The sequence below is a fragment of the Streptomyces sp. BK79 genome, from assembly GCF_044142145.1.
Lineage (GTDB): Bacteria > Actinomycetota > Actinomycetes > Streptomycetales > Streptomycetaceae > Streptomyces.
In genome coordinates this window covers 55,262-110,769 of record NZ_JBHVOC010000007.1, presented here as the reverse complement: position 1 = coordinate 110,769, position 55,508 = coordinate 55,262, and the positions used below count along the sequence as shown (strand labels likewise).

Sequence of the window (55,508 nt, the reverse complement as noted above, 5' to 3'; positions counted from 1 at the left end):
GGCGCGCCGGGACGCTGCCTGCCCATGCCCGCCTCCCCCTCCCACGAGATCATCCGATACTACGGCCGCCGGACCGGCGGGGCAGGCGGATCGCGGTGGGCGGTCGGGCCGGACCGGCCTCAGTCGTCCAGACGGACCGGCATCAGCAGCGAGAACGTGCTCTCGTCGTCCGGCCGGCGGATCGCCACGGGCGCCGTGGGGGCGCCGAACTCCAGGACCAGCCGGTCCCGGTCGCCGGCGGTGAGCGCGTCCAGCAGGAACGCGCGGTCGACGGCGACGCGGTCCCGGTCGTCGTCACCGTCCCCGCACACGGTCACCGTCCCGTCGTCCGTCACCGCGAGCACACTCAGGTCCTGCGACGCCTCGCCCGGTCCGCGCACCTCGCTCGCGCGCACGGGGCCGGTCTCCAGCGCCTCGCGGAAGGCGGCCGTGTCGACCGGGGTCCGTCGCCCGGACGGCAGGTGGACGAGGCGACGGTAGTCGGGGAAGTCGTGGGCGAGGCACCGCCCGGCGGCCTGGCGGTCCCCGGCCTCCAGCGTCACGCGGTCCCCGTCCACGGCGAGGCCGACGCGCTGGTCACCGCCCAGCAGCGCGCGCATCGCGTCGGCCAGCGGGACCGGGACCAGGGCCTGTACCCGCGGCCCGCCGTGCCCGGCGGTGTCCGTCCGCGCGACGGCCAGCCGGTACCGGTCGGTGGCCACGAGGTGGAGCGTGTCGCCCTCGACGTCGAACAGGACGCCGCCGAGCATCGGCAGGCCGGGGTCGGCGCTCACCGCGAAGCGGACCGCGTCCAGGGCGGCGGCCAGCCCGGTCGCGGATACGGACAGCCGGACGGGCGGGGTGTGTGCGGCGGTGGTCATGATGTTCTCCCTCTGGTCGAGTAGTGCGCGGAGCGTGGAGAACTCGCCGCGGGCATCGGCCAGGCCGCGTGCGAGGCGACGCAGGTGCGCCTCCAGCAGCCCGCGCACCAGGTCCGTGTCCGCGCCGGACCAGCCGGCCAGTACCAGCCGGATGTCGGCCAGGGGCATGCCGGCCCGCCGCAGCCGGGCCAGCAGCCGCGCCTCGTCGAGCTGCTCGGGCGCGTACCAGCGGTAGCCGCTGGCCGGGTCCACCCAGGCCGGGACCAGCACTCCGGCACGGTCGTAGAACCGCAGGGCGCTCACGCCCAGGCCGCTGTCGCGGGCCATCTCCCCGATGCTGCGCATCTCGCTCTCCACGTCCGGAACTCTGGGCCCTTGACCAGGTCGAGGGTCAATCCCGGCCGGACCTCGCGCCGGCCCTTGACCTCAAGTCCGCTTGACGTACCAGGGTGATCCGCATGAACACCGACACAGAAACCGGGACCACCGCCACCGCGGACGTCCGGGCCATCGAACAGGTCGTGGCCGCCGTCGAGCGTACCCAGCGCGCCAAGGACGCCGAGGGATTCCTCGCCCTTTTCCACCCCGACGCGCTCTGGACCACCGGGCACGGCAAGGTCCTCCTCGGCTTCGACGCGATCGCCGGGTTCACCCGTGCCGTACTGCCGGACGCCACCTGGGACGGCGACGTCACCTACGAGGTGGCGCACGTCCAGTTCCTGCGGCCCGATGTGGCGGCCGTCAAGGTCCGGCAGGTCTACCGTTCGGCCGAGGGCGACACGGAGGGCGCCCCGCTGTACGTCATGACCCGGCGGGACGACGGGACCTGGCAGTTGCACGCCTGCCAGAACACCCCCGTTCTCGGCGACGACGTCGGGTGAGGACCGGGGACGGCGTCCCCGAGGTCAGCGCCGCGCGCCGGACGGGACGGACAGGGGAGCGCCGGTGCGGGCGGTGACGGCCTCGACGGTGACGCCGGGGGCGGTCTCGACGAGGACGAGGCCGTCACCGGTGACGTCGATGACGCCGAGGTCGGTGATGATCCGGTGCACGCACCGCTCACCGGTGAGGGGCAGCGCGCACTCCCGGAGGATCTTCGGGCCGCCGTCCTTGGCGGTGTGCTCCATCAGCACGATGACGCGGCGGGCGCCGTGCACGAGGTCCATGGCACCGCCCATGCCCTTGACCGTCTTCCCGGGGATCATCCAGTTGGCGAGGTCACCCCGTTCGGACACCTGCATGGCACCCAGGACCGCGGTGTCGACGTGACCGCCGCGGATCATGCCGAAGGAGAGCGCGGAGTCGAAGAAGGAGGCGCCCGGCAGGACGGTGACGGTCTCCTTGCCCGCGTTGATCAGGTCGGGGTCGACCTCGTCCTCGTACGGGTAGGGGCCGGTGCCGAGGACGCCGTTCTCGGAGTGGAGCACGACGTGGACGCCGGGCGGGAGGTGGCCGGGGATCAGGGTGGGCAGGCCGATGCCCAGGTTGACATAGGAGCCGTCGGTGAGTTCGGCGGCGGCCCGGGCGGCCATCTGGTCGCGGGTCCAGGACATCAGGAACGCACCGTCCTCTTCTCGATGGGCTTGTCGGCGGCCTGCTCGGTGGTGAGCGCGACGATCCGCTGCACGTAGATGCCGGGCAGATGCACCTCGTCCGGGGCGAGTTCGCCGGGTTCGACGAGTTCCTCGACCTCGGCGATCGTGACGCGGCCGGCCATGGCGGCGAGGGGGTTGAAGTTGGCGGCGGCGCGGCGGAAGCGGAGGTTGCCGTGCCGGTCGCCGCGCCAGGCCCGTACGAGGGCGAAGTCGGTGGTGATGCCGTGCTCCAGGACGTACGGGCGTCCCCCGAACTCCCGGGTCTCCCTGGGCGGGGAGGCGACCGCCACCTCGCCTCCGCCGGGCGCGTACCGCCAGGGCAGGCCGCCCCGGGCCACCTGGGTGCCGACACCGGCCGGGGTGTAGAAGGCGGGGATGCCCGCCCCGCCGGCGCGCAGCCGCTCGGCGAGGGTGCCCTGCGGGGTCAGCTCCACCTCCAGCTCACCGCCCAGGTACTGGCGGGCGAACTCCTTGTTCTCGCCGACGTAGGAGCCGGTGACGCGGGCGATGCGGCCCGCCGAGAGGAGGACGCCCAGACCGCGGCCGTCCGTGCCGCAGTTGTTGGACACGACCTCCAGCCCGGTCGTGCCGCGTGCGTACACCGCGTCGATGAGAGCGGCGGGGACGCCGGAGAGGCCGAAGCCGCCGACGGCGAGCGAAGCGCCGTCGGGGATGTCGGCCACCGCCTCGGCGGCGCTGCCGCGGACCTTGTTCACGTGCTGGGTTCCTTCCGGGAGTCGTTCGGGACGCAGGGGGTTCAGGCGGTGGCGCCGGGCAGCACGGCGGACCATCCGCCGTCGACGACGAGGTTGGCGCCGGTGATGTAGGCGGCCTCGTCGGAGGCGAGGAAGACGGCCGCGTTCACGACGTCGTCCGCCGTGCCCACCCGGCCCAGCGGGACGTGGCGGGCGATGCCGCGCATCGGGTGGTCGTCGGCGAGCAGATTCGCGCGCGAACCGTCGGTGTCGATCAGTCCGGGGCTGACGCAGTTGGCCCGGACACCGTGCGGGGCGCCCTCCGCGGCGAGCTGCCGGGTCAACGCGATCACCGCGCCCTTGGACGCCGAGTGCGCGGTGCGCGGGTTGGTGAGGGAGCCGGTCAGGCCGGCGGTCGAACCCACCGTCAGCACGCAGCCGCGGCTGCGGACGAGGTGCGGCCAGGCCGCCCGGACCGTCAGCCACACCGAGTCCAGCTCGGCGCGCATCGTGAACGCGAAGTCCCCGTACGGCTGGGACGCGATCGCCCCGAAGCGGACGGCGCCCGCGTTGGCGTAGACGATGTCGACGCCGCCGAACGCGTCCACGGCCTCCTCGGTCCAAGACCGCACGGAGTCCTCGTCGGTGACGTCCAGCGGGCCCGGCGTGATGATCGTGCCGCCCTCGCGGGCGACCAGCCGCTGGGTCTGAAGGGCCTCCTCGTGCAGCAGGTCGCCGCCGACGACCAGCGCGCCCTCGGCGGCGAAGCGCAGGGCCGCCGCCCGGCCCTGGCCCCGGGCGGTGCCGGAGATCAGGGCCACCTTGCCGTCGAGCCGCTTCATCCGCCGGCCTCCGCGGCGAGCAGGGCGTCGGAGACGGACTTGACCCCGCCGTGCGCGGTCAGGCCGCCGTCCACGGGGATCTCCGCGCCGGTGATGAACGACGACTCGTCGGACAGCAGGAACACGACCAGCGGCGCCACCTCGTCGACCGTGCCGGTGCGGCCGAGGGGCGTCTCCCGGAGGTTGGCCTCGCGGAACGCGGGGGCGGCGGAGGCCGTCATCTCGGTCTCGATGTAGCCGGGGTGGACAGTGTTGACGCGGATGCCGCGCGGCCCGAGTTCCAGTGCGGCGGTCTTCGACAGGCCCCGCAGTCCCCACTTGCTCGCGGTGTAGGCGACCGGGTAGTGGGCGGTGAGCGCGGCCGAGGAACCGACGTTGACGATCGAGGAGCCCGGCGGCATCAGCGGGCTCAGGTGCTGGATGCCGAGCAGCGGACCGGTCACGTTGACCGAGTGCACCCGCTCGAAGTCCTCGGCCCGCACGTCACCGACCCGGGCCCGCCAGGTGACGCCCGCGTTGTTCACCAGGCCGTGCACGTGCCCGTACGCCTCCCGCAGCTCGGCGGCCAGCTCCGCCCACTCCTCGCCGCTGCTGACGTCGAGGCGGCGGCAGTTCCCGCCCGGCGTCACGTCGGTGGCGATGACCCGGGCGCCCTCGCGGGTGAGGGCCTCGGCCTCGGCGGCGCCCTGGCCGCGGGCGGCGCCCGTGACGACGACGACCTTGCCGAGCAGCCTCTTGGGGTGCAGGTCGCTCACGACCGCTCCCTGCCGCGCCGCCGGCCGGCCGGCAGGGGCACGGGCTCGGTGCCGGGGACGACGGTGTTGGTCAGGGTGCCGATGCCCTCCACCGTGAGGGTGACGGTGTCGCCCGGCTGCAGCGGCGGCGGGGTCCGCTCGCCGCGCCGGCCCCACAGTTCGGCCAGGCAGCCGCCGTTGCCGCAGGTGCCCGAGCCGAGGACGTCACCCGGTACGACGCGGGTGCCGCGCGAGGCGTAGGCGGTCATCTCCTCGAAGGTCCAGCTCATGTTGGACAGCAGGTCCTCGCCGGCCTTCTCGCCGTTGACCTCGGCGGTCAGCGCCAGACGCAGGAACCCCTCGGCGTCCCGGTACGGCTCCAGCTCGTCGGCGGTGACCAGGTACGGGCCGAGGGTGGTGGCGGTGTCCTTGCCCTTGCAGGGACCGAGGCCCACCTTCATCTCCGCGCTCTGCAGGTCGCGCGCCGACCAGTCGTTGAACACCGTGTAGCCGACGATGTGGTCGCGGGCCCGCTCGGGGGTGAGGTCGCGGCCCTCCCGCCCGATCACCGCGCCCACCTCCAGCTCGAAGTCCAGCACGGCCGAACCGGGCGGTACCGGGATGCCGTCCCGGTGGCCGTAGATCGCGTGCGGGTTGGTGAAGTAGAAGGTCGGCGCCGCGTACCACTGCTCGGGGACGCCGGCGACGCCGTCGACCGAGCGGCGTACGCCTTCGACGTGCTCCTCGAAGGTGACGAAGTCCCGTACCGACGCGGGCCGCAGCGGGGGCAGCAGCCGTACTTCGGAGACATGGGGTCCGGGCGGTACGTCGAGGGCGGCGCGGCCGGCGGCGAGCAGCCCGGGCAGGCCGTCGGACTCGGCGAGCAGGGCCGTGAGCGAGGTGACGCCGGGCAGCGGGAAGAGGGTGCCGTCGTCCTCCACGACGGCCACGCGGTGGCGGTGGCGGTGTTCGTAGGCGGCGAAACGCATGGTGCGGCTCCTGCGGGAGGGGGTCGGCCGAGAGGGAGGCGCGCGGGGTCCGGGCGCGGGTGCTCGACGGGGCGGGCGGGCCGTGCCGTGCTTCCCGCACCGGGGCGGGGGCCGGGGACGCGGCGGCGCGAGTCAGGGCGTGGACACCGCCGCCGCGTCCCCGGTGCGCGGGGAGCGGATCAGACCGGCGGGGCGACGAACACGCCGCGGTCGGGGTCGTTGAAGGACTCCTTGGCGACGAGTTCGTTCATGGGGTTGGCGGTGCCCCACTGGTCGGTGACCTCGGGCTGGGAGAAGTCGTAGACGTGCGGGTGCCAGGTGTCCTCGTCCAGGTTCTCCAGCTCGGTGGTGTACTCGACGGTGTTGCCGTGCGGGTCGAGGAAGTACGTGAAGGTGTTGTCGCCCGCCATGTGCCGGCCGGGACCCCAGACCTTCTTGAAGCCCGCCCGGATGACGCGGCCCGAGCCGCGCATGTACTCGTCGATGCCGCGCATCTCGAAGGAGATGTGGTGCAGCGCGGTGTGCGGGCCCTGGGCGATGGCCATGGAGTGGTGCTGGCTGCTGATCCGCATGAAGTGCATGACCTCGCCCATGTGCGGCGAGCTGAGCGTGTCCGACAGCGCGAAGCCGAGGTGGCGCTCGTACCACTCGCGGGTGCGGTTCAGGTCGGGGCTGTTGAGGACGACGTGGGAGAGCTTGACCGGGATGGACTCCTTCTCCTCGATCTTGCGGTGCCGGCGGACCTCGACGTCGGCGGAGACCTCGATGGTGCGGCCGTCGACGTCGAAGAAGCGGAACCCGTAGCCGCCGCCGGGCGTGTCGACGTGTCCCGGCTGCGAGATCAACTGGACGCCGCCCGCGAGCAGCCGTTCGGCGAGGGTGTCGACGTCCGCGGGGGACGCGGCGCCGTAGGAGACGAGGTCGAGGCGCTTCTCCTCGGCCTTGCGCAACCGCACGACGTACTGCTCCGGGGAGCCCTCGGCGGCCAGGAAGGAGATGCCGGAGTCCTCGGCGACCTTGGTCAGGCCCCAGACGCCGGCGTAGAAGTCGAGCTGCTTGTCGTAGTCGGGCACGGCAAGGTCGACGTGCCGCAGGTGGGTGAGCAGGCGCATGGTGATCAGTCCTTCCGGAGGAGGGCGGTCGCGTTGCCGCCCCGGACGGCGTGGAAGTCGGCGTCGGACAGGCGCGCGGCGCGCAGGGCGCCGACCGGGTCCTCGGTGCCCATGTCGAAGGGGAAGTCGGAGCCGAGCAGCACCCGGTCCGCGCCGGCCGCCCGGACCAGCTCCCGCAGCACGTGCGGGTCGTGGACCAGCGAGTCGAAGTACAGCCGCTTCAGGTAGCTGCTGGGCAGGTGCGCGCAGCCGGCGCCCGCGTCGGAGCGGGCCGACCAGGCGTGGTCGGAGCGGCCGATGTGGGTGGGCAGGTAGCCGCCGCCGTGCGCGGCGATCAGCGTCAGTTCCGGGTGGCGGTCGAGCACTCCCGAGAAGATCAGGTGGGACAGCGCGACGGCGTTCTCGGTGGGCTGCCCGACGGTGTTGGACAGGTACCACCGGTCCAGTCGCTCGTCCAGGGTGCAGCCGAAGGGGTGCAGGAAGACGAGCGCGCCGGTCTCTTCGGCCCGGGTCCAGAAGGGCTCGTAGGCCGGGTCGGACAGCTCCCGGCCGGGGGCGTGACTGGAGATCTCCACGCCTGCCAGGCCCTGCTCCAGGGCGTGGTCCAGGGCGCGTACCGCCTGCCGGGGGTGCTGGAGCGGGGCCAGTCCGAGTCCGCGCAGCCGCTCGGGGGCGGCCGAACAGTGCGCTGCCGTGGCCTCGTTGGCGAGCCGGTACAGCTTCTCGGCGGTGTCCTCGTCGGCCCAGTAGTGGTAGTGCGAGGGCGAAGGGCTGACCAGCTGCACGTCCACGCCCTGCGCGTCCATCGCGGCCAGGCGAACGGCGGGGTCGGTCATCCTGGGGACGCGTTCGCGGACCATGGGCCCGCTGACGGCGAGGGAGGCGGCGCCGTTGCGCCGCGCGTCGAGTGCCCGGGCCTCGGCATGCCCGTGCAGACCGGCGACGAGCGCGTCGACCTCGGGCAGCAGGACGTGCGCGTGCACGTCCACGGTGGGGGACTCCACGGTGGGGGCGGCGTCCACGAGGGGCGTGTGTGTGGCGGGGGCGTTCTCGGCGGTCACGGCAGTTCCCTCAGCATGGTCATCGTGCGGCCCATCAGGCCCGGCACGTCGGCGTCACGGACCCCGTCGAGCTGCCACTGCCCGATCCGCACGGACGCCTCCACGACCGGGCGGACGCGGGCGATCCGCCGGTCGTGGTACGCCTGGAACAGCGCGTCGTCCCATACGTCGGCCCCGGTCAGCATCTCGACGAGCACGGCCGCGTCCTCCAGCGACAGGGCGGCGCCCTGGGCGAGGGTGGGCGGGCAGCAGTGGGCGGCGTCGCCGACCAGGACGACCCGGCCGCGGTGCCAGGAGCCCTCCACCAGCATCCGGTCGAACCAGGTGTAGTTGACCTTCGCCGGGTCGGTGATGTGCTCGGTGATCTCCGGCCAGAAGCCGCCGTAGTGCCGGGTCAGGCGCCGCATCTCGTCGGCGTACGACGCGGGCGGTATGGCGGCGCGGTCCCGGTTGGCCTCGACGACGTAGGCGTACAGGGTGGTCTCGCTGGTCGGGCAGTAGCCGGCGATGTAGGCCGGGCCGCCGTAGGCGAGGTCGGTGCGGGTCACGCCGGCGGGACGCGGGGCGGCGACGCGCCAGATGGCCATGCCGGTCGGCTCGGGCTTGTCGGTGATGCCGATCGCGGCGCGGGTGGCGGAGCCGAGACCGTCGGCGGCGACCACCAGGTCGTAGCGGCCCTCGGTGCCGTCGCCGAAGCGTACGCAGACACCGTCCGCGTCCTGGTCGAGGATCTCGGCGGTGGTGCCCAGCCGGACCGACGCGCCGCTGGCCCGCACCGCCTCGATGAGGATCCGCTGGAGCCGCGGGCGCTGCATGCCGACGGTGGCGGGCAGGTCGTCGCCGCCGGTGCGCAGGTCGTCCTGCACGTGCAGGACGGTGCCGTCGGGGGCGGTGATGCCGACCGAGCCGAAGCCGAAGCCGGACGCCTCCACCTCCTCCCACACGCCGAGTTCGCGCAGCACGCGCAGGGCGTTGCCCTGAAGGGTGATGCCGGAGCCGGCGGTGGCGTTCCAGTCGTCCTTGGCCTCGACGAGGTCCACCGCGTACCCGGCGCGGCGCAGCAGGATCGTGGCGGCGTTGCCGGCCGCGCCGCCGCCGACGACGAGGACGGTACGGGGTTGGGTCATGGGGAACTCCCTTGTTCCTCGGGCTACTTGACGGCGATCGGGTTGACGGGCGAGCCGACCGCGCCGGTGATGGGCAGGGGTGCGGCGGTGAGCCAGAACGCGTACACGCCGTCGGCCGCGCAGTCCTCGGCGAGCGCCTCCAGGTCCCACATCTCGCCGATCAGCAGGCCGAGGTGGGGGATGGCGACCTGGTGCAGCGGCTGGAAGGCGTGCTCGAACTCGTTCGGGCGGACCTCGAAGCCCCAGGTGTCGGTGGCGATCGCGGCGATCTCGGTGCCGTGCAGCCAGCCCGCCGTGGTGAACGACAGGCCGGGCGCGGGACCGCCCGCGTACTCGCCCCAGCCGTCGCGGCGGACCCGGGCGAGCTGCCCGGTGCGCACCACGACGATGTCGCCGCGGCCGACGGTCACCCCGTGGGCCTCGGCGGTCGCGGTCAGGTGCTCCTCGGTGATCGCGAAGCCGTCGGGCAGTTCCCCGTCCTCGCCGACCACACGTCCGACGTCCAGCAGCACACCGCGTCCGGCGACGTGCGGCGCCATGTGCTCGATGCCGGTGACCAGGTCGCCCTCGGAGGTGACGACCCGCTCGGCCGGACGTCCGTTCCACGCCTTGCCGTGGTCGAAGATGTGCCCGAGCCCGTCCCACTGCGTGGAGCACTGCAACGGCATCGCGATCACGTCGTCGGCGCCGCCGAGGCCGTGCGGGAAGCCCTGGTTGCCGAGGGCCGCGTCGGTCCCGGTGTCGAGCATGGTGTGCACCGGGTTGGTGCGGCGCCGCCAGCCCTTCTGCGGGCCGTTCATGTCGAAGCGCTGGGAGAGGGAGAAGCTGGCGCCCCGCCGGACCAGGCCGGCGGCCTCGCGGCGGCCCGCCTCGTCGAGGAAGTTCAGGGTGCCGAGCACGTCGTCCGCGCCCCAGCGGCCCCAGTTGGAGTACGCCTCGACGGCCCGCGCGATCGAGCCCTCGGGGTCGGCGGGGTCCAGGATCCCGGTGTGCGCCGGGGGGTCGGTGCGCTTCCGTGTCCCGGTGTGCTCCGGGGGCTCGGTGTGGGCCGGGGCTTCGGTGTGGGCCGGGGCTTCGGTGTGCTCCTGGGTCACTGGGCCGCCTCCGCCACGCAGCGGGTGCGCTGGGCGCCGAGTCCGGTGACGGAGGCGTCCATGACGTCGCCGTCGCGCAGCAGCCTGCCCCAGTGCATGCCGTTGCCGGCCGGGCTGCCGGTCAGCACCAGGTCACCGGGCAGCAGACGCGCGGTCTGAGAGGCGTAGGACACCATGCGCGCCACGTTGAAGATCATGTCCTTGGTGGACTCGTCCTGCATGGTCTCGCCGTTGAGCTTCAGCGTCAGCCGCAGGTCGTCCGGGTTCGCGATCGACTCGGTGGGCACGATCCAGGGGCCGAGCGGCGTGAAACCGGGGGCGTTCTTGCTGCGCAGCCAGTCGGTGCCGATCTGCGGCATGTCCCGGCGGAAGACGGTGGTCCGGTCGGTCAGATCGTTGGCGATCGTGTACCCGGCGACGTACTCCAAAGCCTCCTCGACACCTACCCGGTGGGCGGGGCGGCCGATGACCGCCGCCAGCTCCAGCTCCCAGTCGGGCTTCTCGGCCCAGGCGGGGAGCACCACGTCGTCGTAGGGGCCGGTGATCGCGCTCGGCAGGCCGATGAACACGTACGGCAGGTCCTCGGCCGCCCTGCGGTCCATGATCTCCGCGGCCTCGGCGCGCCGCTCCTCCTCGGGACGGTCGTCGCCCGGGGCGCGGTGCGCGACGTGCAGGTCGATCACGTGCTGCCGGTAGTTCGCCCCCGACTGGAACACCTGGCGCGGCTCGACCGGGGCGTGCACCCGGAAGTCCGCCAGCGGCGTCCGTGCCGGGCCGGGGTCCCGGGCCAGCTCCCGCAGCCGCGGCAGCGCGGTCTCCCAGCCCTCCAGCAGGTCCCGGACGCTGAGGTGTCCCTCGCCGAGGGCGAGGCGCAGATCGAGCACCCGGGCGTCGGGAGTGACCAGGGCGGGGAAGGCCGGCCCGTCCGGGGCCGACAGCGTGCCGAGGGCGAAAGGGCCCGCGAACAGCGCGGACGAGGGTGCAGGTTTCACGGACGTGTCCTCCTGATTGCGGTGGGACTAATCTGGACCCGCCACCAGCGATCAGGGAAATAGATTGTGTGGATGCCCTGCATCCAGCCCGTCGATTCTCCCTGGTCGGCGCCGCACCACAAGGGGAAGTCCCGTGAATCTGGCCCGACTCGACCTCAATCTCGTCGTCGCCCTGCGCGCCCTGCTGGAAGAGCGCAACGTGACCCGCGCGGGGCAGCGCGTCGGCCTCAGCCAGCCCGCGATGAGCGCCGCCCTGGCCAGGCTCCGCCGCCACTTCGACGACGACCTGCTCGCCCGCGTCGGCGGCCACTACGAACTGACCGCCCTGGGCCAGGTCCTCCTGGACCGCACCTCCACCGCCTACGACGTGCTGGAGCGCCTCTTCGCCAGCCAGGCCGACTTCGACCCGGCCGTGGAGAAGCGGGAGTTCAGGCTGATCGCCTCCGACTACGCCGTCGCCCTCTTCGGCACCGAACTCGCCCGGGTCGTGCACGAGGAGGCCCCCGGGATCCGGCTGCGCTTCACCCAGACCCCGCCGACCGTGGTCGACGACACCGCCACCCTGCTGAGCGCCACCGACGGCCTGCTCATGCCGCACGGCGTCATCAGCGACTTCCCCGCCACCGACCTCTACGAGGACCGCTGGGTCTTCCTGGTCGCCGACGACCACCCGAGCGTCGACGACCGGCTCACCCGCCAGGACCTCGCCCGGCTGCCGTGGGTCACCTACCAGCGCACCTACGACGCCCCGGCCGTACGCCAGCTCGGCATGCTCGGCGTCGAACCCCGCGTCGAGGTCTCCGTCGACAGCTTCCAGCTCCTGCCCCTGCTGGTGGCCGGCACCCGCCGCATCGCCCTGATGCAGGCCCGCCTCGCCAGGCTGCTGGCCCCCCTCGCCCCCGTCCGCGTGGTGGAGCCGCCGTACGAGGCCGTCCCGCTGCGCGAGGCCCTGTGGTGGCACCCGGTGCACACCCACGACGCAGCCCACATCTGGCTGCGGGAGACGGCCGCGCGGGTCGGCCGGCGCCTGGCGGACGTGCCTGAGCCGTGACCCGCCCCGCCCGCCCCGCCCGTCCCCCCCCGGTCCACTCGGCGTCATCCGTCCGCTGGATCGTCGGTATCCGGTACGTGCATCGCCGCACCCGTGCCCGGCCGGGCCGCCGGGAGGCACCCGGCCGAGGTCCAGGCCACAGGCGCCCTGGCGCTAGAAGAATCCAAGCTTCCGAGGGCTGTAGGAACAAAGAAGGTTCTTCGTCTGCTGGTAGTGCTCCAGCATCATCTTGTGGTTCTCCCGGCCGATCCCCGACTGCTTGTAGCCGCCGAAGGCGGCATGCGCCGGGTAGGCGTGATAGCAGTTCGTCCAGACGCGCCCCGCCTGGATCGCGCGGCCCGCCCGATAGGCGGTGTTCATGTCGCGCGTCCACACGCCCGCGCCGAGGCCGTACAGGGTGTCGTTGGCGGTCTTGATCGCGTCGTCGAAGTCGTCGAAGGACGTGACCGACACGACCGGGCCGAAGATCTCCTCCTGGAAGATCCGCATGCGGTTGTGGCCCTCGAAGATCGTCGGCTGGACGTAGTAACCGCCCTTCAGCTCGCCGTCGTGCTCCACACGTTGGCCACCGGTGAGCACCTTGGCGCCTTCCTGCCGGCCGATGTCCAGGTAGGAGAGGATCTTCTCCAACTGGTCGTTGGACGCCTGGGCGCCGATCATCGTGTCGGTGTCCAGCGGGTGCCCCGGTTTGATCAGCTCGGTGCGGGCGACGGCGGCCTCCATGAACTCCGCGTAGGTGCCGCGCTGGATCAGCGCCCGCGACGGGCAGGTGCACACCTCGCCCTGGTTGAGCGCGAACATCGTGAAGCCCTCGAGCGCCTTGTCGCGGAAGTCGTCGTCCCGCGCCCACACGTCGTCGAAGAAGATGTTCGGCGACTTGCCGCCGAGCTCCAGCGTGACCGGCTTGATGTTCTCCGAGGCGTACTGCATGATCAGCCGCCCGGTGGTGGTCTCCCCGGTGAACGCCACCTTCGCCACCCGAGGGCTGGACGCCAGCGGCTTGCCCGCCTCCGCCCCGAAGCCGTTGACGACGTTCAGCACGCCGGGCGGCAGCAGGTCGGCGACCAGGCTCAGCCAGTAGTGGATCGAGGCCGGGGTCTGCTCCGCGGGCTTCAGGACCACCGCGTTGCCGGCGGCGAGCGCCGGGGCGAGCTTCCAGGCAGCCATCAGGATCGGGAAGTTCCACGGAATGATCTGCGCGACCACCCCCAGCGGTTCGTGGAAGTGGTACGCGACCGTGTCCTCGTCGACCTCACCGAGCGAGCCCTCCTGGGCCCGGATCGCCCCTGCGAAGTACCGGAAGTGGTCGATGGCGAGCGGAATGTCGGCCGCCAGCGTCTCGCGCACCGGCTTCCCGTTCTCCCAGCTCTCGGCGACCGCCAGGCGCTCCAGGTTCGCCTCCATGCGATCGGCGATCTTCAGCAGGATGCCGGAGCGCTCGGTCACCGCGGTGCGCCCCCAGGCGGGAGCGGCCTCGTGCGCGGCGTCGAGCGCCCGTTCCACGTCCTCCGCCGTCCCCCGCGCGACCTCGGTGAACGGCCGGCCGTTCACCGGTGACGGGTTCTCGAAGTACTGCCCCCGCGCCGGCCGCACGTACTCCCCGCCGATGAAGTGGTCGTAGCGCGACTCGTAGGAGACGATCGCGCCCTCGGTGCCGGGCGCCGCGTAACGGGTCATCCTGTCTGCCTCCCTCATCGAGCGCTGCCCGCCGTTGGACAGCTCTGCGCGCGAGGCTAGGAAACGGGACGTTGCGGAGACGTTGCGCCCACGGCGGCACCGTTGGCGGCGGGCGGCCTCGCACGTGGGGCCGCCGGACGATCGGGCCCGCCCGCGTCTCGGGCATGTCTCCTCCCAAAACTGCCTGTTGCCGGGGCGGGTCGCCCGCCCACCGACCACCGGGATGCGTGCACTCATGGGGACCGCTCGCCCACCGTGGACCGCCCGTCCACGGGGAACTGCCCGTCCACGGGGGACTGCCCGTCCACGGGGGACTGCCCGTCCACGGGGGACCGCCCGTCCACCGGGGACCGCCCGTCCACCGGGGACCGCCCGTCCACGGGGGACTGCCCACCCACCGGGGACCGCCCACCCACCGGGGACCGCCCGTCCACGGGGGACTGCCCGCCCACCGGGGACCGCCCGCCCACGGGGGACCGCCCACTCCCGGAGCACCGCCTACTCCCGGGGGACCGCTCACTCGCCGGAGACCGTCATCCGTCGATGGCCCAGCACCGCGCGTCGATGGCCCGTCACCATGCCCTCGCTGCCGCCAGTTCGGACTCCAGCGCGGCGAGCCGGGCCCGCGCCGCCGCCGTGGGACGCACCGCGGCCAACGCCCGCCATACGTCGAGATCGTCCTCCCCCCACGGAGCGTGCGCCCAGTCCGCCAGCAGGTCGGGGTCGCGGCCGGCGATCAGCGCGGCGCGCAGGCCGTCGGCGATCCGGCGTCTCATCCGCACCACCGCCGGGGCCTGGGAACCCGGCAGCAGTGGACCGGCGTACGCCGTCGCGGCCGCCGTCACCGAACCGGCCCGCAGACGTCGCTCGACGACGGCCGCGTCGGACTCGACGGGCATCGTGAGCCGGTACGGGCGGGACGCCAGCCGGCCGGGTCCCAGGACGCCCCGCAGCCGCGCCAGTTCGGCGCGCAACGTCACCGGCGGGACCGTCTCGTCCTCGTACAGCGCGCACAACAGCTCGTCGCCGGTCAACCCCTCCGGATGGTGGGCCAGCAGGACGACGATCTCGCTGTGCCGACGGCTCAGCCGGACTCTGCGTCCGTCCGCGCTCAGCACCGCCTCGCCGCGTCCCAGCGCGGTCAGCTCGGCGGCCCGGGACGGTGGTCGCTCCGGGGTGAGCAGCGCGAGCTGCGACTCGGCGGCACGCGCGACCGCCTGGACGAACCCCAAGCTGTGCGGATGCGCCAGCCCGTCCCCTCCGGTGATGTCCACGGCACCGAGCACCCGCCCGGTGCGGGGATCGCGCACCGGAGCCGCCGCGCAGGTCCACGGCTGGACCCGACGGATGAAGTGCTCGGCCGTGAAGACCTGGACCGGCCGGCCGACGGCCACCGCCGTACCCGGCGCGTTCGTCCCGACCGCGGACTCCGCCCACCGGGCACCCGGCACGAAGTTCATCCGCCCCGCCCGGCGCCGGGTCGCCGGATGCCCCTCGACCCACAGCAGCCTGCCGTGCGCGTCACACACCGCGAGCAGATGCTCGCCGTCGGCGGCGAACGTGCCCAGGAGCTCCCGGATCAACGGCATCGCCGGCGCCAGCGGATGCTCGGCCCGGTAGGCGCCCAGGTCCCCGTCCATCAGCTCCACGCTGGCGGTTCCGTCCGGGCCGACACCGGCCCGGACCGAGCGCCGCCACGACTCCGCCACGACGGCCCGCACGGGCCGCGGCACCGTTCCCGCCTCGGTGAACGCCTCGTGTGCCCGTCGCAGCGTCCGCGCGTGTTCGGCGGGGTCGGCCCCCGGTTCCAGAGCCAGCCAGGAATCAGTCAACTCGGCCTCCCCGGACGGTGATGCCATGGGGGACATCGTCACTCCCCGGATACGCGCCGACAACCACTTCGACCGACCGGACCACCCGAACGTGGCGTTCCGGGCCGCTCAGGCGAAGTTGACCAGTCTGATGTACCGGGTCCAGTCCCACAGCGGCCCCGGATCCGTGTGGTCGCTGCCCGGTACCTCGTGGTGCGCGATGATGTGGGCGCGGTCCTTGGGGATGCCGTATCGGTCGCAGATCGACGCGGTGAGGTGGGCGGACTGCTCGTAGAGGGCGTCGGTGAAGTACTCGGGGCGGTCCACCCATCCCTCGTGCTCGATCCCGATGCTGCGGGTGTTGTAGTCCCAGTTCCCCGCGTGCCAGCCGATGTCCGCCTCGCGCACGCACTGCGCCACGTGCCCGTCGGAGGACCGGACGACGTAGTGCGCGGACACCTGTCTCGCCGGGTCGCGGAAGATGGCGAGGGTGTCGGCGTACGTCTCCTGCGTGACGTGGATGACGACGTAGTCGACGGGATAGGACGCGGGGCGGGTCGACCGGGTGTAGTTGGACGTGCTCGCCGGCTGCCACTCGGCGGAAGGGTGGTCGACCTCCCGGGGCCGTGCGGCGGCGCGGGTGCCGGAGAGCAGGGCGTAGGGGACGGTGGCGAGTGCGGCGCCCTGGAGGAGACGCCGTCTGGTGGGAGCCGGTGCTGTCCTTTCCCTTTCCATGGACTAGCCCTTTCGTCGGTGGGGCCCTCGGGCCCGGTGGGGTGCCCAGCCGTGCGGCGGACGCGGAGGACACAGGGAACGCGGGGACAGGGGACGGGGAGCGAGGGACGGGGGACGCGGGGACGGGGGGACGGGGGACGCGGGGACAGGGGGCGCGGGGACACAGGGAACGCGTAGAACACAGGGAGCACCGGGAACGCTGCCGGGGGCGTCCGGCTGCCGCCCTGCGAGGTGTGTCCCCGCGAATCACCGTACGGGCAGCGCAGGTTGCGCAGAAGAGCGCCGCGCCGTTCCGTGGACGGCCGCCGCCTTGTGCACAACTCGCTCACTCGATCGAGTGATGGGCGGCGTGGGACACGCTGCCACCGGACCGAGCTCAGGCCCGTTCCGCCACCATCGCGGGGTCGTCGAGGACGGCCCGGACCACCGAGTGCGCGGCGCCGAGCAGCGGTCCTTCCGGGCCCAGGGCCGACACGGTGACCGGGCAGGCCGGGCCGGCCGTGCGCCGGGCCAATTCGTCCCGCAGCGACGGCAGCAGCCAGGGCGCGAGCCCGGCCAGTGCACCGCCCAGCACCACGCTCTCGGGGTCGAGCAGGTTGACGGCCCCGGTCAGCGCGATACCGAGTGCGGTACCCGCCTCGCGCAGGGCACGCCGCACGGCCTCGTCACCCTCCGCCGCCCGCTCCGCGAGCACGCCCACGCGATCCGCCCCCGGCTCCACGCCGGCCGCTCGCAGGACCGCCGTCTCACCGGCGTACTGCTCCAGGCACCCACGCCCGCCACAGGCACACTCAGGTCCGTCGGGCCGCACCGGCACATGACCCAGCTCGCCGGCGAAACCGCGGGTACCGCGCAGCAGCCCTCCGTCGACCACCACGGCCGCACCGATGCCGATCTCGGCCGAGACGTGCAGGAAGTCCCGCGGCGTGCCGTCACCGAGCCAGAGCTCGGCGAGGGCACCGAAGTTGGCCTCGTTGTCCACGGTCAGCGGTAGGCCGGCGGGCAGCAGCGTGCCGAGGTCCGTGTCCCGCCAGTCCAGGTTCGGCGCGCGGACGACGGTGCGGGCGTCGCGTGCCACGAGACCGGGCACGGCCACCGCGAGCCCGGCCGGCCACAGTCCCTCGGTCTCCGCCTCCGAGACGACCTGCCGCACCAGGCCCGTGAGCTGCTCGACGACCGGCTCCAGCGAGCGGCCCCGGTTTCTTCCGTGCCGCACGACGCGTGCGCGCACCCGGCCGCGCAGGTCGACCGCGCAGACCGCGAGGTGGTCGACGCCGACCTCCGCCCCGATGCCCGCCGGTCCCCGCGCGCTGACGGCGAGCGCCGACCCGGGCCGCCCCACCCGGCCGGGGCGCTCGGGGCCCAGTTCCTCCAGCAGGCCCGAGCGGACGAGTTCGTCGACGAGAGTCGACACCGCCGCACGCGTGAGCCCGATCCGCGAGGCCACGGCCGCCCGGGAGAGGGGGCCCTCGGCGCTGACGGTGTGCATCACCCGCGCGAGGTTGCGGCGGCGCATGCCCTGCTGGGTGTCCGGCAGCGCGCGCCCTGGGCGGGCCGGGTGTGCTTCGTGCGGCGGTGCGGTCATGCCTCCGTCAGTCCTCGGTCGCTCGTCGTTCGGTCCGGTCCTCGTCCGCGTGCCCGCCGGGGCGGGCCGGTGGGCCGCCCGCTCCGGCCCGCGGACGTGCCCTTCGACGGGACACCGGACCGCCGATCACAGGCGGGCGCCCCCGCGCCGGACGCGGTGGACGCCGTCCTCCCGCCGAGCACGGGCCACGAGCCCGCCCGCCGGTCGTGGCCGAGCCCGCCCGCCCGATGCCCTCCGGGCCGGTGACCGCTCCGGAGGAACCGTCCGCGACGGTGTCCCTGGGCGGCGGCGCCCGCGTGAGCGCGCGTCCTCAGCGGGAGTCCGCGTCGCGTTCCAGCAGTGGTGCCGCGTCGGAGAGTACCCCGGTGATCCTGTTCAGCGTCTCCTCGTCCCGTTCCACGGCCTCCAGCACCGGCCCGGCGGCCGTGTTCCAGCGCCGGGCGACCGCCGCCGCGTCCTCGCCGGTCAGCAGCCCGGCCGCCTGCGCCGCGGCGCCGAGTGCGACCAGTTCCCTCGCCTCGGGAATCTGGACCGGGCGCCCCGACAGCCGGCGTACGGTCTGCTGCCAGGCGGCCCCGCGCGCGCCGCCGCCGATCAGCAGGAGCGGCGCGGACGGGTCCGCGTCGGCGTCGAGGACCAGGTCGAGGGCGCCGAGCAGCGAGTGCACGGCGCCGTCGTACGCGGCCTGGAGCAGTTGTCCGGCCGTCGTGTCGTGCCGCAGCCCGGTCAGAAGGCCCGAGGAGTGGGGGAGGTTCGGAGTGCGCTCGCCGTCCAGGTAGGGCAGGAGCGTGACGTCGGTGCCGGGTTCGACGGCCTCCCGGTCCAGGCCCAGCAGGGCCGCGACGCGGTCGACGGCGAGCGTGCAGTTGAGGGTGCAGGCCAGGGGCAGCCAGTCGCCGCGCGCGTCGGCGAAGCCCGCCACGGTGCCGGTCGGGTCGGCGGCCCGGTGCCGGGAGACGGCGTACACCGTGCCCGAGGTGCCGAGGCTCATCACCGGCACCCCGGGGCGCAGCCCGAGGCCCAGCGCGGCCGCCGCGTTGTCGCCCGTGCCCGCGGCGACCAGGGTGCCCTTGGAGAACGGCAGCCCATGGACGTCGCGCACGGTGCCGGCCACCTCGCCGGGCCGGACCACCCGGGGCAGCAACGCCGGATCGAGCCCCACGCGCGCGAGGATCTCCTCGTCGTACGCCTCCGTGCCGGACGCCCACCATCCGGTGCCGGACGCGTCACCGCGGTCGGTGGTCCCCTCGCCGGTGAGGCGCTCGGTGAGGTAGTCGTGGGGGAGGCGTACGGCCTTCGCCGCGCGGGTCGCCTCCGGCTCGTGCTCGGCCAGCCAGGCCCACTTGGTGACCGTGAACGAGGCGCTGGGCACGCTTCCCGTGCGCTCCGCCCACGTCTTCGGGCCGCCCAGCTCGTCGATCAGCCGACGGGCCTGCGGGGCCGAGCGCACGTCGTTCCAGAGCAGCGCCGGGCGCACCGGGTCGCCTTGGGCGTCCAGCGTGACGAGGCCGTGCTGCTGCCCGCCGATGGACACCGCGGCGGCCTCCCGCGCGGCGTCACCGCACTGGTGCAGCGCCTCGCCCAGCGCGTCCCACCACTGGCGGGGATCGCTCTCGCGTCCGGCTCCGGAGGACACGGTGTGCGGCGCCTGGCCGCTCGCGACGACCTGGCCGGTGGCCGCGTCGACGACCAGCGCCTTGGTGGACTGGGTGGACGTGTCCACACCGACGACGAGCGGACCCTCGGCTGCTGACATCGGGCTTCTCCCTCTTCCGCGGCTCTGCGGGATCTGACTGGATCACTGGACCGGACGACCCGGTCGATACGGGCTGACCTGGTGTTTCGCGGCTCTGCGGGTCTCGGTGACCCGGATGTCACTCCTTCGGGGACACCTTGTCCCTTCCCAGGACCGCGTGTGCATACTAATTTGTAAAGCGCCATGACGAAATAGTCGGCAGCGAGTGATCGGCAGCGAGTGAGGAGCCGCGGAATGAACTACCAGCCCACCCCCGAGGACAGGTTCACCTTCGGTTTGTGGACGGTCGGCTGGCAGGGCCGGGATCCCTTCGGTGATGCCACCCGGCGCGCGCTGGACCCGGCGGAGTCGGTGCGGCGTCTGGCCGAGCTGGGCGCGTACGGGGTCACCTTCCATGACGACGACCTGATCCCGTTCGGGTCGAGCGACAGCGAGCGCGAGGAGCACGTCAAGCGGTTCCGGCAGGCGCTGGACGCCACCGGCATGAAGGTGCCGATGGCGACGACGAACCTGTTCACGCACCCGGTCTTCAAGGACGGCGCGTTCACGGCGAACGACCGGGACGTGCGCCGCTACGCCCTGCGCAAGACCATCCGCAACATCGACCTCGCGGTCGAGCTGGGCGCCAGTGTGTACGTCGCCTGGGGCGGCCGTGAGGGCGCGGAGTCCGGTGCGGCCAAGGACGTGCGGGACGCGCTCGACCGGATGAAGGAGGCCTTCGACCTGCTCGGCGAGTACGTCACCGAGCAGGGCTACGACCTGAAGTTCGCGATCGAGCCCAAGCCGAACGAGCCGCGTGGCGACATCCTGCTGCCGACCGTGGGCCACGCGCTGGCCTTCATCGAGCGGCTGGAGCGGCCGGAGCTGTACGGCGTGAACCCGGAGGTCGGCCACGAGCAGATGGCGGGCCTGAACTTCCCGCACGGCATCGCGCAGGCGCTGTGGGCGGGCAAGCTGTTCCACATCGACCTCAACGGCCAGTCGGGCATCAAGTACGACCAGGACCTGCGGTTCGGCGCCGGCGACGTGCGGTCCGCGTTCTGGCTCGTCGACCTGCTGGAGAGGGCCGGATACGCCGGTCCGCGGCACTTCGACTTCAAGCCGCCGCGGACCGAGGACCTCGACGGCGTGTGGGCTTCGGCGGCCGGCTGCATGCGCAACTACCTGATCCTGAAGGACCGCGCGGCCGCTTTCCGTGCCGACCCGCAGGTGCAGGAGGCACTCGCGGCGGCCCGGCTGGACGAACTGGCCCGCCCGACCGCCGAGGACGGTCTCGCGGCCCTGCTGGCCGACCCGACCGCGTACGACGCCTTCGACGTGGACGCGGCCGCCGCCCGGGGCATGGCCTTCGAGCACCTCGACCAGCTCGCCATGGACCACCTCCTCGGCGCCCGCTGAGCGATCCGCTCTGCGCGTGAGGTCTCCGGCCCCCTCCGGTCTTCCGGACGGGGCCGGTGCCCGTGGTGCCGCCGGATCCCGGACGGCGGCGGGACCACGACCGCCGGGCGCCGGCGGTCGTGCCGCACGGGAACGACACCCGCGCGGGGGCCGATCACGCGGGGACCGGGGACCAGGGACCAGGGACCGGCGTCAGATTCCGTCGCCGACCGTCTCCCCGACTGTCTTTCCGGCCGCTCCCCCGGCCGTCTCCCCAACTGTCGTCCCGGCCGCTTCCCCGGCCGTCTCCTCGGTCGCGAACACCGCCGATGCCAGAGCGGTCGCGGGGTCCGGGGTCGCCCCGCCGACAGGCACCCAGCGGCCGCGCTCCTCGCGGTAGGGCCACCAGCGGCCCTCGCGGTCCAACCGGAGCTGGTGCGGAGCGCCGACGGCGGTCCACCGGTTGGCCCGCGCCCGCAGCGCCGGCCGCTCGTGCTCCTCCCAGGCCGACTCCAGCGCCGCACGCGCGCGTGCGAGCGCGTCGCCCTCCACGGTCCACTCCTCCTCGAGCACCGAAAGCGCGACGTCACCCCCGAGCCGCCAGGCGCGTACGGCGACGGCGAGCGCTTCGCGGGAGCGCCCCGTTCCGTCGCCCAGACGGAGCGTCACTTCCCGTCCCGGATCCCCCGCGGCCAGGCGCACCGCGTCCTGTGAGACGGTCGGCTCCGCGGCCACTGCCTGCCGGCCGTGCCCGCTCCCCATCGCCTCGGCGAGCAGCCGGTGGGCCTGTGCCGCGGCCCTCGAACCGAGGAGGGCGAGGGCGGACGGGTCGACCCCGGGCGGGGGCGCCGTCTCCGCGTCCAGCGACGGCGGAGCCCCGGGGCCCTCGCCGAGCGGCGGCGGAGCGGGCAGCGGAGGCAGCAGGTTCCCCGCCGCGTACGCCTCGGCGGCGTCCACCCCCTCCCGGCGGGGGGCCGTCTCCCCGTCGCCGGTGCCGCCGTGCGCCTGGAGGGCGCCGAGTACGGCGCTCTCCGCGCGGCCTCGCATCAGCAGCAGGACGAAGGGGTCCTGGTCCAGCAGCCTGGCGACCTGGTAGCAGAGCGCGGCGGTGTGTCCGCAGTGGTCCCAGGCACCGCAGTCGCACTCCGGCTCCAGGTCGCCCAGGCCCGGCAGCAGGTCGATGCCGGCGGTCGCGGCGTCCTCCACGAGGTGCGGCGGCATGTCGCGGTCCAGCAGCGCCGCGACGTGCCCGGACCGCTCGATCGCCATGTCGACGAATCGGTCCCACTGCGCGTCGGACAACCTCTCCAGCAGGACGTCGGCCCGGTGCGCCGTACGGTCACGGTCCATCACGACGGCGGTGATACGGCCGGGCCGGACCGACACCGCGCCGACCGCGCCCGCGCGCGCGAGCCGACGGCCCGCCTTCACCTGCGCCGTGTCCAGCGCCGCGTCCTCCAGCGCCTTCAGCCAGGCGCGCCCCCACCAGGTCTGTGCGAAGCCCCGCCCGTGCGCGGGGGGCAGCGCGGCGAACGTCCGTTCGGCGTCGTCCTCGTACCGGGTCATCGCGTACCCCCTCGCAGCTCGACCAGGTCGGCCAGTTCGGCGTCCGTCAGCTCCGTGAGCGCCGCCTCACCCGTGCCCAGGACGGCGTCGGCGAGGTCCCGCTTGCGGTTCAGGAGCGCGGCGATGCGGTCCTCGATGGTCCCTTCGGCGACCAGCCGGTGCACCTGCACGGGCCGGGTCTGACCGATGCGGTGGGCACGGTCGGTGGCCTGCGCCTCGACGGCCGGGTTCCACCAGCGGTCGTAGTGCACGACGTGCTCCGCGCGCGTGAGGTTCAGTCCCGTGCCCGCCGCCTTCAACGACAGCAGGAAGACCGGCACCTCACCGTCCTGGAACCGCCGCACCATCGCCTCCCGCGCCGTGACGGAGGTGCCGCCGTGCAGGAACAGCGAGGGCACGCCGCGCGCGGCCAGGTGCTGTTCGAGGAGCCGCGCGAGCTGCACGTACTGCGTGAAGACCAGCACACTCGACTCCTCGGCGAGGATCGTGTCGAGCAGCTCGTCCAACAGCTCCAGCTTCCCCGAGCGGCCGGTGATCCGCGGCCGGTCCTCCTTGAGGTACTGCGCCGGGTGGTTGCAGATCTGCTTGAGGCTCGTCAGCAGCTTCACGATCATCCCGCGGCGCGCCATGCTGTCGGCCCCGGCGATCTCCGCGAGCGCCTCGCGCACCACCGCCTCGTACAGACCCGCCTGCTCCGCGGTCAGTGACACCGGGTGGTCGGTCTCGGTCTTCGGCGGCAGCTCCGGCGCGATGCCCGGGTCCGACTTGCGGCGCCGCAGCAGGAACGGCCGCACCAGTCGTGCCAGCCGCTCCGCCGCCGCCGGGTCCTGACCGCCCTCGACGGCCAGGGCGTACTGCCGGCGGAAGGTGCCGAGGCGGCCCAGCAGGCCCGGGGTGGTCCAGTCGAGGATCGCCCACAGCTCCGAGAGGTTGTTCTCCACCGGTGTGCCGGTGAGCGCCACCCGCGCGCGCGTGCCGATGGAACGCAGCTGCCGCGCGGTCTCCGAGTACGGGTTCTTCACGTGCTGCGCCTCGTCCGCCACGACCAGGCCCCACGGCACGGCGGAGAGCCGGTCGGTGTCCAGACGCATGGTGCCGTAGGTGGTCAGCACGAACTCGCCGTCGGCCAGGCCCTCCAGGTCGCGGCGGGTCCCGTGGAACCGGCGTACGGGAGTGCCGGGCGCGAAGCGTTCGATCTCGCGCTGCCAGTTGCCCATCAGGGAGGTCGGGCACACCACCAGGGTGGGTCCGGCCGCCGAGGTGTCGGTCTGCCGGTGCAGGTGCAGGGCGATCAGCGTGATGGTCTTGCCGAGCCCCATGTCGTCGGCCAGGCAGCAGCCGAGGCCCGACGACGTCATGCGGACCAGCCAGTTGAGTCCCCGGCGCTGGTAGTCGCGCAGCGTGGCGTCGAGGGCGGCGGGCTGCGCGACGGCGTCCTGCGCCTCGGGTTCGGCGAGCCGTTCCCGCAGAGCCGCCAGCCATCCCGTGGGGCGCACCTCCACACGGAGCCCGTCCACCTCCGTCGAGCCCGTCAGGGCGGCGGCGAGCGCGTCGACGGGCGTGACCTTGTGGTCCTGCCGGGTGCGGAGGCGGTGCGCCTCCTCGGGGTCGACGAGGACCCATTGGTCGCGCAGGCGCACCACAGGACGGTTGGCCTCGGCGAGCAGGTCCAGCTCCTCGCGGGTGAGTCGCCGCTCGCCCAGGGCGAAGGTCCAGTCGAACGCGAGCAGCGCGTCGGCGGACAGGAAGGACGGGCCGGTGTCCGACGACGCCGAGCGGGACGCCGGTCCGCCGTCGGGCACCGGCCCGACCTCCGCGCGGGCGGTCAGGTCCCGGGCCAGCTCCCTCGGCCAGTGCACGTCGACGCCCGCCCCGGTGAGTGCCCGGGAGCCCGCTCCGAGCAGCTCGGTGACCTCCTCGTCGGCGAGCTCGACGGCGTCGGGGACGGCGGCCGACAGCAGCGGCGTCAGTGCGGGCCACGCCCGGGCGGCGCGGCGGAGAGCGAGCAGGGCGTCCATCCGCGCGCGCGTGCCGAACGCCTCGCTCTGCGTGCCCGCCCACACCTCGGCGCTGTCTGCGACGAGCGCGGGATCGCTCACGCTGTGGACCTGGAGCACGGCCCGGAACGCCGGCCGGGTCTCCGGCGAGGCAGCGGCCGACAGGCCACTCACCTCGACGCGCAGGGACAGCCGGACGCCCGCGTCGTGTCCCGCGGCGACATCGGCGGCCCACGCCTGAAGCTCCGGCATCCGCCGCGGCTCGCGCGCGGCGTAGGCGGGCCCGGCCGTCACGAGTTCGGCGGCGGGGGAGCGGGGCAGCGTGTCGGCGACGGCGTCGAGGAAGTCGCGCACGAGACGCTCCGGGTCGGGCAGCCGCGGAGGTTCGGCGGCGTCCACCGGGACGGCGTGGGCCTCGGGCGGCATGGCGGCGGCGAGGTGCCGGATCCGCTCGGTCTCCTCGGCGCCGAGCGGACCCGCGCGCCAGGCGTCGTGGCCGGCCGCGGACAGCCCGGGCAGCAGCAGCCCGCGCGCGGTGAGGTGCAGGGCTTCGACGCCGACCGTCCCCCAGAACACGGTCGACCGGTGCCCGTCCAGGTGGGTACGCGCGCGCGTGAGCACCGGCAGGGCCGCCCGCACCGGCAGCAGTACCGCGGGCACGACCACCGGCCCCACACCGTCACCGTGGGGCAGCACGACCGCCAGATTCTCCACCGACCCCGATGGGAGGGGCTCGGGGGCCTGTCCGTCGGGCCGCCAGAAGGCCACCCTGCCGGTGCGGGCCGGGTCACCAGGGAGGAAGACGGTGCGGCAGCGGGCGAGTTCGGAGATCTGGGCGGGTGACGCGAAGGGGGCCGTCTGCGCAGCGATGATGGATTCCTCAAATTTGACTAGCCGGGTTGCGGCGGCCGACTGTACACGATGACCGAGTCCGCGGGGTGTGACCGGGCTGTGGCGTGGGTCACTATTCAGGTGAGGAGGTGCTCTCTCCGGACGGAGTCGCCGACAGGTTCTCGGGGTACGTAAGGGTCCGGCCTCAGGGACGTCTCAGGGTCGCGGTGCGGAACCGCCGGGAGCGCGGGCCCGTTTTCAGAACAGAGAGCGGCAGTGGCCGCGAAGGAGGCGACACCATGTCGAACAACGCCAAGGTCGCAGCAGGGGGTGTGGCGGTCGGGCTCATCCTGCTGATCTGGCTGCCCTGGTGGGCCGCCCTGCTCATAGTCCTGGGAGTCCCGGCCGCCGCGTACCTCACCCTCGACCCCGCGCAGCGGCGCAGGCTGCGCCGCGTCACGCGCAAGGAGATCGGCCGCTGAGGCGCTAACGCCGCGGCGCTGCCGCCGCGGCGGTCTCGGTCAGGGCACAGGAGTTGACCACGTCACCGTCCGCGGGCTTGTCGATCGTGTGGTCCGCGGGCGGCGTGGTGCCCCGCTCCACCCAGGCGGTCAGCGCGTCGAACGCGGACCGGAAGCAGGGCAGGATCGGCCGCAGCCGGTCGGGATACGTGTCGTACAGCCCGTCGACGTGCGTGCCGCCCCGCACCGTGTAGTAGCGGTGCAGTCCGCCCCGCCCGCCGGTGTCGATCATGCGCGCGTACACGTCGGAGTCGGCCGCCTTGGGCAGCAGCGCGTCCAGATCGCCGTGCAGGGTGATCAAGGGCTTGCCGATGCGCCCGGTCAGCGCCACCCGGGCCACCGCGCGGTGCACGGAGGCCGGACGCCGCGCGTAGTCGTACGCCGCGTCGGAGGGGCACGGGGCCAGGATCTCCTCCAGCCCGGAGCCGGCGGTCGGCCCCGGGCAGCCGGAGTCGTACTCCGGGTCGAACTCCGCCCGGTAGATCTTCTGCGTCAGACCCCAGTAGGCCTTCTCGTGGTACGGCCACAGGAACTCGGACCCGCGAGCGAAGCCCGCCGCGTACAGGTCCTCGTCCCGTCCGGCGCCGGACATGCGGGCCACCGTCGGCGGCAGGAAGGTGAGCAGGCCCGGACCGTCCGCCGTCCACAGCGCGCCCTCCCAGTCCACGCCGCCGTCGTACAGCTCGGGGTGGTTCTCCAGCTGCCAGCGGGTGAGGTAGCCGCCGTTGGAGATGCCGGTGACGTACGTGCGACGCGGGGCGTGCCCGTAGCGCTGGGCGGCCACCCGGCGGGCGGCCCGGGTGAGCTGGGTGGTGCGGGCGTTCCACTCGGCCACCGCGTCCCCGGGGCGGACGCCGTCCCGGTAGAAGTCCGTGCCGCTGTTCCCCTTGTCGGTCGCGGCGTACGCGTAACCCTGGGCCAGGACGCGGTCGGAGATCGCCTTGTCCGTGGCGTACTGCTTGCGCGTGCCCGGAGCACCCGTCACCACGAGGCCGCCGTTCCAGCGGTCCGGCAGGCGGATCACGAACTGGGCGTCGTGCCGCCAGCCGTGCGTGTCGTTGAAGCGGGAGGAGTCGGGGAAGTACCCGTCGACCTGGATGCCGGGAACCCCGGACGGCGTCCGGGTCCCGCCGGCCGTCAGTCCCGCCTGGTCGGCCATGTCGGTGTACGGGGTGCCCGCCAGGCCGGTGGTCGTCAGGTCGTCCAGACAGGCGCCGCGTTGCAGGGCCGCGCCCGGCACCCGCACGCGGTCCAGGCGGTCGCAGTGACCGCCGCCGTGACCGACTTCGTTCCCCGCCGCTGCGACGGGCGCCGGGACGGCGAGCGAGACGGTCGTCAGGACGGCGGCGAGAAACGGGACACCACGGGGCAGACGCATCGGGCCTCCAGGAGCGACCGGGGGAGTGGAGCTGAGGGCTGCCCCATCGTGCGGTCCCTCCGCGGCGTCTTCCATGGGCCGAAGCCACATGGACACAGGGCCGGGCGTGGAGGTTGGGAACACCCGGAGAAGTGAGGCTCCCGGCGTCCGGCCGTGAACGGGCCGTGGGCCCCGCGTCAGCTCGGCCGGACGGCCATCCTGTCGAGGGCCTCCAGAAGCCCCGGCAGCGACGGCCCCCGGCCCACCGGCAGGACCTCACCGGGTTCCTCGTCGAGCAGGATGAAGGCGATGTCGTCGGTCCGGGCGACGAGCGACCAGCCGGGACCGTCGGCACGCAGGGTCCGCGCCTGTCCGGGCGCGAACGACGAACGGACCCGGCCCAGCGGAGGCGGCGTGTCGATATAGCCACGGGCCTCGGCGAGCACCCGCCGCACCCCGCTGTGCCCTGGGGAGCCGGCGTCGGCGCCGCCGCCGTCCGTGGCGCCGGCCCCACCTTCGCCGGTGGCGGACCGGCTCTCCGGGACACCGGCCCCTCCCGGGACATCGGCCCCTCCCGGGACACCGGCCCCTCCCGGGGCCCCGGGCCCCGTGCCGCCGCCGGCGCCCGTCCCGGTCTTAGCGTCCCTGTCGGTGTCACCGTCCGCGTCGGACGCCACGTCGGTTTCCGCGACGCCCTTCGGGGAGCTGCCCGCGGAACCGGCACCGCCGCCCGCACCCGCACCCGCACCGGCGCCGCCCGCATCCGGGAAGTCCGCGTCGTCCACCTGCTCCCGCCACTGCGTCCACTGCAGGGCGATCTCGTCGGCACCCAGACGCCGCTGGGCGGGACCCCACACCGTGGTGTCGGGCGGCGACAGCGGGGGCCGGTCGGCGGACTCGGGGCCGGGGTCGTGCGGCGCGGGGACACCGGGGGCCGCCACGGCGACGTCCAGGGGCCAGCCGGGCAGCGCGGCGACCACCGTGCGCTCGTCCGGCGACAGGTCGTACTCCATCCCGCAGTCCCAGGACGCCACGGCGACGGCGACCAGGGAGACGTCGTCGATGACGACGGTCCACCGGGCACCGTCCCCGTCCTGGCCGAGCACGAGGCCGTAGCCGTCGGCCAGCGGGGGGAGACCGAGCGCCGCACACGCCTCCACGTAGTCGTCGCCCAGCACGCTCGGGAACTTCGCCGGCGTCAGCAGCACCGCCGTCAGCACGTAGAGCGCGTCGTCCGCGGCGGCGACGGTTTCCTCGTCCGTCCCGGCCATCCCAGCCTCCCCATCGGTTTGTCCAATGGCGCGCACCCTAGTGCGACCGGGAAGCCGTTGTCACGACTCCCAGACGCACGCGAGCTGCGGTTTTCCGGCTGGACAGGGGCGAATCGACCACCCGCGCGGGACGCGCGGATCAGGTCACGGGCAGCCCGAGGAGCGCCCGCGCCACGTTTCGCGGTGACTCGTTCCGCTCCCGCGCGAGCGTGACCACGGCCCGGCACGCCAGCTCGTTCACCCCGAACGACAGCGCCTCCGGCGACACCCAGCCCGCCGCCTCGTCGATCTTCTCCTGGTCGTCCTGCGCACACGCGGCCACGTAGGCGGCGGCCGCCTCGAACAGATTGTGCGCGCGAGGCTCCCCCTGCCTCCCGCCCTCCGTACGCCGTGCGGCGCGGGATCTGTTCCACGCCTCGCGGATCCTGCCGAACATACGGACCACCCCTTCCCCTGTGGGTCGTCACGACCGACCGTGCATATCCCGCTGCTCAACGTAGAGTTGAAGTCTCCACGGCAGAAGGGGACGGCCAAGGTGAAGCGTTACGAGCGGCTGGCACGGATCCGGCGGATGGACCCGTACCGGGAGGCGTCCGAGATCTACCGGCTCTCCTCGGCCTATGAGTTCCCGTGGGACTTCGCCCGCGCCCTGGAGCTGGCGCTCTTTCGTACCTACGCCGTCCCGAGCATCGGCCGACTGCTGGCCGAGACGGCGGAGTTCACGGGCCGTCCGCAGAAGCGGTACGACGACACGGCGCTGCTGCTCGACGCCGTCGTCGAGCACGGTTTCGGCAGCGAGCAGGGCCGTACGGCCATCCGGCGCATCAACCGGATGCACCGCGCTTACGACATCACCAACGACGACATGCGGTACGTCCTGGGCACGTTCGTCGTGATCCCCAAACGGTGGATCGACGCCTACGGGTGGCGCAGGATGTCCCGCCACGAGACCGTCGCCTCGGCCGTCCATTACCGCACCCTGGGACGGCACATGGGCATCCAGGACATCCCCGGGTCCTACGAGGAGTTCGAGTCCTGCCTAGACGCCTACGAGGAGTCCCACTTCGCCTGGGACGAGGGTGCGCGCCGCGTCTCCGACGCCACTCTCGACCTCATGGCCTCGTGGTACCCGGCGCCCCTCGCCCCGGCCCTGCGCGCGGGGACCCTCGCCCTGCTCGACGAGCCCCTCCTGCGAGCCTTCGGGTACACCCCGCCGGGCCCGGCCGCCCGCGCTCTCGTGCGCCGCGCGGTGCGCCTGCGGGGACGCGCCGTCCGTCTGATGCCGCCCCGGCGGGCACCGCACCACGCCCGCCAGAACCGGGAGATCAAGGGCTACCCGAACGGCTACCGGCTCGCGGACCTGGGCACCAGCCCCGTCCCCGGCGTACGGGGCTGCCCGGTCCGTCACATCGACACGTCAGCCGCCGAGTGAACCGATCGTCTCGCGCAGCCAGCTGAGTTCGGCCCGCGAAGTGGCGCGCGCGATGGTCAGCACACCGCGCCGGAAGGGGTCGTCCACCTCTTCGGCGCTCAACGGCCGGTCACCCGCGTGGAAGAAGCTGGCGGGTTTGACCGTGCCGGGGGCCGGACACAACGTCATGCTCGACCGGCCCGACGCGTTCGCGGCGGCGGTCGCGGGACGCGTCTGAGCGGCGGTGGGCAGGGGCGCGTCCGCCGGGGGCGCAGCCCGCGCGGGTGTACGTGCACGGGCTCGGGTCGATGTCGGCCGTGTACCACGCGCACATAGCGGCCCGCCCGGAACTCGCGGGCCGGCGCAGCCTCTTCGTCGACCTGCCCGGCCACGGCATCAGCGACCGTCCGGAGCGCTTCGGCTACACGCTCGACGACCACGCCGACGCCCTGGCCGCCGTGCTGGACGCGGCGGGGCTGACCGGCGCCGAGCTGGTCGCGCACAGCATGGGCGGCGCCGTTGCCGTCGTCCTCGCCCACCGACGGCCCGAGCTGGTGTCCCGCCTGGTCCTGACGGAGGCCAACCTCGACGCGGCTCCGCCGCCCACCGCGGGCAGCAGTGCCATCGCCGCTTACGGGGAGGACGAGTTCGTCGACGGCGGCCACGCGCGCGTGCTGGCGGCCGTCGGCCCGCGGTGGGCCGCGACGATGAGGCTGGCCGACCCGCGCGCCCTGCACCGGTCCGCCGTCGGGCTGCGCCGGGGATCGGAGCCGGTGATGCGCGCGATCCTCGAAGCGCTGCCGGTCGAGCGTGTGTACCTGCAGGGCGGGCTCAGCGGGGAACTGGCGGGCCGGAAGGCTCTGGAGGCCGCGGGCGTACGCGTCGTGACCGTGCCGGGGGCCGGACACAACGTCATGCTCGACCGGCCCGACGCGTTTGCGGCGGCGGTCGCGGGACGCGTCTGAGCGGCGGCGGACAGGGACGCGTCCGAGCGGCGGCGGCCGGGGGCGCGTCTGAGCGGTGGCGCTCGCAGGGACGGCCCTCGGGCGAGCGGTCAGCCCTCGCGCACGGCGAGGGCGAGGAAGCGGGCGTCCTCGTCGGCGTACGAGGTCAGATGCCACCCGGAACCGGCCAGCAGCGGCCGGAGGTTGGGTTCGGCGCGCAGGTCGTCCGGCGTGATCCGCCGCCCCTGCCGGGCCGCGAGCGCCGCCCTCCCGATCGGGTGGAACAGCGCCAGCACGCCGCCGGGACGCACGACGCGCGCCAGCTCCCGCAGGTTCCCGGCGGGATCGGGCAGATGCGCGATCAGGCCGGCCGCGAACACCGCGTCGAAGGACTCCGACCGCAGGGGCAGCGCGGCGACGTCGGCCAGCAGCAGCCGCCCGTCGCGGTCCCTCCCGGCCCGGACGGCGGCTTGGAGCATGCCGGGTGTCAGGTCGGCCCCGACCACCAGGCCCGCCGGTCCCACGGCCGCGCGCAGCGGGGGCAGGGCGCGGCCGGTTCCGCAGCCCGCGTCCAGCACGCGAGCCCCCTCCCGCAGACCCAGCTCGGCGACCGCGGCGGCGTAGGCCGGGCCGTCGTCCGGGAAGCGGCTGTCCCAGTCGGCGGCGCGGGCGCCGAAGAACTCCTGGACGTGCGTGTGGTTGTCGCTCATGCTCCGCATGATTCCCCAAAGGCACAGACGGTGCCGCAGCGCACACGTTCGAACGTGACGCGATCGTTCCAGCGCTTCTCCGTGTCATATAGCAACAGGTTTCGAAATGCGACCCTGTTGTGCGCCCTTGCCGGGACTAGCGTCCCGGGGCCATGGGACACCTGGACCACGCCGCCCTGGGCTGGCTTACCCCCGTGCTGTCGTACGCGATGGCCTGTACCGGCGCCGCCCTCGGGCTGCGCTGCACCGTGCGTGCCCTCGCCGCCACCGGGCCGGCGCGCCGCAACTGGCTCCTCACCGCGGCCTCGGCGATCGGTACGGGCATCTGGACGATGCACTTCGTCGCCATGCTCGGCTTCCGGGTCAGCGGCACCGACATCCGCTACGACGTGCCGCTCACCCTCACGAGCCTGCTCGTCGCCATGATCGTCGTCTGCGCCGGCGTCTTCGCGGTCGGCTACGGCCGCGACCGCGCACGGGCGCTCCTGCTCGGTGGGCTCACGACAGGGGTCGGCGTGGCGAGCATGCACTACCTGGGGATGGCCGCCGTGCGCCTGCACGGAGACGTGGGCTACGACCCGGCGCGCGTCGGGCTCTCCGTCCTCATCGCCGTCGCCGCGGCCACCGCGGCCCTGTGGGCGGCGCTCAACATCAAGTCCCCCCTCGCGGTCACCCTCGCCTCGCTGATCATGGGAGCGGCGGTGAGCAGCATGCACTACACCGGCATGTTCGCGGTGAGCGTGCGGGTCACGCCCTCCGGCGAGGCGCTGCCCGGGGCCACGGCGATGCAGTTCATCTTCCCCCTCGCCGTCGGCCTCGGGTCCTACCTCTTCCTGACGTCGGCCTTCGTCGCCCTGTCGCCGGCGGCGGGGGAGCGCGAGGCGTCCGCCTCGGCCCAGCAGCCCGTCGCGAGCACCGCCCGGTAGCGGCGGCCCGGCACCGACGGCCCGGCGGCGACGCCCCGACCAGTACCGAGCGAGGAGGCCATGCGTACTCCCAGGACGACCCCCGCGGCCGGCGACGAGACGCCGTCCCAGCCACCCCTGCGCGGCCGTCGCGCACACGCCGGACCACCGGCCGACGAGGGCCCGGCACGGCCCGCCGAGGGGCCACGGGAACCGACGCCCCCGCGCGCGTGGCGCACCCGCCTACGGCCCAGCACCGTACGCGCCAGGATCGTCTGCCTGCTCATGGTGCCCGTCGTCTCCCTGCTCGCCCTGTGGGCGTACGCCACCGTGACCACCGCCCAGGACATCTCCCGGCTGCGGCAGGTGCAGCGCGTCGACGCCCGGGTCCGGGCCCCCGTGAGCACCGCCGTAGCCGCCCTGCAGGCCGAGCGGCTCGCGGCCGTACGCCACGCCACCGACCCGTCGGCCGTGCCGGACGCCGACTACAGGGAGCTCTCCGCCCGAACCGACCGCGCCGTCGGCGCGCTGAGGCTCGGCGACCGCCACACCGTCGCCGACAGCGAGGAGATGCCAGCGGGAGTGTCCCGGCGCCTGGAGGAGTTCGTCGCCGGCGCCGAGCGGCTGGGACCGCTGCGCACGGCCGTCCTCGACCGCCGCGCGGACTGGGAGGAGGCCTACCGCCAGTACACGGAGGCCATCTCGGCGGCCTTCCGGGTGGGCGGCGCACTGAGCGGCATCCAGGACGCCGATCTGGGGTCCGACGCGCGCGTGCTGGTGGAGTTCGCCCGCGCGGGCGAGGCATTGGCCCAGGAGGACGTCCTGCTCGCCGGTGCCCGCCTCGCCGACGGCCTCGGCGGCGAGCGGCTCCGGCTCTTCACCGGGGCCGTCGACAGGCGCCGGACCCTCACCGAGACCGCCGTCGCCGACCTGCGCGGCACCCAGCGCGCCGCCTGGCAGGACCTCGCCGACAGCGGCGCCTACGCGACCGTCGAGGCGAGCGAGGACAAGGTGCTCGCCCCGGGGACGGAAGGACGGCGGATCGACGCGGCGGCACCGCGGGCCGCCTGGGACAGCGCCCACGCGCGCGTGCGGGACGGCATGCGCACGATCGAACGGGACGCCGGCCGCCAAGTCGCTGATGGGGCCGACCCGTTCACCCGCGGCGTGCTCACTCCGGCCGGAGCCGCGGTCCTCTTCGGCCTCCTCGCCGTCGCCGCGTCACTCGTGATCTCCGTCCGCATCGGCCGCGGCCTCGTGATCGAGCTGGTCAGCCTGCGCAACAGCGCCCTGGAGATCGCGCGGCGCAAACTTCCCGAGGCCATGCGCAGACTGCGCGCGGGAGAGGAGATCGACATCCGGTCCGAGGCACCGCCGGGCCGACCCGCCGAGGACGAGGCGGGCCAGGTCGCCGAGGCCCTCGACACCGTGCACCGGGCCGCCCTGCGGGCCGCGGTGGAAAGAGCCGAACTCGCCAGCGGCATCTCCGGCGTCTTCGTCAACCTTGCCCGCCGCAGCCAGATCCTCGTCCACCGCCAGCTGAACCTGCTGGACACCATGGAACGCCGCTCCGACGACCCCAACGAACTGAGCGACCTCTTCCGCCTCGACCACCTCACCACGCGCATGCGCCGCCACGCCGAGAGCCTGATCATCCTCTCCGGCGCGGCCCCCGGGCGGGCCTGGCGCATGCCGGTCTCCCTCACGAACGTGATCCGCGCGGCGGTCTCCGAGGTCGAGGACTACGCCCGCGTGGAGGTACGGCAACTCCCCGAGGCGTCCGTCATCGGCGCCGCCGTGGCCGACCTCACCCACCTGGTGGCCGAGATCATCGAGAACGCCGCCCAGTTCTCGCCACCCCACACGCGCGTGCGGGTCACCGGGGAGCCCGTCGGCAACGGCTACGCGATCGAGGTCGAGGACCGCGGGCTCGGCATGGGCAAGGAGACCCTCGCCGAGGCCAACCGCCGCATCGCCCGGTCCGAGGCGCTCGATCTCTTCGACAGCGACCGGCTCGGCCTGTTCGTGGTCAGCCGGCTCGCCGCCCGGCACGACATCAAGGTGCACCTCAAGACCTCGCCCTACGGCGGCACCACCGCGGTCGTCCTCCTGCCCACCGCACTCCTGCACGACCCGGCGGCGGAAGGCCCCCAGCGGACGGCCCACCCGGGCCCGCCCGGGACGGCACACGAGGAACCCCGGCCCGGGGAGCCGTCGCCCGCGCGTGTGCCCGGCGCCGTGCCCCGCCAGGAGCCCGTCCCCGCCCTCTGCGACCGGCCGGCGCTGACGGCCTCCGCACGGGCCACGGCCCAGGCACCGACCACCGCACCCAGCCGCCCCCCGGGAGCCCCCGCCTTGCGACTGCACCGATCACCCGACCCCGTCACGGCCGGTCCCCCCGGCCCGCCGCCCGAGGCGCCGGGGGAGGCCGACGACCTGCCCCGTCGCGTCCGGCAGGCCAGCCTCGCACCCCAACTGCGCGACGGACGCCCCGAGGATCCGGTGCCGCCGCCCGTGGCGCGGGACGACGACGAGCGCACCCCCGAACTCGTACGGGACCGCATGGCGGCCTATCGCGACGGCTGGTCGCGCGGCGGCGGCCGACGACCCGGCCGCGGTTCACCGCCGGACGCGCCGACCGGCGGCCCCAGCGATCAAGGAGACCCCGCATGATCCACAACTCCGGTACCGGCACCGCCGGGCGCCCCCGCGAGCTCGACTGGCTGCTGGACGATCTCGTCGGGTGCGTGAGCGAAGTACGGCACGCCGTGGTGCTGTCGAACGACGGACTGGCCGTCGGCGCGTCGGCCGGCCTGGGCCGTGAGGACGCCGAACACCTGGCCGCGGTCGCCTCCGGGTTCCACAGCCTGGCCAAGGGCGCGGGCCGCCACTTCGGCGCCGGCGGCGTGCGCCAGACGATGGTGGAGATGGACGACGGCTTCCTGTTCGTGGCGGCCGCGGGCGACGGATCCTGCCTCGCCGTCCTCACCGCGGTGACCGCCGACATCGGCCTGGTGGCCTACGAGATGGCACGGCTGGTGAGACGTGTCGGCGAGCACCTGCACACCGCGCCGCGCGCCGCCGCTCGGCCGCCCGCCGGACGATGACCCGGGAGGGTGGCGCGGATGAGCGACGAGACCACGGGCGGCGACACCACGGGCGGCGACCGGGACCGGCCGGGCAGCCAGTGGTACGACAACGAGGCCGGACCCCTCGTCCGTCCCTACGCGATGACCGGCGGACGCACCCGGCCCGGACCGACGGGAGTGCGCTTCGACCTGATCGCCCTCGTCACGCGGGTCCCCGGCGCCCCGGGTCTCGACGACACCGTCCTGGGACCGGAACACCGGACCCTGGTCGACCTGTGCCGCACCGAGACGCAGTCGGTCGCCGAACTCGCCGCGGACGCCGACCTCCCGGTGGGCGTCGTCAGGGTGCTCCTGGGCGACCTCCTGGAGTTCGGAGCCGTGACCGTCGACCGACCCGTACCGCCCGCGCGGTTGCCCGACGAACGGATCCTGCGCGAAGTGATCGACGGACTGCGCGCCCTGTAGAGACGCACGGCGCGCCCAGTGGAGGAGGCCGAGGAGCATGACCGGCACGAACGTTCACGACCACCCGGACCGAGAGAAGTGATCGATGGTCTCCGAGCACGCCGACGCCACGGACGGCGACACGTCCGCACTGGCGTTGAAGATCCTGGTCGCCGGAGGGTTCGGCGTCGGCAAGACCACCCTGGTCGGGGCGGTCAGTGAGATCCGGCCGCTGCGCACGGAGGAACTGCTCAGCGAAGCCGGCCGCCTGGTGGACGACACCGACGGCATCGACCGCAAGGTCACCACGACCGTCGCCATGGACTTCGGTCGCATCACCATCCGCTCCGGCCTCTCCCTGTACCTCTTCGGCACTCCGGGACAGGACCGGTTCTGGTTCCTGTGGGACGAACTGTCACAGGGCGCGCTCGGCGCCGTCGTCCTGGCGGACACCCGGCGCCTCGCGGACTGCTTCCCGGCCGTCGACTACTTCGAGCACCGGCACATCCCGTTCGTGGTCGCCGTCAACTGCTTCACGGACGCGCGCCGCCACGACGCCGGTGACGTCCTGCGCGCCCTCGACCTCGACCCGGGCACTCCCGTCGTGCTGTGCGACGCCAGGGACCGCGACTCGGGGAAGGAGGTGCTGATCCGGCTCGTCGAGTACGCCGGGCGGATGCACACCGCCCGGCTCCTCGACTCCGTGCGCTGACCGGACCGGCCCTCGCGGCCGGGATCGCTCAGTCCGCGACGTCCTTCTGCGCCAGGACCTTGTCCACGGTGACGCGCACCAGCAGTTCGCCGGGCACGCCGTTGCGGGCCCCGAACTCCTCGGCGCGCTCCTCGCCCATGTACCGGGCTCCGATACGGGCGGCCCAGTGCCGGAGTTCGTCGAGGTCCTCGGAGAGCCGTGCTCTGCCCTGGAGCACGACGAAGTGGAACGGCGGCCGGTCGTCGTCCACGCACAGGGCGACCCGGCCGTCACGTGCCAGGTTGCGTCCTTTCACGGTGTCCTTGCCGGTGTTGAACACCACGTCGTTCCCGTCCAGCAGGAACCAGACGGGCGCCAGATGCGGGCTGCCATCGGCCCGAACGGTCGAGAGCTTGCCGGTGCGGGTGCCGTCCGAGACGAACGCCCGCCATTCCTCATCGGTCATCTTCTGTGCCATGTCCCCATCCTCCTTGCCCGCAGCACACGTGTGGTGAAGGCTTGCGGGCAGATCCTCCGGCCAGGGGGAGCGCAGGCGTACGGGGAGAACACGGGGAGATCGGACCATGGTGGAGAACCAGGGACTCGGCTGGCTGCTGGACGACCTGACCGAGCGCGTCGAACACGTCCGGCACGCGTTGGTGCTGTCCAACGACGGGCTGGTGACCGGAGCCAGTACGGGCCTGCGGCGGGAGGACGCCGAGCACCTCGCGGCCGTCTCGTCCGGACTGCACAGCCTGGCCAAGGGCTCGGGCCGGCACTTCGGCGCGGGCCAGGTGCGGCAGACGATGGTCGAGTTCGACGACGCCGTCCTGTTCGTCACCGCGGCGGGCTCGGGCAGCTGCCTGTGCGTGCTCAGTGGCGCGGAGGCCGACATCGGGCAGATCGGCTACGAGATGACGCTGCTCGTGAACCGGGTCGGTGAGCACCTCGACGTGGATGCCCGCCAGCCGGGGCGGATATCACCCATGGACCTCTGACCTGGGCGTTCACCGCCCCCGAGAGGCCGGCCGCGGAGTTTTCCACAGGCCCGCGCCGCATGTCGCGGCAGCGGCTACGGTCTTTGTGTCAGGCGGGCGCGGACAGCGCCGGCCCGCACACTCCACGGGGGAGACGAACATGTCCGGCAACACCATCACGCACGAGAACCCCACCGGCGACCGGATCGGCGGCGCCACCCGCGACAGCGCTCTCGCGGCGAGCCGCGCGGCGCGAGAACTGGGTCTCAGGCGCGGCGAGTTCGACCTGGCCGTAGACCTCGGCCGCATCCGCACGGTGCGCGACGACGGAGGGGGAGGCCGACGCGTCGCGCGCGACGAGATCGAGCGGATCCGGGCGGGGGAGGGATTTCCCGAGGCGCTGCGCAACAGCGTCCGGGCGGTCGGGACCACGGAGGGTGCGGCCCTCATGCGCGTGACCCGGGCCCGCTTCACCCGCCTGGCACGGCTGGGGCTGCTGGTGCCGGTCAAGTTCTACGTGAATCGGTACCGTGCCGTCGTCTGGCTGTATCTGGCCGACGAGCTGGGGCACTTCGCGGCCGACGAGAGGAACGCCGCCCTGTTGCAGGGCCGGACACCCGAGAGCCTGCGGGACCAGTTGACGGATGGCCTGGACCTGCGCCCCCGCAACTGGCGGGGACGGCACCTGGGATGCCTGCTCCGCCACGCCGACGACGCGTGGGCCCGCGCCGCGGCCGTGGCGTCCCTGCTCGACCCGGTCGAGGTCTCGACGGTCGTCCGGGACCCCTACGAGCGGTCCCACCTGCGCCGGTTCCACCCGGTGCCGCCGGTCCACGGCTCGCCGGGCTCCCCGGCCGCGCAGCTCGCCGAGGAGATCATGACGGCGGCCGACCCGGACGAGATCGACTGGCTGCGCGCGGACCTGGCGGAGGCGGTGGAGGCCGCACGCCGACAGCGTCCGGCGCCGCGCCCGGCGCGTCGCCCCGAGCCGCCATCGACCGCCCCGGAACCGATGCCGCGCCAGGAGGCGGCGACCGGACGATTCCGCGGCCTGCTCGGCCGGCTGCGCCGCCGCGACACCTGACCCGCCCGGCCCCGCGTCGGCCTACAGGGCCCGGAACAGCCCTTCCTGGACGACGGACACCAGCATGCGACCCTCCCGGTCGTAGATCCGTCCGCGAGCCAGGCCCCGGCCCCCCGTCGCGATCGGCGACTCCTGGTCGTACAGGAACCACTCGTCCGCGCGGAACGGCCGGTGGAACCACATCGCGTGGTCCAGCGACGCCATGTCGAAGCCCCGCGGGCCCCACAGCGGCTCGACCGGGATGCGCACCGCGTCCAGGAGGGTCATGTCGCTGGCGTAGGTCAGGGCGCAGGTGTGCACGAGCGGGTCGTCGCCGAGCGGGCCCACCGCGCGCATCCACACCGCGCTGCGGGGTTCGGCTCCCTCGACCTCCTCGGCGCTCCAGCGCAGCCGGTCCACGTAGCGGATGTCGAAGGGCTGGCGGCGGGCCATCCGCTCGAACTGCTCCGGCAGCGCCCCCAGGTGCTCCCGCACCTCGTCGGTGACCGTCGGTAGGGACTCGGGATCCGGGACCTTGCGGGCGGGCGGCAGCTGGTGCTCGAAACTCCCCTGCTCAGGCTTGTGAAAGGAGGCGGTGAGCGTGAAGATCGTGCGGCCCTGCTGCACGGCGGTGACCCGGCGGGTCGTGAACGACCGCCCGTCCCGGTCGCGTTCGACCTGGTACACGATCGGCACACCCGGGCGTCCGGGGCGCAGGAAGTACGCGTGCAGCGAGTGCACCGGGCGGTCGCCCTCCGTGGTGCGGCCCGCGGCGACCAGCGCCTGGCCGGCCACCTGGCCGCCGAAGACGCGCTGCAGCGACTCGTCGGGGCTGCGGCCGCGGAAGATGTTGACCTCGATCTGCTCCAGGTCGAGCAGGGCGACGAGGCTCTCGGCCGGGTTCGTCATGGGTGGGATTCTCCTGTGCTCACAGCTGGCCGACATCGGTGACGCGGACGACCGCCCGGCCCTCCGTGTCGGAGGCCGTCAGGTCGACCTCGGCACTGATGCCCCAGTCGTGGTCGTCGTTCGGGTCGTCGAAGATCTGGCGTACACGCCACAGCGCGTTCTGCGGCTCCTCCTCGATCACCAGCAGCTTGGGACCGCGGGCGTCGGGACCGGTACCGAGGTCGTCGTACTCGTCCCAGTACTTGTCCATCGCATCGCCCCAGGCGTCGGCGTCCCAGCCGGCGTCGGCGTCCATCTCGCCCAGCTCCTCGACCTGGTCGAGGGCGGCGAGTTCGACCCGGCGGAACATGGCGTTGCGGACCAGGACGCGGAAGGCGCGCGCGTTGGCCGTGACCGGCCGCACCTGGTCGGCCTTCTCCTGCGCCTCCTCCGCGGTCATCTCCTCCGGGTTGGCGAGCTGCTCCCACTCGTCCAGCAGGCTGGAGTCCACCTGGCGCACCGTCTCGCCGAGCCACTCGATCAGGTCCTGGAGGTCCTCGGACTTCAGATCGTCCGGGACGGTGTGGTCGAGGGCCTTGTAGGCGCTCGCGAGGTACCGCAGCACGATGCCCTCGGTGCGGGCCAGCTCGTAGTGGGAGACCAGCTCCGTGAAGGTCAGCGCCCGCTCGTACATGTCCCGGATGACCGACTTCGGCGACAGCGGATGGTCACCGACCCACGGGTGGCTCCTGCGGTACGTGTCGTAGGCGTGGAACAGCAGCTCCTCGAGCGGCTTCGGGTACGTGATGTCCTGGAGGCGCTCCATGCGCTCCTCGTACTCGACGCCGTCCGCCTTCATCGCGGCCACGGCCTCGCCGCGCGCCTTGTTCTGCTGGGCGGCCAGGATCTGCCGCGGGTCGTCCAGCGTGGACTCCACGACGGACACCATGTCCAGCGCGTACGACGGCGACTCCGGGTCCAGCAGCTCGAAGGCGGCCAGCGCGAACGTGGACAGGGGCTGGTTCAGCGCGAAGTCCTGCTGCAGGTCCACCGTGAGACGCACGATCCGTCCCTCGGCGTCCGGCTGGTCGAGTTTCTCGACGATGCCGCCGTCCAGGAGCGAGCGGTAGATGGCGATGGCCCGCCTGATGTGCCGCAACTGCTGCTTGCGCGGCTCGTGGTTGTCCTCCAGCAGGTGCCGCATCGCCGCGAAGGCGTTGCCGGGCCGGGCGATCACCGACAGGAGCATGGTGTGCGTGACCCGGAAGCGGGAGGTCAGCGGCTCCGGCTCGGAGCCGATGAGTTTCTCGAACGTGCTCTCCGACCAGGCCACGAAGCCCTCGGGAGCCTTCTTGCGGACGACCTTCCGCCGCTTCTTCGGATCGTCACCGGCCTTGGCGAGCGCCTTCTCGTTCTCGACGACGTGCTCCGGTGCCTGGGCGACGACGAAGCCCTCCGTGTCGAACCCCGCGCGCCCGGCCCGGCCGGCGATCTGGTGGAACTCACGGGCCCGCAGCGTGCGCACCCGGGTGCCGTCGTACTTGGTCAGCGCCGTGAACAACACGGTCCGGATGGGGACGTTGACGCCCACGCCGAGCGTGTCCGTTCCGCAGATCACCTTCAGCAGACCGGCCTGCGCCAGCTTCTCCACCAGCCGCCGGTACTTGGGCAGCATGCCCGCGTGGTGCACACCGATGCCGTGCCGGACGTACCGGGACAGGTTGCGGCCGAACTTCGTGGTGAAGCGGAAATTGCCGATCAGCTCGGCGATCCGGTCCTTCTCCTCCCGCGTGCACATGTTGATGCTCATCAGCGCCTGCGCCCGCTCCACCGCCTGCGCCTGCGTGAAGTGCACGATGTACACGGGCGCCTGCCGGGCCTCCAGCAGGTCGGTGAGCGTCTCGGTGAGCGGCGTGTAGCGGTACTCGTAAGAGAGCGGCACGGGCCGGGTGGCCGAGCGGACCACCGACGTGGGGCGCCCGGTGCGGCGCGCGAGGTCCTTCTCGAAGAAGGAGACGTCACCGAGGGTGGCCGACATCAGGACGAACTGGGCCTGCGGAAGCTCCAGCAGGGGAATCTGCCAGGCCCATCCGCGGTCCGCTTCCGCGTAGAAGTGGAACTCGTCCATGACGACCTGGCCGATGTCCGCGTGCTTGCCGTCGCGCAGCGCGATCGACGCCAGGACCTCGGCGGTGCAGCAGATGACGGGGGCGTCGGAGTTCACGGAGGCGTCGCCGGTGAGCATGCCGACGTTCTCGGTGCCGAAGATCTTGCACAGCTCGAAGAACTTCTCCGACACCAGCGCCTTGATCGGCGCCGTGTAGAACGTGACCTCGTCGCGGGCCAGCGCGGCGAAGTGGGCACCCGCCGCGATCATGCTCTTGCCGGAGCCGGTGGGGGTCGACACGATCACGTTCGCGCCGGAGACCACCTCGATCAGCGCCTCCTCCTGATGGGGGTAGAGCGTGAGACCGCGCTCCTGGGCCCACGCCTCGAAGGCTTCGTAGAGGGCATCGGGGTCGGCGGTCCGCGGCAGCTGATCGATGAGGGTCACGCCCCCATCTTGCCTGGCCCGGGTCGCGATGGGGGAATCGGCTGCCCGCGTGAAGATCACGAACGCTACGCTGGGTCGCCGACGAGGCATCCGCGGACCGGGACAACTGCACAGCGGCACACGAGGAATGGGGCGGGCAACGGCGATGATGGGACCAGCGCACTCACTGTCGGGCGCCGCCGCGTGGCTGGGGGTCGGAGCGGCGACCGCCGCGGCAGGGCACCCGATGCCCTGGCCGGTCCTGCTCGCCGGAGCGCTGATATGCGCGGGAGCCGCGCTCGCCCCGGACCTCGACCACAAGGCGGCCACCATCTCCCGGGCCTTCGGTCCGATCTCGCGAGGAGTGTGCGAGATCGTCGACAAGCTGTCGTACGCGGTCTACAAGGCGACGAAGAAGCAGGGCGACCCGCGCAGGTCCGGCGGGCACCGCACGCTGACGCACACCTGGCTGTGGGCGGTCCTGATCGGCGCCGGTTCCGCGGCACTGGCCATCACGGGCGGTCGCTGGGCGGTCCTGGCGATCCTCTTCGTGCACATGGTGCTCGCCATCGAGGGCCTGCTCTGGCGGGCGACCCGGGGCTCCAGCAGCGACGTGCTGGTCTGGCTGCTGGCCGGGACCAGCGCCTGGATCCTCGCCGGGATACTGGACCGGCCGGACGGCGGCTCGGACTGGCTGTTCACCGCACCGGGCCAGGAGTACCTGTGGCTGGGGCTGCCGATCGTGCTCGGCGCGCTGGTGCACGACATCGGGGACGCGCTGACGATCTCGGGGTGCCCCATACTCTGGCCGATACCCGTGGGCCGCAAGCGCTGGTACCCGGTCGGTCCGCCCAAGGGCATGCGGTTCCGGGCGGGCAGCTGGGTGGAGCTGAAGGTGCTGATGCCCGCGTTCATGCTGCTCGGAGGGGTGGGCGGCGCGGCGGCGCTCAACTTCATCTGACGACGCCGGGGCACCCGCCGCGGTCAGCCGGGGCCGCCGGCGTCCGGCCCTTCGCCCCCGCCCCGCCCCTCGCCCCCGCCGTAGCGCCGCTCGAAGCGGGCGACCCGCCCTTCCGAGTCCACGGTCCTGGCCTTGCCCGTGTAGAAGGGGTGGCTCTCCGAGGAGATCTCCACGTCCACCACCGGGTAGGTCTCGCCGTCGTCCCAAGCGATGGTCTGGTCGCTGTTCGCGGTGGACCGGGTGAGGAAGGCGTAGCCGGCGCTCCGGTCGCGGAAGACGACTGGCCGGTACTCGGGATGCTTGTCCTGCTGCATGGCTGCTCCTCGCGGGGCGCGGATCATCGGGACGGCGACGGGGGGCCGCCGCCGGAGCCGACGTCGGTGGCGGTGTCAGTCGGGCAGGGTGTCCTCGTCGACGACGTGCATCGCGGCCTCCTCGGCGGAGGCGGCCGCACCGTCGATGCCCACGTCGGTGGCGACCAGCGCCGGCTCCTCGTCCTCGTGCGCTCCCTCGTCGGGGGCCACGAGCCGGCCGGAGCGTCCCGCGCCGACCTCGTTGTCCAGGAGTTCCCCGTCGGTGCCGTCGGAGTCCCCGAGCCCGTCACCGTCCGGCGCGAGCACGTCCGGCAGCTCCTCGGCGAGCCGCTGCTCCAGCGTCTCGCCCCGGTGACGTTCGGCGGCCGTCACACCGGTGTGCTCGACCGCCCAGGGACGCTCGGGCGGGGACCAGCCCCGGTCGAGGGGATCGTCGACACCGTCGTACTCGAGGGTGTCCTCGCCGTCGAGCAGCCCGGTGTCCTCCCTCTGCTCGGATCCGTCGGGCTGGTAGACGTCATCTCCCCATCCGTCGGCGCTGTTCACGGGTACCTCCAGGGGGTGGGGACGGGCACCGTCTCACCGTGGACCGCGGCGGGCCGCCGCTGCACGGGGCACAGGCGTCACCCGACGCGGAACCGCACGGTCGTCGGGCCCGCCCCGGGCCGGTGCCTCCTCCCAGCCTTCCACTCCCGTTCCCAACCGCGCAACGGCACGACCGTCGACCGGGTGCCCGGTACCGACGGACCGCCGTGGCGGTGGGGGACCCGCCCCGACCGGCCGGAGCGCGGCACTCGCCGGGCGTGCGCCGGTCGGGGCGGGTGCCGCTCACCCGTGCCAGGAGCGCCACAGCGCCGCGTACGCGCCGTCCGCAGCCACCAGCTCGTCGTGGCTGCCCAGCTCGCTGATCCGGCCGTTCTCGACGACGGCGATCACGTCCGCGTCGTGAGCGGTGTGCAGGCGGTGGGCGATCGCGACGACCGTGCGGCCGTCCAGGACGCGGGCCAGCGACCGTTCCAGATGGCGGGCCGCCCGGGGGTCGAGCAGCGACGTCGCCTCGTCCAGCACCAGCGTGTGCGGGTCGGCCAGCACGAGACGGGCCAGCGCGATCTGCTGGGCCTGGGCCGGGGTGAGCGTGAAGCCGCCGGAGCCGACCTCCGTGTCGAGGCCCTCGTCGAGGGCGCGGGACCAGTCGTCCGCGTCGACCGCGCCCAGCGCGGCCCACAGCTCGGCGTCGGTGGCGCCGGTCCGGGCCAGGCGCAGGTTGTCGCGCAGGGAACCCACGAAGACGTGGTGCTCCTGGTTGACGAGGGCGACGTGCGAGCGGACCTGTTCGGCCGGCATCCGGGAGAGTTCCGCGCCGCCCAGGGTGATCCGCCCGGCCCGGGGACCGTAGATGCCGGCCAGCAGCCTGCCCAGCGTGGACTTGCCGGCGCCCGAGGGACCCACCAGGGCCAGCCTCGTGCCGGGTGCCACCGCCAGCGACACCTCGCGCAGCACGTCCACGCCCTCGAGGTAACCGAACCGCACCCCGTCGGCGTGCACGTGCCGTCCCTCGGGGGCCAGCGACGGGTCACCGGCGTCGGGCTCGATGTCCCGCACGCCCACCAGCCGGGCCAGGGACACCTGCGCCACCTGCAGCTCGTCGTACCAGCGCAGGATGATGCCGACCGGGTCCACGAGCATCTGTGCGATCAGGGCCGCCGTAGTCATCTGCCCGACGCCGATCCATCCCTCCAGTACGAACACCCCGCCGATCAGCAGGACGGAGGCGAGCACGGTCACATGGGTGACGTTGATGACCGGGAAGAGCACCGACCGCAGCCAGAGCGTGTAGCGCTCCCAGGCGGTCCACTCCTTGATCCGGCGTTCCGACAGCTCGATGCGGCGGGCGTCCAGGCGGTGCGCCTCGACGGTGTGCCCGGCGTCCACGGTCTCGGCGAGCGCCGCGGCCACGGCCGCGTACCCGGCGGCCTCCGAGCGGTAGGCGGCCGGCGCCCGCCGGAAGTACCAGCGGCAGCCGATCACCAGCAGCGGCACCGCGATGAGCACCGCGGGCGCCAGCGGCGGGGCCGTGACCACGAGCCCGCCGAGCAGCAGCACCACCCACACGACACCGATCGCGAGCTGGGGCACGGCCTCGCGCATCGCGTTGCCGAGCCGGTCGATGTCGGTGGTGATCCGGGAGAGCAGATCGCCGGTGCCGGCCCGTTCCAGCACGCCGGGCGGCAGGCCGACCGACCGCACGAGGAAGTCCTCACGCAGATCGGCCAGCATCCGTTCGCCGAGCACGGCCCCGCGCAGCCGCACCTCCCGCACGAACGCGGCCTGGAGGACGAGGGCGAGCACGAACAGCGTGGCCGTGAGGCCGAGGTGCAGTTCGCGCGCGTCGCCCGAGACCCGTTCCACGAGCCCGCCCAGCAGGTAGGGGCCCGCCATCGACGCGATCACGGCGACGGTGTTGACGGTGACGAGGAGGAGGAACGCGCGGCGGTGGCGGCGCAGCAGTTCCCCCGCGTACGCGCGGACGGTCGCGGGCGCGCCGACGGGCAGGGTGCTCGCCGACGTCGGCGCCGCCGGGTCGTACGACGGTGGTGCGACGCCGATCATGCCGTCTCCTCGATCTCTTCCAGTCGGTGCAGTACGTCGTCGCCGAGGACGTCGCCGTCCAGGGCCTTCGCCGACTCGGCGCGGGCCGGCGTTCCGTTCCGGTGCGCCGCGCTCTCCTCGTCGGTCTCGCGGGTCACCACCGCCCGGTACCGGGGCTCGGTGTGCAGCAGGTCCCGGTGGGTGCCCACCGCGGCGACCTCGCCCTCGTGCAGGAACACGATCCGGTCCGAGCGGTCCAGCAGCAGCGGCGAGGAGGTGAACACCACCGTGGTGCGCCCCTCGCGCAGGGTCCGCACGCCCTCCGCGATCCGTGCCTCGGTGTGCGAGTCCACGGCGGAGGTCGGCTCGTCAAGGACGAGCGCCTCCGGGTCGGTGACCAGGGACCGGGCCAGCGCGAGCCGCTGGCGCTGGCCGCCCGACAGGGAGCGGCCCCGTTCGGTGATGCGGGCGTCCATCGGGTCGTCCGCGTCGAGCGATCCCTGCGCGAGGGCCGCGAGCACGTCCCCGCACTGGGCGGCGGCCAGCGCGTCCTCGGCGGCTACCGCGCCGGAGGCGGGCACGTCGAGCAGTTCCCGCAGCGTGCCGGAGAGCAGGACCGGGTCCTTGTCCTGGACCAGGACGGCGGTTCGTGCCGACTCCAGCGGCAGTTCGTCGAGCGGCACCCCGCCCAGCAGGGCCGACGTGCCCTTCTGCGAGGGGTGTCCGCCGAGCCGTTCCGCCAGCCGCCCGGCCGCGTCCGGGTCGCCGCACACCACGGCGGTGAAGCGGCCTGCGGGTGCGAGGAGGCCGGTGGCCGGGTCGTACAGGTCGCCGGTCGGGACCTCGGCGGGGCGCGAGCCGGTGGTGTCGGTGGCCCGTTCCAGTGCCAGTACCCGCGCGGCCCGCTTCGCGGAGGGCCGGGAGAAGGAGTACGCCATGGCGATCTCCTCGAAGTGCCGCAGCGGGTAGGTGAGGATCATGACGGAGCTGTACACGGTGACGAGTTCGCCGACGCCGATGCGGCCCTCGCGGGCCAGGTGGATGCCGTGCCAGACCACCGCGATCAGCAGCAGACCCGGCAGCAGCACCTGGATCGCGGAGATCAGAGACCACATCCGGGCGCTGCGCACGGCCGCGTGCCGCACCTCCTGGGAGGCGCCGCGGTAGCGGTCGAGGAAGAGTTCTTCACCGCCGATGCCGCGCAGCACGCGCAGTCCGGCGACGGTGTCCGAGGCGAGTTCGGTGGCGCGGCCGGCCTTCTCGCGCTGGACGTCGGCCCGCCGGGTGGCCCGGGGCAGCAGGGGCAGTACCGCGAGGGCCAGCACGGGCAGGCCCAGGATCACGACGACACCGAGGGCCGGTTCGTACACGACCAGGGCCACACAGACCAGCACGATGGTCACGGCCGCCGCGGTGAAGCGGGAGACGGCCTCCACGAACCAGCCGATCTTCTCGACGTCGCCGGTGGAGACGGCCACGACCTCGCCGGCCGCGACCCGGCGGGTCAGCGCCGAGCCGAGCAGCGCGGTCTTGCGGGCGAGCAGTTGCTGGACGCGGGCCGCGGCGGTGATCCAGTTGGTGACGGCCGTGCGGTGCAGGAAGGTGTCGCCGAGGGCGTTGCCGACGCAGCACAGGGCCATGAGGCCGCCCGCGAGGGCGAGTCGGCCGCCGGAGCGGTCGACGACGGCCTGGATGGCGATGCCGACGCAGAACGGCAGGGCGGAGACGGAGGCGAAGTGCAGCAGGCCCCAGGCCAGCGACTTGAGCTGGCCACGCAGCTGGTTGCGGAACAGCCACCACAGGAATCGGGGGCCCGAGCGCGCGTCCGGCACGCCCGGGTCGGGAAACGGAAGGTCTTGGATCTGCATGGCGTCCCAGTGGCTCGTGTCAGGGGGTGCCGTTGCACCACGGCATGAAGAGGCTGCAAACCGTGCAAGGTTCGCGTCGCCGCACGCCCAAAATCAAGCGGTTTTCCGCAGCGGGGTACGAATCCGGCTGCCGCCCCGCCCCCGTTCGGCTGCCGCCCCGCCCCCGTTCGGCTGCCGCCCCGGCACCCGTTCGGCTGCCGTCCTAAGCGGCCGCCGGGCTGCCGTCCTACGCGGCCGCCGGGCTGTCGCCCTACGCGCCCGCCGGGCTGTCGCCTTCAATGTCCGTCCGGCTGCCGGGCCCTCGGCCCTCTCCGGCTGCCGCCCCGACCCCGGCACCCCTCCGGCCGCCGCCCTCCGGCACCCCTCCGGCCCCCGCCCTCCACACCACCCCCTCGTCGGCCCGGGGCGAGTGCGACCATGGACGGATGCGGAGTGGTGGTGCACGGCGTACGGCGGTCGCGGCGGCGGCCCTTGGGTTGCTGCTGACGGTGCTGGCCGCCTGCGGCGGCCCGGCCGGGCACGGCACGGATGATTCGGCGAACCGGCCCGCCGACGACGGGGCGGGCCGGAGCGGCGCCACGGCCGACCCGACCCGGATCCCGGGCGTCGGCGACCGGCTACAGCGGCGCATCCCCGCCGGCGCGCGGCAGGTCGTCGCGGTGTACGGCGACGGGAGGGACTCCGCCGACTCCACGGTCGTGCTGTACACGAAGCAGGGCTCCGCCTGGCACCGCGCCCGCAGTTGGGCGGCGCACAACGGCACGAAGGGCTGGACGACCGACCACCGCGAGAACGACAGGCGCAGCCCCGTCGGCGTGTTCACCCTCAGCGACGCGGGCGGCGTACTGCCGGACCCCGATCCGGCCCCCGGTGCCGGGCTGCCCTACACCCGCTCCGACGCCTTCGCGGCACCGCGCTGGTGGGCCAAGTCCTACTGGCACGACTTCGACTACGTCATCGCCATCGACTACAACCGGGTCAAGGGCACCCCGCCGAACGACCCGACCCGCCCCGAGGGCGCGGCCAAGGGTGGCGGGATCTGGCTCCACATGGACCACGGCAGCGGTACGTCGGCCTGCGTCAGTCTGCCGAAGCCGGCCATGGAGTACCTGCTGCGCACCCTGGACCCGGACCAGCACCCGGTCGTGGTCATGGGGGACCGGGCGCACCTGAAGGCCTGAGCGGGCGCCCCGGGACCGTCACCCGGTCACAGGGTCCGGGTGGCCGGTGCGTCCTGGGGGCCGTCGACCAGTGTGTCCAGCAGACCGCCGAGCACCGCGCGCTGCTCGTCCGTCAGCGGGGCGAGGATCTCCTGCGCGGCGCACCGGCGCGCGTCCCGCACCTCCCGCAGGGCCGCGCGGCCGTCGTCGGTGAGCTCGATCCGGATCACCCGGCGGTTGGCCGGGTCAGGGACGCGGCGCACCTTGCCGGCCGCCTCCAGCCCGTCCACCAGCGTCGTCACCGCCCGCGGCACGACCTCCAGCCGCTCGGCGAGATCGGCCATGCGCGGCGGCGAGCCGTAGTGCGCCAGGGTGCGCAGCAGCCGGGACTGGGCCGGGGTGATGCCGAGCTCGCGGTGCTCGAGGTGGCGCTTCTGGATGCGGTGCACCCGGCGGGTGAGCCGCAGCAACTGCTCGGCGAGCAGGCCGTCGGGGTCGGGGGCGGTCATGCGGGAACAATATCAGGATGACGTTCATTGTGAGTATAGGTAACAATGAGCTACGATCCGCCCGCGAATCCCGCGAATCCCGCGATTCCGCAATCCCGCAATCCCGCAATCCCGCGATTCCGCGAAGCCCCGAATCCCGCGGCCCACGCACCGCCCCCGAAGGAGCCCATGCACCCCGATCGCGCATCCACCTGGACCGCACCCGCCGACGCGAAGGAACAGCCCCGGCAGGTGCGGCGCATCCTCAAGCTGTTCCAGCCCTACCGCGGCCGCCTCGCGGTCGTCGGGCTGCTCGTCGGCGCCGCGTCGCTGGTCTCGGTCGCCACCCCCTTCCTGCTGAAGGAGATCCTCGACGTCGCCATCCCCGAGGGGCGCACCGGCCTGCTGAGCCTGCTGGCCCTCGGCATGATCCTCGGCGCCGTCCTCACCAGCGTCTTCGGCGTCCTGCAGACGCTGATCTCCACGACCGTCGGCCAGCGCGTCATGCACGACCTGCGCACCGCCGTCTACGGCCGGCTCCAGCGGATGTCCCTCGCCTTCTTCACCCGCACCCGTACCGGCGAGGTCCAGTCCCGCATCGCCAACGACATCGGCGGCATGCAGGCCACCGTCACCTCCACGGCGACCTCCCTGGTCTCCAACCTGACCGGCGTGGTCGCCACGATCGCCGCCATGGTCGTCCTCGACTGGCGCCTGACCGTCGTCTCGCTGCTCCTGCTCCCGGTCTTCGTCTGGATCAGCCGCCGCGTCGGCAGGGAGCGCCGGAAGATCACCACCCGGCGCCAGAAGCAGATGGCCGCGATGGCCGCGACGGTCACCGAGTCGCTCTCCGTCAGCGGCATCCTGCTCGGCCGCACCATGGGCCGCTCCGACTCGCTCACCCGCGCCTTCGCGGACGAGTCCGAGAGCCTGGTCGACCTGGAGGTGCGGTCGAACATGGCGGGCCGCTGGCGGATGGCCGTCATCACCATCGTCATGGCCGCCATGCCGGCCGTCATCTACTGGACCGCGGGCATCGCCCTCCAGCTCGGCGGCCCCGACGTCTCCCTCGGCACGATCGTCGCCTTCGTCTCGCTCCAGCAGGGCCTGTTCCGCCCGACAGTGAGCCTGCTGTCGACCGGCGTCCAGATCCAGACCTCGCTCGCGCTCTTCCAGCGCATCTTCGAGTACCTCGACCTGCCGATCGACATCACCGAGCGGGACGACGCCGTCCACCTCGACCGCGTCAAGGGCGAGGTCCGCTTCGAGAACGTGGAGTTCCGCTACGACGGCAAGAGCGGCCCGGTCCTCGACGGCATCGACATCACCGTGCCCGCCGGCGGCAGCCTCGCCGTCGTCGGACCGACCGGCGCCGGCAAGTCCACGCTCGGCCACCTGGTGCCCCGGCTGTACGACGTGACGGGCGGCCGGGTGACCCTCGACGGGGTCGACGTGCGTGACCTGGACTTCGACACCCTCGCCCGCGCGGTCGGCGTCGTCTCGCAGGAGACGTACCTCTTCCACGCCTCGGTCGCCGAGAACCTGCGCTTCGCCAAGCCGGACGCCACCGACGCGGAGCTGGAGGAAGCGGCGCGGGCGGCCCAGATCCACGACCACATCGCCGCCCTGCCCGACGGCTACGACACGGTCGTCGGCGAACGCGGGCACCGGTTCTCCGGCGGCGAGAAGCAGCGTCTGGCCATCGCCCGCACCATCCTGCGCGACCCGCCCGTCCTCGTCCTCGACGAGGCGACCAGCGCCCTGGACACCCGTACCGAGGCCGCCGTGCAGGACGCCATCGACGCCCTGTCCGCCAATCGCACCACGATCACGATCGCGCACCGCCTGTCCACCGTCCGGGACGCCGACCGGATCGTGGTCCTCGACTCCGGACGGCTGGCCGAACAGGGCACCCACGAGGAGCTGCTGGAGCGGGGCGGGCGGTACGCGGCCCTGGTCCGCCGGGACGCCCGACTGGAGCCGACAAGATGACGATATGCCAGGTTTGTCCGCACATGGGGGTTACCGTGCCCGCATGCAGACGAACACTCCGCGACGGAGCACGAGAGGCACCAGGAGAACGATCCGACTGACGCGCCGGGGCCGTATCGCCCTGATCGTGACCGGCGCCGTCGTGGCCGGAACCGCCGTGGCGGTGCCGCTGCTGACGACGGACGACGAGGGCGACTCCCGCCCCACGTCCCTGGTCATCCCGGAGGGGCGGCGCGCGACGCAGGTCTACGAGGCCGTCGACAAGACCCTCGCCCTGCCCGCGGGCACCACCAAGAAGTCCCTCGCCAAGGCCGACCTCGAGCTGCCGAACGACGCCGAGGGCAACCCCGAGGGCTACCTCTTCCCCGCGACCTACCCGCTCGGCGAGAACCCGACCCCGGAGAAGCTGCTGACGGCCATGGTGGACACGGCGAACAAGAAGTTCACCGGCGCGCCGATCGCCGCGGGCGCCCAGCGCAACGCGCTGAACGTCTACCAGGCGGTCACCATCGCCAGCATCGTGCAGGCCGAGGCGGCGACCGAGGAGGACATGGGCAAGGTCGCCCGGGTGATCTTCAACCGGCTCGAACGCGGCATGCCGCTCCAGATGGACTCCACCATCGACTACGCCCTGGGCCGCTCCACCCTGGACACCACCGCCACGGACACCAGGATCGACAGCCCCTACAACTCCTACCAGCGCATGGGCCTGCCGCCCACGCCCATCGCCAACCCCGGCGACGACGCGATGCGCGCCGCGATCGACCCGACGCCCGGCGACTGGCTGTACTTCGTCACGGTCAAGCCCGGCGACACCCGCTTCACCGCCGACCACGCCGAACACCAGCGCAATGTCGCGGAGTTCAACCGCCTCAGGGAGAGCGCCTCGGGCGACGCCGGGGACAGGTGACCGCGCGGTGCGTCACGAGGCGGCCACGGGTGCCCGCTCGGCCAGCAGTCGTCTGATGTCCCGCACGGCCGCGCGCCCCGCCCGGTTGGCGCCGATGGTGCTGGCGGAGGGCCCGTAGCCGACGAGATGGACCCGCGGATCGGCGACCGCGCGCGTCCCCTCGACCCGGATGCCGCCGCCCGGCTCCCGCAGCCGCAGCGGCCTCAGGTGGTCGACGGCGGGGCGGAACCCGGTCGCCCACAGGATGACGTCGGCGGTGACCCGCCGCCCGTCGTCCCACTCGACCCCCTCGGGCGTGACGCGGTCGAACATGGGCTGCCGGTCCAGCACACCCGACTCCAGTCCCGCCCGGATCGCGTCGTTCAGCGGCAGCCCCGTGACCGACACCACGCTCCTGGGCGGCAGCCCCCGCCGCACCCTCTCCTCCACGAGGGCCACCGCGGCCCGGCCCGCGTTCTCGTCGAAGGGACCCTCCCGGAACACGGGGGGCCGCCTGGTCACCCAGGTCGTGGCCGCGGCGTAGGGGGCGATCTCCAGCAGGTGCTGTGTCGCCGAGGCACCGCCGCCCACCACGACCACGCGCTGCCCGGCGAACTCCTCCGGACCGGCGTACCGGGCGGTGTGCAGCTGCCGCCCGAGGAACGTCTCCTGCCCCGGGTAGCGCGGCCAGAAGGGCCGGTCCCAGGTGCCGGTCGCGTTGATCAGCGCCCGTGCCGACCAGAGACCGGCCGACGTCTCGACGAGCAGTCGCCCGCCCGTCCCCTCGCGTACCGCGCGGACGTCGACGGGCCGCCGCACCCGCAGGTCGAAGGTCTCCTCGTACGCGGCGAAGTACGCGCCGATCACCTCGGCGGACGGGCGCGCCGGATCCGCGCCGGTCAGTTCCATGCCCGGCAGCGCGTGCATCCCGTGCACCTTGCCGTACGTCAGGGAGGGCCAGCGGAACTGCCAGGCGCCGCCGGGCCCGGGGGAGTGGTCGAGCACCACGAAGTCCCGCTCCGGTTCGAACCCGGTGCGCCGCAGGTGATGGGCGGCGGCGAGTCCCGCCTGGCCGGCACCGATGACGACGACCTGGACCTCGTGCGCCTCGTCCTCACGCGTGTTGTTCACGTTTCCCCCAACCAGGCCGAGGGTCCCCGTCTTCCCCCCTCCCGCACCCGGACGATCACGGGCCCGACGCTCCCGCGCCCGGCCCGCCGCGTACGTCAGGATGGGGGCATGCCAGATGCCTTCACCACCCGAGTCCTGAACCTCGCCACCGGCTCGGCGGAGCGGGTCGCCGACATCACCGGGGACTGCGAGTCCTTCCTCCGCGAGGCGGCCGCCAGCCGCGACGGCCTCCTCAACGTCTTCGTCCCGCACGCCACCGCCGGGATCGCGGTCATCGAGACCGGCGCGGGCAGCGACGACGACCTGCTCGCCGCCCTGCACACCCTGCTCCCCGCCGACGACCGCTGGCAGCACCGCCACGGCAGTCCCGGCCACGGCCGCGACCACGTCCTGCCCGCCTTCGTCCCGCCGCACGCGACCCTGCCGGTGATCGGCGGCCGGCTGGAACTCGGCACCTGGCAGTCGGTGTGCCTCGTGGACACCAACAGGGACAACCCCGACCGCCAGGTCCGGCTGAGCTTCCTGGGCTGAGCTTCCGGGCTGGGCTTGTGGGCTGGGCCTCCCGGGCTCGGCCCGGCGGATCGCGGGGTCAGGCGTCGGCCCGCACCCGCCCCCGGCTCACCCACCGCTTCAGCAGCGGCCACGCCAGCAGCAGCACGATCACCGCGTACACCGACACCGCGAACGGCGTGTCGACCAGGCCCTTCACGCTGCCGTCGCTGATCTGCAGGGCGCGGCGCAACTGCTGTTCGGCGTTCGGGCCGAGGATGACGCCGATCACGGCGGGCAGGATCGGCAGGCCGTAGCGCCGCATGCCGAACCCGACCAGGCCGATGACCAGCAGCGTCACCAGGTCCACGACCTCGCCGCCGACCGCGTAGGCGCCGACCGCCGCGAAGAACATGATCCCCGCGTACAGGTACGGCCGCGGGATGCGCAGCAGCTTCGCCCACACCGGCGCCAGCGGCAGGTTCAGCGCGAGCAGCAGCACCATGCCGACGAAGAGGGAGGCGATCAGGCCCCAGACCAGCTCGGGTTCGCGTTCGAAGAGCAGCGGGCCCGGCTGGATGCCGTACTGCTGGAACGCGGCGAGCATGACCGCCGCGACCGCCGTCGTCGGCAGGCCCAGGGTCAGCATCGACACCAGCGTGCCCGCCGCCGAGGCCGACGCCGCCGACTCCGGGCCGGCCACGCCCTCGATGGCGCCCTTGCCCCACTCGTCCTTGTGCTTGGACAGGCGCTTCTCCGTGACATACGACAGGAAGGTGGGGATCTCCGCGCCGCCCGCCGGGATCGCGCCGAACGGGAAGCCGATGAAGGGACCGCGCAGCCAGGACTTCCAGGTCCGCCGCACGTCCCCGCGGCCGAGCCAGGGGCGGCCCACCGGGATCGGCTCGGCCGCCCCGCGCCGCAGGTGCGCCGCCACCCACAGCGCCTCGCCGATCGCGAACAGCCCGACCGCGACGATCACCACGTCCACGCCGTCGGCGAGCTGCAGCGAGCCGAAGGTCAGCCGCTGCTGGCCCGTCATCTGGTCCAGGCCCACCAGCCCGATCGTCAGCCCGATCAACAGCGAGGCCATGCCTCTGACGCGCGAGGAGCCCAGCACCGACGTCACCGCGATGAACGCCAGCACCATGATGGCGAAGTAGTCCGGCGCGCCGATGTCCACCGCCAGGTCGGCGACCGCGGGCGCCAGCGCGACCAGCAGGATCGTGCCGATCATGCCGCCGGCGAAGTGGCCTATCGCGGCGGCCGCCAGCGCCTGCGCGCCGCGCCCCGCCTTCGCCATGGGGTTGCCCTCCATGGCCGCCACCACGGCGGC

General features: G+C 73.4%; 51 protein-coding genes and 1 pseudogene (2 of these 52 running past the window's edge). 18 read left to right on the top strand and 34 right to left on the bottom strand.

Annotated elements, in window-relative coordinates; genetic code table 11:
- A protein-coding gene (locus tag ACFIF2_RS10715) for a LacI family DNA-binding transcriptional regulator (protein WP_395572315.1) crosses the window boundary here: on the bottom strand, nt 1–26 show its beginning. Its footprint begins 1,000 nt before the window's first position; 26 of the gene's 1,026 nt are visible here — the first part of the coding sequence; its start codon is at nt 24–26; its stop codon lies off the left edge, out of view.
- 93 nt (nt 27–119) lie between these two features.
- The gene (locus ACFIF2_RS10710; RefSeq protein ID WP_395572314.1) at nt 120–1,205 is read right to left on the bottom strand and encodes a MerR family transcriptional regulator; all 1,086 of its coding nucleotides are present in this window, start codon (nt 1,203–1,205) and stop codon (nt 120–122) included.
- Nucleotides 1,206–1,318: 113 nt separating this feature from the next.
- Here ACFIF2_RS10710 and ACFIF2_RS10705 point away from each other — a divergent pair, with 113 nt between their 5' ends.
- Complete coding sequence (locus ACFIF2_RS10705; protein ID WP_395572313.1) at nt 1,319–1,741, top strand: SgcJ/EcaC family oxidoreductase; 423 nt, start codon at nt 1,319–1,321, stop codon at nt 1,739–1,741.
- A 24-nt stretch (nt 1,742–1,765) separates the two neighbouring features.
- Here the strand turns inward: ACFIF2_RS10705 and ACFIF2_RS10700 are convergent, their stop codons facing one another.
- The 10 genes from ACFIF2_RS10700 to ACFIF2_RS10655 all read right to left on the bottom strand — a co-directional run bounded on the left by ACFIF2_RS10700 (nt 1,766) and on the right by ACFIF2_RS10655 (nt 11,101).
- A complete protein-coding gene (locus tag ACFIF2_RS10700) occupies nt 1,766–2,413 on the bottom strand; it encodes a CoA transferase subunit B (protein ID WP_395572312.1) in 648 nt (215 codons plus the stop codon).
- The gene (locus tag ACFIF2_RS10695; RefSeq protein WP_395572311.1) at nt 2,413–3,171 is read right to left on the bottom strand and encodes a CoA transferase subunit A; all 759 of its coding nucleotides are present in this window, start codon (nt 3,169–3,171) and stop codon (nt 2,413–2,415) included. The genes ACFIF2_RS10700 and ACFIF2_RS10695 overlap by 1 nt, the downstream gene beginning before the upstream one ends.
- Nucleotides 3,172–3,212: 41 nt before the next feature.
- On the bottom strand, nt 3,213–3,992 hold the full coding sequence (locus ACFIF2_RS10690; RefSeq protein ID WP_395572310.1) for an SDR family NAD(P)-dependent oxidoreductase: 780 nt from the start codon (nt 3,990–3,992) through the stop codon (nt 3,213–3,215).
- On the bottom strand, nt 3,989–4,747 hold the full coding sequence (locus ACFIF2_RS10685; protein WP_395572309.1) for an SDR family NAD(P)-dependent oxidoreductase: 759 nt from the start codon (nt 4,745–4,747) through the stop codon (nt 3,989–3,991). The genes ACFIF2_RS10690 and ACFIF2_RS10685 overlap by 4 nt, the downstream gene beginning before the upstream one ends.
- Nucleotides 4,744–5,715, bottom strand: a complete 972-nt coding sequence (locus ACFIF2_RS10680) for a fumarylacetoacetate hydrolase family protein (protein WP_395572308.1) — start codon at nt 5,713–5,715, stop codon at nt 4,744–4,746. The genes ACFIF2_RS10685 and ACFIF2_RS10680 overlap by 4 nt, the downstream gene beginning before the upstream one ends.
- A gap of 179 nt (nt 5,716–5,894) precedes the next feature.
- Nucleotides 5,895–6,827 (bottom strand): VOC family protein, encoded by a 933-nt coding sequence (locus ACFIF2_RS10675; protein WP_395572307.1) that lies wholly within the window; start codon nt 6,825–6,827, stop codon nt 5,895–5,897.
- Nucleotides 6,828–6,832: 5 nt separating this feature from the next.
- Entirely contained in the window at nt 6,833–7,831 is a 999-nt protein-coding gene (locus tag ACFIF2_RS10670; protein WP_395572497.1) for an amidohydrolase family protein, read from the bottom strand.
- A 53-nt stretch (nt 7,832–7,884) separates the two neighbouring features.
- Nucleotides 7,885–9,015 (bottom strand): FAD-dependent oxidoreductase, encoded by a 1,131-nt coding sequence (locus ACFIF2_RS10665; protein ID WP_395572306.1) that lies wholly within the window; start codon nt 9,013–9,015, stop codon nt 7,885–7,887.
- A 23-nt stretch (nt 9,016–9,038) separates the two neighbouring features.
- Nucleotides 9,039–9,998 carry a cyclase family protein gene (locus ACFIF2_RS10660; protein ID WP_395572496.1) on the bottom strand — a complete coding sequence of 320 codons (960 nt, stop codon included), beginning with the start codon at nt 9,996–9,998 and terminating at the stop codon, nt 9,039–9,041.
- A 107-nt stretch (nt 9,999–10,105) separates the two neighbouring features.
- Entirely contained in the window at nt 10,106–11,101 is a 996-nt protein-coding gene (locus tag ACFIF2_RS10655; protein ID WP_395572305.1) for a fumarylacetoacetate hydrolase family protein, read from the bottom strand.
- 133 nt (nt 11,102–11,234) lie between these two features.
- Here ACFIF2_RS10655 and ACFIF2_RS10650 point away from each other — a divergent pair, with 133 nt between their 5' ends.
- Nucleotides 11,235–12,152 (top strand): LysR family transcriptional regulator, encoded by a 918-nt coding sequence (locus tag ACFIF2_RS10650; RefSeq protein WP_395572304.1) that lies wholly within the window; start codon nt 11,235–11,237, stop codon nt 12,150–12,152.
- 153 nt (nt 12,153–12,305) lie between these two features.
- Here ACFIF2_RS10650 and ACFIF2_RS10645 read toward each other — a convergent pair whose 3' ends face one another.
- The 5 genes from ACFIF2_RS10645 to xylB all read right to left on the bottom strand — a co-directional run bounded on the left by ACFIF2_RS10645 (nt 12,306) and on the right by xylB (nt 19,716).
- The gene (locus ACFIF2_RS10645; protein WP_395572303.1) at nt 12,306–13,829 is read right to left on the bottom strand and encodes an aldehyde dehydrogenase family protein; all 1,524 of its coding nucleotides are present in this window, start codon (nt 13,827–13,829) and stop codon (nt 12,306–12,308) included.
- A 572-nt stretch (nt 13,830–14,401) separates the two neighbouring features.
- Nucleotides 14,402–15,697 carry a GAF domain-containing protein gene (locus ACFIF2_RS10640; RefSeq protein ID WP_395572302.1) on the bottom strand — a complete coding sequence of 432 codons (1,296 nt, stop codon included), beginning with the start codon at nt 15,695–15,697 and terminating at the stop codon, nt 14,402–14,404.
- A gap of 72 nt (nt 15,698–15,769) precedes the next feature.
- Entirely contained in the window at nt 15,770–16,375 is a 606-nt protein-coding gene (locus tag ACFIF2_RS10635; RefSeq protein ID WP_395572301.1) for an N-acetylmuramoyl-L-alanine amidase, read from the bottom strand.
- 376 nt (nt 16,376–16,751) lie between these two features.
- Nucleotides 16,752–17,960, bottom strand: coding sequence for an ROK family protein (locus ACFIF2_RS10630; protein WP_395572300.1), 1,209 nt, complete (start codon nt 17,958–17,960; stop codon nt 16,752–16,754).
- A 310-nt stretch (nt 17,961–18,270) separates the two neighbouring features.
- Complete coding sequence (gene xylB / locus ACFIF2_RS10625) at nt 18,271–19,716, bottom strand: xylulokinase (protein ID WP_395572299.1); 1,446 nt, start codon at nt 19,714–19,716, stop codon at nt 18,271–18,273.
- Nucleotides 19,717–19,950: 234 nt separating this feature from the next.
- Between xylB and xylA the strand changes: the two genes are divergently transcribed.
- Nucleotides 19,951–21,114, top strand: a complete 1,164-nt coding sequence (gene xylA / locus ACFIF2_RS10620) for a xylose isomerase (protein WP_395572298.1) — start codon at nt 19,951–19,953, stop codon at nt 21,112–21,114.
- A 192-nt stretch (nt 21,115–21,306) separates the two neighbouring features.
- On the opposite strand, the gene ACFIF2_RS10615 is transcribed toward xylA, so the two are convergent.
- Together ACFIF2_RS10615 and ACFIF2_RS10610 are read right to left on the bottom strand one after the other, a co-directional pair.
- Entirely contained in the window at nt 21,307–22,659 is a 1,353-nt protein-coding gene (locus tag ACFIF2_RS10615) for an SWF or SNF family helicase (RefSeq protein WP_395572297.1), read from the bottom strand.
- The gene (locus ACFIF2_RS10610; protein ID WP_395572495.1) at nt 22,656–25,526 is read right to left on the bottom strand and encodes a DEAD/DEAH box helicase; all 2,871 of its coding nucleotides are present in this window, start codon (nt 25,524–25,526) and stop codon (nt 22,656–22,658) included. The genes ACFIF2_RS10615 and ACFIF2_RS10610 overlap by 4 nt, the downstream gene beginning before the upstream one ends.
- Nucleotides 25,527–25,786: 260 nt before the next feature.
- On the opposite strand from ACFIF2_RS10610, the gene ACFIF2_RS10605 reads away from it, so the two are divergent.
- Nucleotides 25,787–25,969, top strand: a complete 183-nt coding sequence (locus tag ACFIF2_RS10605) for a hypothetical protein (RefSeq protein ID WP_395572296.1) — start codon at nt 25,787–25,789, stop codon at nt 25,967–25,969.
- Between the two features lie 4 nt (nt 25,970–25,973).
- On the opposite strand, the gene ACFIF2_RS10600 is transcribed toward ACFIF2_RS10605, so the two are convergent.
- From ACFIF2_RS10600 to ACFIF2_RS10590, 3 genes are all read right to left on the bottom strand, one after another.
- Nucleotides 25,974–27,386, bottom strand: a complete 1,413-nt coding sequence (locus tag ACFIF2_RS10600) for a tannase/feruloyl esterase family alpha/beta hydrolase (protein ID WP_395572295.1) — start codon at nt 27,384–27,386, stop codon at nt 25,974–25,976.
- 176 nt (nt 27,387–27,562) lie between these two features.
- A complete protein-coding gene (locus tag ACFIF2_RS10595) occupies nt 27,563–28,636 on the bottom strand; it encodes a hypothetical protein (RefSeq protein WP_395572294.1) in 1,074 nt (357 codons plus the stop codon).
- A gap of 139 nt (nt 28,637–28,775) precedes the next feature.
- Nucleotides 28,776–29,072 carry a hypothetical protein gene (locus ACFIF2_RS10590; RefSeq protein ID WP_395572293.1) on the bottom strand — a complete coding sequence of 99 codons (297 nt, stop codon included), beginning with the start codon at nt 29,070–29,072 and terminating at the stop codon, nt 28,776–28,778.
- Between the two features lie 99 nt (nt 29,073–29,171).
- Between ACFIF2_RS10590 and ACFIF2_RS10585 the strand changes: the two genes are divergently transcribed.
- Nucleotides 29,172–30,068 carry an oxygenase MpaB family protein gene (locus tag ACFIF2_RS10585; protein WP_395572292.1) on the top strand — a complete coding sequence of 299 codons (897 nt, stop codon included), beginning with the start codon at nt 29,172–29,174 and terminating at the stop codon, nt 30,066–30,068.
- Here ACFIF2_RS10585 and ACFIF2_RS10580 read toward each other — a convergent pair.
- A pseudogene (locus ACFIF2_RS10580) lies at nt 30,054–30,206 on the bottom strand (PadR family transcriptional regulator); the annotation flags it as partial. The gene ACFIF2_RS10585 and the pseudogene ACFIF2_RS10580 sit on opposite strands and share 15 nt — an antisense overlap.
- A gap of 149 nt (nt 30,207–30,355) precedes the next feature.
- Here ACFIF2_RS10580 and ACFIF2_RS10575 point away from each other — a divergent pair.
- Entirely contained in the window at nt 30,356–31,012 is a 657-nt protein-coding gene (locus ACFIF2_RS10575) for an alpha/beta fold hydrolase (RefSeq protein ID WP_395572291.1), read from the top strand.
- An 89-nt stretch (nt 31,013–31,101) separates the two neighbouring features.
- On the opposite strand, the gene ACFIF2_RS10570 is transcribed toward ACFIF2_RS10575, so the two are convergent.
- Complete coding sequence (locus ACFIF2_RS10570) at nt 31,102–31,701, bottom strand: methyltransferase domain-containing protein (protein ID WP_395572290.1); 600 nt, start codon at nt 31,699–31,701, stop codon at nt 31,102–31,104.
- A 152-nt stretch (nt 31,702–31,853) separates the two neighbouring features.
- Between ACFIF2_RS10570 and ACFIF2_RS10565 the strand changes: the two genes are divergently transcribed.
- The 5 genes from ACFIF2_RS10565 (at nt 31,854) to ACFIF2_RS10545 (ending at nt 36,851) form a co-directional block, all read left to right on the top strand.
- The gene (locus ACFIF2_RS10565) at nt 31,854–32,627 is read left to right on the top strand and encodes an MHYT domain-containing protein (protein WP_395572289.1); all 774 of its coding nucleotides are present in this window, start codon (nt 31,854–31,856) and stop codon (nt 32,625–32,627) included.
- A gap of 60 nt (nt 32,628–32,687) precedes the next feature.
- Nucleotides 32,688–35,279, top strand: coding sequence for a nitrate- and nitrite sensing domain-containing protein (locus ACFIF2_RS10560; RefSeq protein WP_395572288.1), 2,592 nt, complete (start codon nt 32,688–32,690; stop codon nt 35,277–35,279).
- The gene (locus ACFIF2_RS10555; protein WP_395572287.1) at nt 35,276–35,713 is read left to right on the top strand and encodes a roadblock/LC7 domain-containing protein; all 438 of its coding nucleotides are present in this window, start codon (nt 35,276–35,278) and stop codon (nt 35,711–35,713) included. The genes ACFIF2_RS10560 and ACFIF2_RS10555 overlap by 4 nt, the downstream gene beginning before the upstream one ends.
- A gap of 18 nt (nt 35,714–35,731) precedes the next feature.
- Nucleotides 35,732–36,160, top strand: a complete 429-nt coding sequence (locus tag ACFIF2_RS10550) for a DUF742 domain-containing protein (protein WP_395572286.1) — start codon at nt 35,732–35,734, stop codon at nt 36,158–36,160.
- 85 nt (nt 36,161–36,245) lie between these two features.
- Nucleotides 36,246–36,851, top strand: coding sequence for a GTP-binding protein (locus tag ACFIF2_RS10545; RefSeq protein ID WP_395572285.1), 606 nt, complete (start codon nt 36,246–36,248; stop codon nt 36,849–36,851).
- A gap of 28 nt (nt 36,852–36,879) precedes the next feature.
- Here the strand turns inward: ACFIF2_RS10545 and ACFIF2_RS10540 are convergent, their stop codons facing one another.
- Nucleotides 36,880–37,308 carry a PPOX class F420-dependent oxidoreductase gene (locus tag ACFIF2_RS10540; RefSeq protein ID WP_395572284.1) on the bottom strand — a complete coding sequence of 143 codons (429 nt, stop codon included), beginning with the start codon at nt 37,306–37,308 and terminating at the stop codon, nt 36,880–36,882.
- A 106-nt stretch (nt 37,309–37,414) separates the two neighbouring features.
- Here ACFIF2_RS10540 and ACFIF2_RS10535 point away from each other — a divergent pair, with 106 nt between their 5' ends.
- Together ACFIF2_RS10535 and ACFIF2_RS10530 are read left to right on the top strand one after the other, a co-directional pair.
- Complete coding sequence (locus ACFIF2_RS10535; RefSeq protein ID WP_395572283.1) at nt 37,415–37,828, top strand: roadblock/LC7 domain-containing protein; 414 nt, start codon at nt 37,415–37,417, stop codon at nt 37,826–37,828.
- A 139-nt stretch (nt 37,829–37,967) separates the two neighbouring features.
- A complete protein-coding gene (locus tag ACFIF2_RS10530; RefSeq protein WP_395572282.1) occupies nt 37,968–38,891 on the top strand; it encodes a DUF6397 family protein in 924 nt (307 codons plus the stop codon).
- Nucleotides 38,892–38,912: 21 nt separating this feature from the next.
- On the opposite strand, the gene ACFIF2_RS10525 is transcribed toward ACFIF2_RS10530, so the two are convergent.
- A complete protein-coding gene (locus ACFIF2_RS10525) occupies nt 38,913–39,779 on the bottom strand; it encodes an acyl-CoA thioesterase (RefSeq protein WP_395572281.1) in 867 nt (288 codons plus the stop codon).
- A 19-nt stretch (nt 39,780–39,798) separates the two neighbouring features.
- Nucleotides 39,799–42,312 carry a DEAD/DEAH box helicase gene (locus tag ACFIF2_RS10520; protein WP_395572280.1) on the bottom strand — a complete coding sequence of 838 codons (2,514 nt, stop codon included), beginning with the start codon at nt 42,310–42,312 and terminating at the stop codon, nt 39,799–39,801.
- A gap of 145 nt (nt 42,313–42,457) precedes the next feature.
- Between ACFIF2_RS10520 and ACFIF2_RS10515 the strand changes: the two genes are divergently transcribed.
- Nucleotides 42,458–43,252: a metal-dependent hydrolase gene (locus ACFIF2_RS10515; RefSeq protein ID WP_395572279.1), complete on the top strand. Its 795-nt coding sequence runs from the start codon at nt 42,458–42,460 to the stop codon at nt 43,250–43,252.
- Between the two features lie 23 nt (nt 43,253–43,275).
- Here ACFIF2_RS10515 and ACFIF2_RS10510 read toward each other — a convergent pair whose 3' ends face one another.
- From ACFIF2_RS10510 to ACFIF2_RS10495, 4 genes are all read right to left on the bottom strand, one after another.
- Entirely contained in the window at nt 43,276–43,566 is a 291-nt protein-coding gene (locus ACFIF2_RS10510) for a type B 50S ribosomal protein L31 (protein WP_395572278.1), read from the bottom strand.
- 75 nt (nt 43,567–43,641) lie between these two features.
- Nucleotides 43,642–44,112 (bottom strand): DUF5709 domain-containing protein, encoded by a 471-nt coding sequence (locus ACFIF2_RS10505; protein ID WP_395572277.1) that lies wholly within the window; start codon nt 44,110–44,112, stop codon nt 43,642–43,644.
- Nucleotides 44,113–44,394: 282 nt separating this feature from the next.
- Nucleotides 44,395–46,176 carry an ABC transporter ATP-binding protein gene (locus ACFIF2_RS10500; RefSeq protein ID WP_395572276.1) on the bottom strand — a complete coding sequence of 594 codons (1,782 nt, stop codon included), beginning with the start codon at nt 46,174–46,176 and terminating at the stop codon, nt 44,395–44,397.
- Complete coding sequence (locus ACFIF2_RS10495) at nt 46,173–48,023, bottom strand: ABC transporter transmembrane domain-containing protein (RefSeq protein WP_395572275.1); 1,851 nt, start codon at nt 48,021–48,023, stop codon at nt 46,173–46,175. Before ACFIF2_RS10495 ends, ACFIF2_RS10500 begins: the two co-directional genes overlap by 4 nt.
- 425 nt (nt 48,024–48,448) lie before the next feature.
- Between ACFIF2_RS10495 and ACFIF2_RS10490 the strand changes: the two genes are divergently transcribed.
- A complete protein-coding gene (locus tag ACFIF2_RS10490; protein WP_395572274.1) occupies nt 48,449–49,204 on the top strand; it encodes a L,D-transpeptidase family protein in 756 nt (251 codons plus the stop codon).
- Nucleotides 49,205–49,230: 26 nt separating this feature from the next.
- Here the strand turns inward: ACFIF2_RS10490 and ACFIF2_RS10485 are convergent, their stop codons facing one another.
- Nucleotides 49,231–49,692, bottom strand: coding sequence for a MarR family winged helix-turn-helix transcriptional regulator (locus tag ACFIF2_RS10485; RefSeq protein WP_395572273.1), 462 nt, complete (start codon nt 49,690–49,692; stop codon nt 49,231–49,233).
- Nucleotides 49,693–49,860: 168 nt separating this feature from the next.
- On the opposite strand from ACFIF2_RS10485, the gene ACFIF2_RS10480 reads away from it, so the two are divergent.
- Both ACFIF2_RS10480 and mltG read left to right on the top strand, forming a co-directional pair.
- Complete coding sequence (locus tag ACFIF2_RS10480) at nt 49,861–51,663, top strand: ABC transporter ATP-binding protein (RefSeq protein ID WP_395572272.1); 1,803 nt, start codon at nt 49,861–49,863, stop codon at nt 51,661–51,663.
- 43 nt (nt 51,664–51,706) lie between these two features.
- Complete coding sequence (gene mltG / locus ACFIF2_RS10475) at nt 51,707–52,573, top strand: endolytic transglycosylase MltG (protein ID WP_395572271.1); 867 nt, start codon at nt 51,707–51,709, stop codon at nt 52,571–52,573.
- Nucleotides 52,574–52,585: 12 nt separating this feature from the next.
- Here the strand turns inward: mltG and ACFIF2_RS10470 are convergent, their stop codons facing one another.
- A complete protein-coding gene (locus ACFIF2_RS10470; protein ID WP_395572270.1) occupies nt 52,586–53,683 on the bottom strand; it encodes an NAD(P)-binding domain-containing protein in 1,098 nt (365 codons plus the stop codon).
- A gap of 108 nt (nt 53,684–53,791) precedes the next feature.
- Between ACFIF2_RS10470 and ACFIF2_RS10465 the strand changes: the two genes are divergently transcribed.
- Nucleotides 53,792–54,214 carry a YjbQ family protein gene (locus tag ACFIF2_RS10465; protein WP_395572269.1) on the top strand — a complete coding sequence of 141 codons (423 nt, stop codon included), beginning with the start codon at nt 53,792–53,794 and terminating at the stop codon, nt 54,212–54,214.
- Nucleotides 54,215–54,272: 58 nt separating this feature from the next.
- Here the strand turns inward: ACFIF2_RS10465 and ACFIF2_RS10460 are convergent, their stop codons facing one another.
- Nucleotides 54,273–55,508, bottom strand: the 3' portion of a protein-coding gene (locus ACFIF2_RS10460; RefSeq protein ID WP_395572268.1) for a tripartite tricarboxylate transporter permease. The gene runs 264 nt beyond the window's last position; the window shows 1,236 of its 1,500 coding nt (coding positions 265–1,500); its start codon lies off the right edge, out of view — the gene reads right to left on this strand; it ends in the stop codon at nt 54,273–54,275.

Coding starts and splice junctions, on each gene's coding strand:
- ACFIF2_RS10680 (WP_395572308.1), bottom strand. CDS start 5,715: ATGCGTTTCGCCGCCTACGAACACCGCCACCGCCACCGCGTGGCCGTC.
- ACFIF2_RS10490 (WP_395572274.1), top strand. CDS start 48,449: ATGCGGAGTGGTGGTGCACGGCGTACGGCGGTCGCGGCGGCGGCCCTT.
- ACFIF2_RS10535 (WP_395572283.1), top strand. CDS start 37,415: ATGGTGGAGAACCAGGGACTCGGCTGGCTGCTGGACGACCTGACCGAG.
- ACFIF2_RS10710 (WP_395572314.1), bottom strand. CDS start 1,205: ATGCGCAGCATCGGGGAGATGGCCCGCGACAGCGGCCTGGGCGTGAGC.
- ACFIF2_RS10630 (WP_395572300.1), bottom strand. CDS start 17,960: ATGACCGCACCGCCGCACGAAGCACACCCGGCCCGCCCAGGGCGCGCG.
- ACFIF2_RS10575 (WP_395572291.1), top strand. CDS start 30,356: ATGTCGGCCGTGTACCACGCGCACATAGCGGCCCGCCCGGAACTCGCG.
- ACFIF2_RS10615 (WP_395572297.1), bottom strand. CDS start 22,659: ATGACCCGGTACGAGGACGACGCCGAACGGACGTTCGCCGCGCTGCCC.
- ACFIF2_RS10480 (WP_395572272.1), top strand. CDS start 49,861: ATGCACCCCGATCGCGCATCCACCTGGACCGCACCCGCCGACGCGAAG.
- ACFIF2_RS10540 (WP_395572284.1), bottom strand. CDS start 37,308: ATGGCACAGAAGATGACCGATGAGGAATGGCGGGCGTTCGTCTCGGAC.
- ACFIF2_RS10645 (WP_395572303.1), bottom strand. CDS start 13,829: ATGACCCGTTACGCGGCGCCCGGCACCGAGGGCGCGATCGTCTCCTAC.
- ACFIF2_RS10560 (WP_395572288.1), top strand. CDS start 32,688: ATGCGTACTCCCAGGACGACCCCCGCGGCCGGCGACGAGACGCCGTCC.
- ACFIF2_RS10525 (WP_395572281.1), bottom strand. CDS start 39,779: ATGACGAACCCGGCCGAGAGCCTCGTCGCCCTGCTCGACCTGGAGCAG.
- ACFIF2_RS10500 (WP_395572276.1), bottom strand. CDS start 46,176: ATGATCGGCGTCGCACCACCGTCGTACGACCCGGCGGCGCCGACGTCG.
- ACFIF2_RS10600 (WP_395572295.1), bottom strand. CDS start 27,386: ATGCGTCTGCCCCGTGGTGTCCCGTTTCTCGCCGCCGTCCTGACGACC.
- ACFIF2_RS10515 (WP_395572279.1), top strand. CDS start 42,458: ATGATGGGACCAGCGCACTCACTGTCGGGCGCCGCCGCGTGGCTGGGG.
- ACFIF2_RS10690 (WP_395572310.1), bottom strand. CDS start 3,992: ATGAAGCGGCTCGACGGCAAGGTGGCCCTGATCTCCGGCACCGCCCGG.
- ACFIF2_RS10635 (WP_395572301.1), bottom strand. CDS start 16,375: ATGGAAAGGGAAAGGACAGCACCGGCTCCCACCAGACGGCGTCTCCTC.
- ACFIF2_RS10545 (WP_395572285.1), top strand. CDS start 36,246: ATGGTCTCCGAGCACGCCGACGCCACGGACGGCGACACGTCCGCACTG.
- ACFIF2_RS10640 (WP_395572302.1), bottom strand. CDS start 15,697: ATGTCCCCCATGGCATCACCGTCCGGGGAGGCCGAGTTGACTGATTCC.
- ACFIF2_RS10675 (WP_395572307.1), bottom strand. CDS start 6,827: ATGCGCCTGCTCACCCACCTGCGGCACGTCGACCTTGCCGTGCCCGAC.
- xylA (WP_395572298.1), top strand. CDS start 19,951: ATGAACTACCAGCCCACCCCCGAGGACAGGTTCACCTTCGGTTTGTGG.
- ACFIF2_RS10485 (WP_395572273.1), bottom strand. CDS start 49,692: ATGACCGCCCCCGACCCCGACGGCCTGCTCGCCGAGCAGTTGCTGCGG.
- ACFIF2_RS10705 (WP_395572313.1), top strand. CDS start 1,319: ATGAACACCGACACAGAAACCGGGACCACCGCCACCGCGGACGTCCGG.
- ACFIF2_RS10595 (WP_395572294.1), bottom strand. CDS start 28,636: ATGGCCGGGACGGACGAGGAAACCGTCGCCGCCGCGGACGACGCGCTC.
- ACFIF2_RS10555 (WP_395572287.1), top strand. CDS start 35,276: ATGATCCACAACTCCGGTACCGGCACCGCCGGGCGCCCCCGCGAGCTC.
- ACFIF2_RS10605 (WP_395572296.1), top strand. CDS start 25,787: ATGTCGAACAACGCCAAGGTCGCAGCAGGGGGTGTGGCGGTCGGGCTC.
- ACFIF2_RS10570 (WP_395572290.1), bottom strand. CDS start 31,701: ATGAGCGACAACCACACGCACGTCCAGGAGTTCTTCGGCGCCCGCGCC.
- mltG (WP_395572271.1), top strand. CDS start 51,707: ATGCAGACGAACACTCCGCGACGGAGCACGAGAGGCACCAGGAGAACG.
- ACFIF2_RS10665 (WP_395572306.1), bottom strand. CDS start 9,015: ATGACCCAACCCCGTACCGTCCTCGTCGTCGGCGGCGGCGCGGCCGGC.
- xylB (WP_395572299.1), bottom strand. CDS start 19,716: ATGTCAGCAGCCGAGGGTCCGCTCGTCGTCGGTGTGGACACGTCCACC.
- ACFIF2_RS10530 (WP_395572282.1), top strand. CDS start 37,968: ATGTCCGGCAACACCATCACGCACGAGAACCCCACCGGCGACCGGATC.
- ACFIF2_RS10465 (WP_395572269.1), top strand. CDS start 53,792: ATGCCAGATGCCTTCACCACCCGAGTCCTGAACCTCGCCACCGGCTCG.
- ACFIF2_RS10565 (WP_395572289.1), top strand. CDS start 31,854: ATGGGACACCTGGACCACGCCGCCCTGGGCTGGCTTACCCCCGTGCTG.
- ACFIF2_RS10590 (WP_395572293.1), bottom strand. CDS start 29,072: ATGTTCGGCAGGATCCGCGAGGCGTGGAACAGATCCCGCGCCGCACGG.
- ACFIF2_RS10550 (WP_395572286.1), top strand. CDS start 35,732: ATGAGCGACGAGACCACGGGCGGCGACACCACGGGCGGCGACCGGGAC.
- ACFIF2_RS10495 (WP_395572275.1), bottom strand. CDS start 48,023: ATGCAGATCCAAGACCTTCCGTTTCCCGACCCGGGCGTGCCGGACGCG.
- ACFIF2_RS10700 (WP_395572312.1), bottom strand. CDS start 2,413: ATGTCCTGGACCCGCGACCAGATGGCCGCCCGGGCCGCCGCCGAACTC.
- ACFIF2_RS10510 (WP_395572278.1), bottom strand. CDS start 43,566: ATGCAGCAGGACAAGCATCCCGAGTACCGGCCAGTCGTCTTCCGCGAC.